Below are 57,345 nucleotides of genomic sequence, written 5' to 3' on the forward strand. Positions count from 1 at the left end.
GAACTACGTGCACGCATAAAACTGCTCCCCGGGAGTCGAAACTGAATTTCTCAGTCCAACTTCCGGGGAGCAGTTCACTCAGGAGAGAGCGTTAGGAATTTCCCGACATTAAGTGAGAGAGGGTCTGGGTAGGGTTGAAGGCATGCCTTCGTTCCAGACCCGCCTGAAGATCACCGGGCTGCGCCCCGGCAACCCTCCCGAAGCCGTGATGGACGCGGCGGTGGAGGCCTTGGGAACCCGGCACCATGTGGAAGCGAACCAGCTCCAGATAGCAGGCGGGGTGCCGCAGCTGAACCTGCGCTTTCTCGTGGAGGCAACCGAATACAGTGGCGAGAACCGCCAGGCGGTCGAGTCGGCAGGCATGATGCGTGACGCCGTCGAACGTGTTGCGCTGACAGGTTCCCTCACGGTCCTGCGGCGCAACCGCGGGCGCTGGATGCCGATCTAGAACCGTTACGGCAGGGGCGGTTCGGTTTCTTCGACGACGGGGGACCGGTTGCCGCGGCGCCGCGTAACAATAATGCCGACGACGACGCCGATCACCAGCCCCAGCGCCACCCCGATCAGCGAGCTGGCCCAGAACGGCAGGCGGGTGGCGGAGCCGGTGAAGTAGCCCAGGCCCACCAGCCAGCATGCCCAGAGGAGCGCCCCGAGCCCGGCGCACAGGCTGAAGCCGCGGACCGAAACGTTGGCGATCCCGGCGGCAGCCGAGGTGGCCAGCCGTCCGCCGGGAATGAACCTGGCTCCGATAATGGCGCCGTAAGTGGACGAGCGGCCGGCCTTGGCAAGGGCCTCGTGGATCCCGGAATGGACACGGCGGCCCCACTTCCAGCGGTCAAGGACGTGGCTCAGCCGGCGCCGGAACAGCTGGAACACCATCATGTCGCCCAGCCAGGATGCCAGCGCGGACAATGCGGCCACCAGGAACACGTTGGCCCTGCCGTCCGCGGACAGCGCTCCACCGGTGATCACCACCATCTCGGACGGGATGGGCGGGAAGATGGCGTCGCCCAGCACGATGGGGATGATCCAGAAATAGATGGCCGCCCCCCAGCTGTCAGCGCTGCCAAAGTCCATGGGCACAAGGTATCGCAGATTGGTCCTGCTGGGACCACAGGTTAACCACAGGGGTGCCCCCAGGGGGACTTTCCGCAGGTCAGGAGCCGGCGGCCTCGCTGAGCTTCAGGCCGCTGCGGTACTCCACCGGCTTCCCGGAGATGGGATCCACAAACCGGATCCCCCGGGCGAGGAGCTGCAGGGGTTTGCTGTAATCGTCCGGAGCCTTGTCCAGCAAGTCCGGGTAGAAAGCATCGTTGATGATGCCGAGCCCCAGCGAGGCCATGTGCACCCGCAGCTGGTGGGTCTTTCCGGTGTGCGGTTCCAGCCGGTACAGCGCACGGCGGGCGCTGTAAACCGGTCCGGCAGTGGCGGTGCCCGCGCCACGAGCTGCAGGTCCGCCGTCGAACGTTGCCAGCTGCTCAATGCGCGTCTCCGCGTTGGGTTGGCCCTCGACGACTTCGGCGAGCAGATAGCTGCGCGACTTGGTCATCCGGTTGCGCACCACCACGGGAAACTCGACGGCCGGATACCCCTCCGCGGGCTCGGCCGCGGACACGCACTCGTATTCCTTCTGGACCTGGCGCTTCTCAAAGAGGACCTGGTACATGCCGCGGGTGGCCGGGTTTGTGGAAAACAGCAGCACCCCTGCGGTCATGCGGTCCAGCCGGTGCATGGGAATCAGGTCCGGCAGGTCCAGCTGGTTGCGCAGGCGCACCAGCGCGGATTCCTGGATGTAGGTCCCGCCCGGGGTGGTGGGCAGGAAGTGCGGCTTGTCCACCACGAGCAGGTGCCCGTCCTGGTACAGGATGTCCAGCTCCACGGGAATGCGGGTCTCCGGCGGCAGCGTCCGGTAGTACCAAATGAACGTGTGGTCCGTCAGGGGAGTACCCCGGTCCAGGGGAATCCCGCCCTCGCCCACGATCTCACCGGCGTCGAACCTGTCCTCAATGCCCTGCGGATCAATGTGGCCCCAACGGTGCATCATGTAGTCCATCGCGGTGTCCCACGGTCCCTCACCGGGCAGGCGCAAACGGGTGGCATTCACGCCGTCGCGTACGGGGAGGGGGGATTGCATCACCGGACAATTCTACGTGGCCCTGTAGTAGGAGTCGGCGCCTGGCGGTACCTTACCGATGATAAAAAAGTTCTTGACAATAAAAGTTGTCGGTAGGCACACTTGAAGCATGTTGGACATAGCAGTTATCGAGGACCCGGCGGCCGCAGAAGCTTCCCTGGATCCTGTGCGCACGCGGATCCTGCACGAGCTGTCCCATCCGGGCTCGGCAACGCAGATTGCCGTCAAGGTGGGGCTGCCCCGGCAGAAGGTCAACTACCACCTCAAGGCCCTCGAGCGGCATGGCCTGGTGGAGCTGGTGGAGGAGCGTCGGAAGGGCAACGTGACCGAGCGGGTGCTTCAGGCCACCGCGGCCTCCTACCTGATTTCACCGCAGGCCCTGTCCTCGGTGTCGCCGGATCCGCACCGGTTCTCAGACCGCTTCTCCGCCTTCTGGCTGCTGGCACTTGCCGGCCGGATGGTCCAGGAGATGGGCAAGCTGATCGCCGGCGCCGCCGCTGCCCGGCAAAAGCTGGCCACCTTCGCCATTGACGGCGAGATTACCTTCCGGACCGCAGCTGACCGGGCCGCTTTCGCGGAGGAGCTGGGCGTGGTGGTCACGCGGCTGGTGGACAAGTATCACGACGGCGGTGCCCGGCCAGGTCCCGGGGCGTCAGGCGGCAGGCGGCACCGGCTGGTGGTGGCACTGCATCCCGTCCTCAAGGCAGCCGACCCCAAGACAACCAACCCCAAGACAACCAAGGAGACCCCGGAGAGTCCGGAAATCCCTACAGCAAAGGAGCAGGACAATGACTGACAAGCGCGAATTCGAAATCGTCTACGACACCGAGCTGCCCGGCACGCCGGAGCGGGTGTGGGAGGCGGTCACTGCCGGGACGCCGGCCTGGATGTTCCCCACGGATCAGTGGCCGGACGTCAAAATGGTCCAGGAATACCCCACCCACCTCGTGTCCCGGATGGACGGCCCGGGTGGCTGGTTCAACCAGCTCGAGCACGTCCTGGAGCCCCTCGAGGGCGGCCGCGCCCGCCTGCACTACGTGCACAGCGGCATCTTCGTGGACAACTGGGACGGGCAGTACGACGGCGCTTCCCGCCACACCGAGTTCTACCTGCACACCCTGGGCCAGTACCTGCAGTACTTCGACGGACGCCCCGTGGTCTTCACGGATATCCAGGCACCCGCGGCGTCGCAGGCTGCCGACGGTTTTGCCCAGCTGCGCCGGGCCCTGGGCGTGGAATCCTCCGGCCAGGGATCGCCGGTGGAGCTGGAGCTCGACGGCGTGGGCCGGCTGAGCGGTGAAGTGGACTTCTCGAATGAACACTTCCTGGGGATCCGCACCTCCGATGCGCTGTACCGGTTCTTCGGCCGCAACGCCTTTGGTGCGCCGGTGGGAATGACTGTCCACGATTTCAGCGGGGCCGGCGATGCCGAAACCACGGCCAAGGCCTGGGGCAACTTCCTGGAAAAGGTATACGCCTAAACGGCCTTTGGCGGCAGCGGCGAGCTTTGTCCGGGCAGCGACGCGCAAAATACAGATCGACTCGCAAAATACCTGGCGCTGCGGATATATCCACTGCGCCAGGTATTTTGCGTATCGCGCGGGAACACGCGCCCCGAAAAAGCGGTGGTGTCAGGCGGCCCAGCCACGGGCGATCGCGTCCAAGGCGGAGTTGTAGGCGGCGGCCCAGTCAGAGTCGGGCGGGCCAACCTGCGCAAGTTCCAGGCTCACCAGCCCGTGCACCTGGCCCCAGATGGCGAAGGCCACCACTTCCACAGGTTCAGCCCGCAGGGCGCCCGACGCCTGGGCGGAAGCCACCGCTGCCATCAGCGGCTCCATGGCCCCGGCAGAAACCTCCGGGCTGGGCTGGCAGTCCACGTAGGCGGCCAGTGCCCCGCCGAACATGAGGCGGTAGAGCGCCCGGTGCTCGAGCGCCCAGGCCCGGTAGGCCACGCCGAGTTCCTGGAGTCCTCCCGTGGCCGCAGCCACCTGGGAGTCCCGGAAGGATTCGAAGCCGTGGTCCACCACGGCGGTGAGGAGCTGGGATTTCCCGCCGAAGAGGGAGTAAACGGCCGTGGTGGACGTCCCCGCTGCCGATGCCACATCCCGCAGGGTCACTTTGGCCGGTCCGTCCCGGTCCACCAGCTCGGCGGTCACCGCCAGCAGTTCCTGCCGCAGGGAGTCGTTATGGATTACAGGTCTTGCCATGGGCTTCATTGTTTCATAACCTTGTTTCGTAACGCTGTTACAAAACATCGTTTCGAAACCAACCAAGGAGCTTCCCATGACGCACAGTGTCTTTCCGGGCCGGTTCACCGCCGATCCCGGCCGGGAATCAGTGACCGTCTTCCTGATCGGCATGAGGGCCAACAGGTGGTGGAAGCTGGGAACGGTGGGCAAGGTGGCAAGCGCCATGCCCCGGATGCTCCAGCACCTGGCCGCGGACCCCGCGTCAGGGATGCTGGGGTACGAGCAGTGGTTCGGCCGGACCACCATGCTGCTCAGCTACTGGGAAAGCCCGGAGCACCTGCGGAAATTCGCCGCGGACCGGGAGTCCCCCCACCTGGAGCCGTGGCGGCGGTTTATGAAGGAGACTGCGGGCAGTGGCGACGTGGGCGTCTGGCATGAGACGTACCAGGTGCCTGCCGCCGGGATTGAAGTCGTTTACAACGGGATGCCGCTGTTTGGGCTGGCCAAGGCGACTGCCCACGTTCCGGTGGGGGCCGGAACCAATACCGCCAAGCAGCGCATGGGCCGGTTTGGCGGGCAGTCATCGCCCGTCAGGCAATAGCAACAGCGGGCGCGTTCTTGAGGCTCCGCCGCAGCTGTGGGGCTGCATCCAGCCTGTCCTGGGCTGATCGCAGTGCCAGGACCGCGGTTTCCAGCTTTTCCGGGGGCAGGGTGAACGGCACCCGGAGGTAGCGTTCGAACGCGCCGCCAACGCCGAACCGCGGCCCTGCCGCCAGCCGGATGCCGAAGTCCGGGGCGATGACCGTCAGGGCGGTGCTGATGGGGGCCGGAAGTTTGCACCACGCGGACAAGCCGCCGGAGGGGTAGAGCGTTTCCCATTCCGGCAAGTGTCCGGCGAGGAGTTCCAGCAGGGCTTCCCGGTTGTCCCGGAGGGCGTCAAGCCGTGCGTGGAGCGGCTCGTCCATGGCCCGGACCAGATGCGCGGCGGCCAGTTGTTCCATCACCGGCCCGCCAAGATCCAGGGACGTCCGGGCCGCCGCGAACTGCTGGACCAGCTCCTGCGAAGCGCGGATCCACCCCGTGCGCAGGCCGCCCCAGTGGGACTTGCTGAGCGTGCCGATGGTGACCACCGAGGGGCCGAACGCAGCCACCGGAGTGGTGCCGGCGCCGTCGAGATTCAGCTCCCGCAGCGTCTCGTCCACCACCAGGATGGTCCCGGCCGCCGCGGCAGCCCTGACCAGCTGGCGGCGCTGGAGGTCGGGCATCAGCTGGCCCGTCGGGTTGTGGAAGTCCGGCACCAGATACGCCAGCCTGGGCCGCTGCTGCGCCAGTGCGGCCTGAAGCCCGTGCATATCCCAGGCAACGGTTGTCCGGCCCTCCGGTTTGCCGACGACGGGCGCTGCGAAAGCCACCGGAACCGCGCGGCAACCCGCCGCACGGATCGCGTCCAGGGCGTTGGGGTAGCTCGGGTGCTCTACCAGCACCTTGTCATGCCGGCCGGTGAGGGCCCGGAGGACGATGTTCAGGGCGTGCTGTGCCCCGGAGGTCACCAGGACCTGGTCCGCCGTGGTGGGTACACCGGCTGCTGAGTAGCGTGCTGCCACCGCTTCCCGCAGGGGCAGCAGGCCCATCGCGTCGTACCCGAAGCCGGGGAGCAGGGCGGGAAGCTCGGTGAGGGCCGCGGCAAACGCCCGGTGTACCAGTTCACCGCTGGCCGGCAGCGACGAATACGCGAGGTCGATCAGTCCCGCCGGTGCTGCCAGGCCGGGCGCGGTGAGTCCCGGTTCCAGCCCCGCCCCCGCAAGTCCTGTTCCGGCCAGGTCTAAGCCACTCGGCAGGGGCCCCCTTGAGATTGTGATGCCTGCCGCCGTCGGGCGCGGGATCCTGGTCCGGCTCCTGCTGCCCTGCCCGCTGCTGAGGAATCCCTGGTCGCGGAGCAGGCCGTAGGCCGCCGTGACGGTGGTCCGGCTGACGGCCAGGGCTTCGGCCAGGGCGCGCTCACTGGGCAGTGCGGTATCCAGCGCCACCCTGCCGTCCAGCACCAGCAGACGTACGACGTCGGCCAGCTCGCGGTAGGCGGGCGAGGCGCCGAGGTTCCATGTGCCCAGGAGGCGGGCAAGGGCTGAAGCGGTTAGCGGGGACATCAGGCCAGTATCTCAAACTGGCTATGTATTTCAAGGCCAGTTCTCCGGCAAAGTTAAGGGCATGTTGACCCGCAGACTCCTCCAGCTCTTTATCGGCCTCGCCATGTACGGCCTGTCCCTTGCGATGTTTATCCGTGCCGGACTCGGCCTGGACCCGTGGGATGTCTTCCACCAGGGTGTGGCCGGCAGGACCGGGCTCAGCATCGGTGTGGTGGTGATTATCGTAAGCTTCCTGGTGCTGCTGCTGTGGATCCCGCTGCGCCAGCGGCCAGGATTCGGCACGCTCTGCAATGCTGTGCTGGTGGGCGTCTTCGCGGACATCGGACTCGCCCTGATCCCGGCGTTCCCGCACCTGGGTGGCCAGATCGGCATGCTGGCGGGCGCCGTCCTGCTCAACGGAATCGCCTCGGCCTGCTACATCGGCGCCCGGTTCGGTCCCGGCGCCCGGGACGGACTGATGACCGGGCTGGCCCGGCGGACCGGGTGGTCTGTGAGGGTATCCCGGACCCTGATTGAGGTTGTTGTGCTCGGGGCAGGCTGGCTCCTGGGCGGGTCCGTGGGGGTGGGCACCGTTGTTTACGCCCTGGCCATTGGCCCGCTGGTCCAGTTGCTGCTCCCGTTGTTTATGGTGCCGGCGGCCCTGCCCGCCGACGCCGACGCGCTGGAGCGCAAGCCCGCTGCCGCCGGCGCTGCTTCGACTGCGCAGAACGGGGCTTAGCCTGGCAACGGCTGGCAGTGCGGGCAGAAGTAGATGTCTCTTTCCTCCTCGCCGTTGGGCTTGCCGAGGGTGCCGCGCCGGATGGGGGTTCCGCACTTGAGGCAGGGCTGGTGCTCCCTGCGGTAAACCCAGTAGCCCGGGCGCCCGGCCATCCTGCCCACCGGCATCCCTTGGGGGTTGAGGATGGTGACGCGGCGGCCCGGGCCCAGGTTGACTTCGAGCAGCTGCTTGGCGTCGGTCATCAGGGTGCGGACATCCTCCACGGCAGAAACGGGCGACGCCGGATGCACGCCGGACAGGAAACAGGTTTCGCAGCGGTAGATGTTGCCGATCCCGGCCAGGTTTCGCTGGTCCAGGAGTGCCACCCCGATGGGGACGTCCGGGGCCGCCCGGACCCGCCGCTCCGCTTCGTCCAGGTCCCAGTCCGGGCCCAGCAGGTCCGGGCCGAGGAACCCGACAATGGAGTCTTCGTCTGCCGTGGCCACGACCTCGACGATCCCCAGGGAAAAGCCGACGGCGTCCGCTACCGGGGTGCGCAGCACGCAGCGGGCGGTATAGCCCGGTTTCCGCCACCTGCCGCCCGGCGGATAAACCTGCCAGGTGCCCTCCATTTTCAGGTGCGAGTGGATGGTGAGCTTTTTGTCCTCCGGCCCCACCACCCGCATCAGCAGGTGCTTGCCGCGGGGGACCACTTCGGCCACAGTCCAGCCGGCAAGGTTCAGGGTGGCGAAGCGGGGGACACGGAAGTCCGAGGCAATCAGCTTATGCCCGGCCAGGGCCTGATGCAGCTGGTTGGCCGCCCGCCAGACGGAATCCCCCTCAGGCACGGATCCTCAATCCTTTGGGTGTGGAGTAGGCGCCCGCGGCGCTGAGCGCGGCGGCGACCGGCGTATCGAGGATCTCGTGGCCGTTCACTTTCTCCATAATCAACTTGTCCACCGCGCCGCGCGTCACCACGCCCACCAGGGCGGAACCCGCTGCGGCCAGGATGCCCTCATCGTCGCTGAAGGCAAGCAGGGTTTTGCCGCCCCGTTCCACATAGAGGACCAGTGCCCCGTCCACCAGCACCACCAGGGCGCCGGCCTTGCGCCCGGGCCGGTGCCCGGTTCCGGCGTCGTCGTGCAGGGAGGGCCAGGGGAGGGCGGCACCGTACGGGTTGGCAGGATCGGTGGCAGCCAGGGCGAGGGCAACAGGTTCCGGCTTGGCGAGCTGGGTGTCCTCCGAATACGACCGCAGCCGGTCCACCGTTGCGGGAACGGCGAACTGGGCGGCGCCAAGGTGTTCGATGAAGTAGCCGCGGCGGCAGCGGCCGGCTTCCTCCAGCCGGGCCAGGACTTTGTACATCAGGCCGAAACCGCCCAGGATCTGTTCCGCCATCACCGAACCGCGGGTGACCACGCCGTAACGGTCCAGCAAAAGCTCTGCCGTGGCGCGGGCGTGGATCGTGGCGTCCAGCTCGGGCTGCGGAAGTGCGGACCAGCGGCCTGCCGCCAGGGGAGGCGTGGCTGCTGCAGCCGGGGAGCCGCCATACCGGCCGCTGCCCAGACCGGCTGACCCCATCAGTCCCGTCCCATGCGAACGGCCCAGCCGGCTCAGGCGCGGGGCCCGGGCCCGCGGAGCGCGGGCAACCTGCCGGTGGGCGGTGTGGCCCCCGGCGATCAGTGCCCTCACCGGCGCGAAGGTGTCACCGGTGATCCGGCCCGCCCAGGCCAGGTCCCACAGGGCAGTCACCACTTCCTGGTCGCTGAGGACGGAGTCCATGCCGCCGGCCACGTCCGTCAGTTGCCGGAAGAAGTAGCCGCCGCCGTTGGTGCGCAGGTGCTCCAGGAGGCGCAGCTGGGCATCGCCGGGTTCGTAGTCGATGGCCGGGTTCAGGGTGAGCTCCGCCGAGTCGGCAAGGTGAAGGCTGATCCAGCCGTCATTCCCGGGCAAGGCTCCCGCCCCGGACCAGAGCACCTCCCCGGCGGCCATCAGCTCGTCGAGCATGGCGGGCTGGTAGTTGGACACGCGGCTGGCCAGGACCAGGGGTTCCCAGGCCGAGGCCGGAACGGGCACCCCGGAGAGCTGGTCGATGGCAGTGACGATGCCGTCCAGTCCCCGCAGCGACGGCTGGCCGCGGCCGCCGCCGGGGGTCCGGACGTGCTGCCAGGCCGGCAGGAACCGGCCATAGGCGGATGCGTCCACCGGTTCCACTTCGGCGCGGAGCGCAGCCAGCGACCGGCGTCGCAGCTTGCGGAGCACCTCCGCATCACACCACTCACTGACGGGGAGATGGTTCTGGGCTTCGGGGGTTGGAGCGGCCGGTTGCTCTGCCTCAGGTGCCGCTGCATCCACGGCCGGTAGGTCGGGTGCCGCTGGTTCGACGGCGTGCGGCCTGAATTCACCTTCCACCACCCGGCCGTCCGCAGCCAGCCGTTTCAAGGCAGTGGTTACCACGGCCACCCCCAGACCCAGGCGCGCTGCAGCTTCGGCCGCCGTGAAAGGCCCGTGCGTCCGGGCGTACCGGGAGACAAGGTCGCCCAAAGGATCCGCCACCGGCTCGATGAACGCGAGCGGGACCCCCATGGGCAGGGGCACGCCGATAGCATCGCGAAGGCGGGCGGCATCCTCAACCGCGGCGTACCGTTCCACGCCGCCGATGTTCACCTTGATGGCGCGGTTGGCCCGCTGCAGGGCCACCAGGTGGGCGATGGCGGTTTCGGCGCTGGCATGGAGGGTTTCGGCAGGCTCAACCACCGCGGTTTCGGCGGGCCCGGTTTCGACAGGCTCAACCACCGGCGGATCCAACCTCGCGGCAGCTTCTTCGGGCGCCAGCGGTCCGAGGAGACGCAGCAGGTCCGCCACGCCCTCAAGCCCGCGTGCACGCCGGTCCGGCGCCAGGCGCTGCAACTCCCGCTCGGTGGCCTCGATGACCTTCGCATCCAGCAGTTCCCGGAGTTCAACGCGGCCCAGCAATTCGTTCAGGAGCGTGGAGTCCAGGGCCAGCGCCGCAGCCCGCCGCTCCGCGAGCGGTGAATCACCCTCGTACAGGAACTGGGCAACGTATCCGAACAGAAGGGACTTGGCGAACGGCGACGGCTGCGACGTGGTGGTCTGCACGATTCGCAGCTCGCGCCGCTCCACGGACGCCGCGATGTCCTTCAACGCCGGCAAATCGTAGACGTCCTGCAGGCATTCCCGCACCGTTTCCAGCACGATGGGGAACGTGGGGTACTTCCGGGCTACATCCAGCAACTGGGCGGACCTCTGCCGCTGCTGCCATAACGGCTGCCGCTTGCCGGGAGTCTGCCGCGGCAGCAGCAGGGCGCGCGCCGCACACTCGCGGAAGCGGGAGGCGAACAGCGCACTGCCGCCCACTTCCGCCGCGACGATCTGCTCCAGTTCCTCCGGATCGAACAGGAACAGTTCGGCGCCGGGCGGCTCGTCCTCCATCATGGGCACCCGCAGCACGATGCCGTCGTCGGCCGCCATGGCCGAGCCATCCAGGCCGTACCGCTGGTGCAGCCGCTGGCCCACCGCCAGCGCCCACGGCGCGTGGACGGGCATGCCGAAGGGGCTGTGGAGGATCACCCGCCAGTCGCCCAGTTCGTCGTGGAAGCGCTCCACCACCAGCGTGGTGTCGTTGGGCACCACCTCGGTGGCCAGTTTCTGTTCGCTTAGGTATTGGATGAGGTTGTTGGCGGCGAAGTCGTCCAGGCCGCTGGCCTTGCAGCGCTCGGTGGCAGGCCCGACGTCGGACGCTGACAGTTCGCGGACGAACGCGCCCAGGGCGCGGCCCAGGTCCACGGGGCGGCCGAGGGAGTCGCCCTTCCAGAAGGGCAGCTTTCCGGGCTGGCCGAACGCGGGGGAGACCAGCACCCGGTCGTGCGTGATGTCCTCGATTTTCCAGCTCGTGGCACCCAGGGCGAAGACGTCGCCAACACGGGATTCGTACACCATCTCCTCGTCCAGTTCGCCCACCCGCCGGCCGCCCTTGGGCGCAGGCGCGGGTTTACCGTCCGTTGAAGGGGACGTGGTTCCCTCCACCTCGGTGCCGATGATGTAGACGCCGAAGAGGCCGCGGTCCGGAATGGTGCCGCCCGAGGTGACCGCCAAACGTTGGGCCCCCGGCCGCCCTTCGATGGTGCCGGCATTGCGGTCCCAGATAATCCGGGGGCGCAGCTCGGCAAACTCGTCCGACGGATAGCGGCCGGCCAGCAGGTCCAGCGTGGCCTCGAAGGCTGACCGGGGGAGGGACGCGAACGGGGCTGAACGGCGGACGGTAGCGAACCACTCCTCAACATCGATGCTGCCCAGGGCCGTGGCGGCCACGGTCTGCTGGGCAAGGATGTCCAACGGGTTGGCCGGAATGCTGAGGCGCTCGATTTTTCCCGTCAGCATACGCTCCACCGTGATGGCCGTGTGCACCAGGTCCGCCCGGTGCTTCGGGAAGAGGACACCTTGGGAAACTTCGCCCACCTGGTGGCCGGCGCGGCCCACGCGCTGCAGCCCGCTGGCCACGGACGGCGGCGACTCCACCTGCACCACCAGGTCCACGGCACCCATGTCGATGCCGAGTTCCAGTGAGGACGTGGCCACAACGCAGCGCAGCCGGCCGGACTTGAGGTCGTCCTCGATCAGTGCACGCTGGTCTTTCGAGACGGAACCGTGGTGGGCGCGGGCCAGCACCGGGTCCGCCCCGGCTGAGCTTCCGGCCTGCGCCATCATGTGCGCCGGAGTGGCTGTGGAAGCGGGAACGCCGGCCTGCGGCCCGGGATCGTCCCAGCCGCCGCCGGCAGCCACCAGTTGGCGTTCCGCGTAGATTTCGTTGAGCCGGGCCGTGAGCCGTTCGGAGAGGCGGCGGGAGTTGGCAAAAACGATGGTGGACTGGTTGGCCAGCACCAGGTCCACGATCTTTTCCTCCACGTGCGGCCAGATGGAGGCCTGGGGCTGCAGCCCGGACGCGGGACCGGAATCGAAGGCCCCGGCGGCACCCTGGAGGTCCGACATGTCCTCGACCGGGACGGAAACGGTGAGGTCCCAGTTCTTCTTCGCCGGCGGCGCAACGATCTCCACCGGCGCGGTGCCGGCCAGGAATTGGGCCACCAGTTCCCGGGGCTCAACGGTGGCGGAGAGCCCGATCCGCTGTGCCGGTTTGGGCAGCAGCGCATCCAGCCGTTCCAGTGAGACGGCCAGGTGGGCGCCGCGCTTGGTTCCGGCCACCGCGTGGACTTCATCGATGATGATGGTGTCCACCTCGGTGAGCGTTTCGCGGGCGCGGGAGGTGAGCATCAGGAACAGTGATTCCGGCGTGGTGATCAGGATGTCGGGCGGGTTGCTCAGCAGCGCACGCCGGTCCGCGGTTGTGGTGTCACCGGACCGGACGCCCACGGTGATCAGCGGGGCGGGCAGCCCGAGCCGCTTGGCGGTCTGGGTGATGCCGATGAGCGGCGAGCGCAGATTCCGCTCCACGTCCACGCCGAGCGCTTTCAGGGGTGAAATGTACAGGACACGGGTTTTGCGTTTGGGCGCCCGGGGACGCCTTCCCTTGGCGGGGGCCTCCGGCGCCGGAACCGGGGTTTCCTGTGCAGCGGAGCCCGACACCAGCAACCGGTCCAGCGCCCAGAGGAACGCGGCCAGTGTTTTGCCCGAGCCGGTGGGCGCGACCACCAGGGCGTGCGAGCCGGACGAAATGGCCTGCCACGCGCCGTCCTGGGCGGGAGTCGGCTCCGAAAAGGCACCGAGGAACCACTCCCGGGTTGGGCTGCTGAACTGCCCCATGGCCGTGGTGGAGACTGACGTCCCGCCCGGGGCGGAGCCCTGTTCCTGCTGCATGCCTCCATCATGCCCTAACCCACTGACAGCCCACCCGGGCTTAGGCTGGCCCTGGCGCGGGCGGCCGCTCAAGCCTTCCCTGCAGCGGGAAGGTTCCTGGTGGCCGGGCCCTCCAGGAGCACTCCCTCATTGGTGAAGCGGGAGCCGTGGAGCGGGCAGTCCCAAGTCTTTTCGTTGTCGTTCCAGTGCACGATGCCGCCCAGGTGGGTGCAGACGGCGGACAGCTTGCAGGTGGATCCGTCCACGGTTGAGGCGGCGACCGGGCGGCTGCCCTCACGGTACACCTGCCCTTGGCCTTCGTCCGGGACCACAGGGGCGGCCGGTGCGGGCAGCTGGTCCCTGTCCTTTCCCAGTACCTTGGCGCCTTCGGTTTTCAGCCCTTCGGCGGCAAGCTGCCCCCAGCCGGAAGCCAGCTTGGCCGCCACCCCGGCGTTGAGCGACACGGCCGAGAAGGCACCGGACGGAGACGTGACGCGGTGGTGGATGGTGTCCGCCCAAGGCACCTGCCCGCCCAGGATGTCCGCGGCAATCCCCAAGGACGCGGCGACGGCGTTGGTCATGCCCCACTTGTTGTAGCCGGTGCCGAAGTAGACGTGGCCCCTGCCCCGCGGCAGCTTGCCGAAGAAGGGCATCAGGTTGACGGCCATGTAGTCCTGCGCAGACCAGGTGTGCGTCACTTGCGAGCCGGGGTACTGCTGGGCGGCCCAGTCCAGAAGGCTCCCAAGGTGGTGTTTTTCCGACCTTGCCCGGCCCACGTGGTGGCCGTGGCCGCCCACCAGCAACAACCGGTGGCCGTCCTTCTCGTAGTCCCGCAGTGAGTGCGTGGGCTGTTCCACCGAGATGTACATGCCCGGGGGCGGGGCCTGGTCCTCCTGCAGCTGCAATGCTGCCGCGTAGGACCGGCTGGGCTTCAGCTTGGCGAAGTACAACCCGCGGTCCAAAACGGGGATGCCGGTGGCGAGCACCACGTTGTTTGCGGTGACGTTGCCGCGGTCCGTGTGGACCGTGGCCGGGCGGCCGCCGGTGACGTCCTGCAGCCGGACCCCGCCCACCACGGATCCGCCGCGGCTGCGGAGGTCGGCCACCAGCGTGTCCAGCACATCGACAGGGTGGATCTGCGCCTGGCCGGCCAGGCGTATGGCGCCGTGCACGGGGAAGGGCAGGCCGGCGTCGCGCACGTATTCCACGTCCAGCCCCGCGGTGGTGGCGGCGCTGACCTCCTCGCGGAGCTTCTCGGTCCCCTGCGCGGAAGCTGCATAGGTATACGCATCCCGCGTCTGGTACGGCACGCTGTGCTCGTCGAGGTACCGCAGGAGCCACGCCTGGCCCTCGCGGTTCCCGTCCACGTACGCCTGCACCTGCTTCTGCGAGTACTGGCGGGACAGCTGGGACAGGAAAGTGCCCTGCAGCAGCGTCACTTTGGCGGTGGTGTTGCCGGTAGTCACCGCACCGGGGAACCTTGCCTCCAGCACCAGGACGTTCTGACCGGAGCGGGCCAGCAGCAACGCAGTGACCAAACCTGTGAGCCCGGCCCCTGCCACCACGGTGTCGTAGGTGCCTCCGGGCTCGAACGGATCAGAAGCAAACGCTTCGCGGCTGTCCAACCAAATCGACGTCATCCCAGTTCAGCCTGCCTTTGGTCCGGGCCCTGGCGGGCCGTTTGTGATGGGTCCGTTATAGACCCTGATCTATGCGTGGCGTAGGTGATAAGTATACTTATCATGTCGGTGTTTAAGTCTATGGTCAGGCGCAACCCGGCAGCCATGATGTAAACGGAACGACAACAGCAGGAGTGATCATGACAAGCACAAGTCCGAACGGTCGCACCGTGGGCCGTACTAATATCCAGAAAGCCGCGCTCGCGGTGGGTGCGGTCTTCCTCCTGGTGGGCGTCCTGGGGTTCATCCCGGGCATCACCAGCAACTACGAAACCCTGGGATTCGCCGGTCACGAATCTGAGGCCCTGCTCCTGGGCATCTTCCAGGTATCCGTACTTCACAACATCGTCCACCTGCTGTTTGGCGCAGCCGGAATCGCCCTGGCCCGCGACGCCGGACAGTCGCGGAACTACCTGATCGTCGGTGGCGCCATTTACCTTGTCCTCTGGCTCTACGGCCTGCTGATCGGCCACGACACCCCGGCCAACTTTGTCCCGGTGAACACTGCGGACAACTGGCTGCACTTTGTCCTGGGCGTGGGCATGATCGGCCTGGGCGTGGCACTGTCCCGCGGCACCGCGGGTGCCGGGCGTACCACCACCGCCCACTAGCAACCGCAAACGAAACTGCAGGCGGTCCGGCACCTTGCCGGACCGCCTGCAGTTGTCTGTGGCGAAGTCCGCGGCCCTATGCGGGCTGGAACGCCCCGATGGTGAGCAGCGTGATCTCGGCGTTGCTGCAGGCCTTGGTGGGCTGGGGCAGGAACAGCGACGCAGTGTCCTCCGGCGGATAAACGCGGTAACCGGCGGCGTCCACCATGGCGCAATCGGGGTAGTTGCCGGCCTGGGTGTAGCGCAGGACGGCTGCCCCGGTTTGCCCGGGTGCCAGCAGGACGTCCGCCGGTGCGGTGCTTTCGTCGCGGGTGGCCGGAGCTCCGATGGGGGCACCGGCGGCATCGGCGGCCAGTGATACGCCGGCGAAGCCCCGCAGCAGGCAGGGTTGGGAACCGGTGTTGGTGAGGTTGAGCTTCATGTAGACGCTTCCCGCGGCCCCGCCCCCGGAAGCATCCGTGGCGGCGGAGAGGCCGGCCGCCTTGCACAGCGCCGGCCCCGCCGGGGCAGCGGTTGCCGGAGCGGACGCCGACGCCGACGGCGACTCCGACGCCGAACCGGACGGGCTGGGCGACGCGGACGTTGCGCCGGGGCTGGCAGAACCGGTGCCCGGTGGTGTCGTCGAAGATGATTGCGGCTGGCTGGGGCCGCACCCGCTAAGCAGCAGTGCGGCGGCCGCAGCCGCCGTCGTAATGGCAAACCCGTGTGAAATTCGCTGAGACCTCATGGCACCACCTTCGTGGCAGCGGTGGGCCGCGTCAACGATGCGGCGAGGTGGCGCGGCAATTTGATGCCCGGATCGTGATGATCCGGGCATCAAAGCCTTGCCCTACTTTGCCGCCTGGTCCGTCCCGGGCTTGCCGCGTCCGCTGCGGAAGAACGCCGCGCCGCCGAGCACCAGGCCACCGATGCCTGCCGCCAGGCCGGCCCAGCTGCGGGCGTCCGCCCCGCTGTCCGTCACCGAGGCCTGTTCGGTGGACGTGGCAGTGCTGTGAGCATCCGGCGCTGCTGCAGTATCGCCGTGCCCGGTACCGGCTGCCGCGGTAACGGTGATCGAGGGGGCCGGAGCATTCAATGAATGCGGATCCTGGCCGTCCCTGGCGATCTCCGACCAATCCGTCTGCCCGGTTTCGCAGCTCTGGAGGGTGGGGAAGTACAGCGTGCTGCCGGCGGCGTCCGGGAGCTTCACGGAGAGCACCAGGGCATCGCGCAGCTCATGGTCCAGCGGCGCTTTGGCGGTATAGACGATCTGGCTGGTCCGCTTGGTGATGGACGTACCGTCGGCCAGTTTCTTCGGCTCGGCGAGCTGTTCCGTTACCTTCTCCACCGTCCAGTTGGGATTGACGGTGGGCTGGGCATCGTTGAGTTCCTGCGGCAGCGTGATGGCCACCTTGGTGGTGCCCGAGGTGTCGCAGCCGTGCGGAACCGCGAAGGTGAGCAGGGCGTACGAGTTGGCATCGGTCTTGTCCGGCGTCACGCCGACATGCGCCGACGCTCCGCCGGCAACGGCGAGCAGCAGGGCTGCAGCGCCTCCGGTGGCGGCGGTTGCCTGCAGGGTACGGCGGAGTGCTGAAGTGTTCATGAGGTTGCCTTTCCGGCGCGCGCCCTCCGGAAACCGGAGTCGGGCGCGCAAAAGTATGGGGGCCGCAGATACGGCGCGGTTCTAGCGGAAAAGAACGACGGCGGGCGGCGGGCCGCGGCGGCTGTCCTGCCGGAGGTTCCGCCAGGGACGCCGCGGTGCAGCGGCGGTGGGGATGGAAACGAAAGCCGGCGGAACGGCGTCGACCGCCACCGCGCGGGGGAGGGCAGCCAGCGGCCGCAGCCAGGCCGCGAGTGCCCACAGGGCTGCCTCGCCTTTTGCCAGCAGGAGTGCGCAGGCCAGCGTTGCCAGGGTGTGTGCGGCCAGCATCAGGGGTCCGGAAGCGGCACCTGGCGAGTGCAGGTGGCCCACCGCCGGGGCCAGCAGGTCAGCACCCGCCAGGTGTCCGGTATGAGGTGATGCTGCACCTGGAGCCGCGGCGCCGGCGGAACCAAAGGCGGTAAACACCTCGTGCAACGCCAGCTGCCCGCCGCCCAGCAGGGCTGCCATGGCGGGAAAATTCAGCCGCAGGCGCGTGGCCGTCGTGCTGCCGAGCGTGGTCAGTGCCAGGACCGCCAGCAGGATGGCCGGGGCCGGCAGCTGCCCGCCGCCGGCAAGGTGGGCTCCGGAGGCAAGCGTGAGGATGACGGTGGCCACGGAGGATGCCCGGAGGAAGTGGAAGGGCGCGCGTGGACGGTGCGTTGGCACAGACCCTCCCTTCCCGGTTCCGCAACCGGGCGCGGGCAGGAGGCGCCGGTCGGATAACGTTCAGATTCTACCGGTGATCCAGGCCCGGTCAGGCTCCGGCCAGCAGCTCGGCAAGCACCTCTGCCGCAGTGTGGTGCCGGAGCAGCGGCGCCGACTGGCCTGCCCACAGGGACATCAGGTCCGTGTTTCCCCGGGCGGCTGCCTGTGGCCGGAACCTGCCGGTCAGCCAGTTCTGCACTGGGAACGGGGCCGCCGTGCCGGCTTCTTCAAGCTCGGCAATGATGCGGTTGGGTATGCCGCGGGCCAGGCGGCCGCTGAGGGTGCGGGTGAGCACGGTGTGGGCGGCGGCGGGGCTGTGCAGCACCTCACGATAGGCCGGCACGGCGGCGGATTCACGGGTGGCCAGGAATGCCGTGCCCACCTGCACACCATCGGCGCCCAGCACCATGGCGGCAGCGAAACCCCGGCGGTCCGCGATGCCGCCGGCGGCGATCACCGGGACGGACACGGCGTCGGCCACCTGGGGGACCAGCGCGAACGTACCCACCAGCGATTCTTCGGCGGGCTTCAGGAAGGACACCCGGTGGCCGCCGGACTCCATCCCGCTGGCCACCACCGCATCAACACCGCCTGCCTCCAGCGCCACTGCTTCGGCCACGGTGGTGGCAGTACCCACGACCTTGATGCCGCGGCGGTGGGCTTCCTCCACGACGTCGGCCGCCGGCACACCGAACACAAAGCTGACGACGGCGGGACGCGCCTCGAGCGCGGCCTCCACCTGCTCGCCGTAGTCGGGCATGTACCGGTCCGGCATGCCGGGCAGGGGAATGCCCAGTTCCTCGAAATACGGCTTCAGGGCAGCGGTGTATTTTTCGTAGTCCTCCGTCGGGAGGAGCGCGGTTTCCGTGCCGTTGGGCACCCACAGGTTGAGGGCGAACGGCTTGGCTGTTGCTCCACGCAGTTCGGCTGCCGTCTTCCTGATGGCGCCGCCTTCGTACCCGTACAGGCCGAAGGAACCCAGCCCGCCGCCGTCGCTCACTGCCGCGGTCAGAGCCACGGACGAGACGCCGCCGAACGGTCCAAGCACCACCGGTACGTCTATGCCCAAGAGATCGGTGAGCCTGTTGGAGTGGGCGGACGGGAACTGATCGGTCATGGCAGGCTCCTGGTGGTGTTACTGCTGGCTGGCACCCAGTCTTGCAGCCCGCGGCGCGGCGCCCAAGCCGTTATGACCCCGCTGCGGCGAGGTCGTACCCGTCCGAGATATGGAAGAGGCGGCGGCCGCCAATGGGTGTGGTGACCCATACGACTTCACCGTCAGCGGTGCGGTCGTCCACCAGGCCCGCATAGGCAGTCTTGCCGTTCCTGCTCAGCTCCACGGTCTCGCCCACCTGCACGTCTTCCCAGCTGCCCGGGCCCTTGACGCGATTCTTCATCGAAGTCACGCTACTTTCTGAGGTTGAGAATCCTGGATGCTCCGGCCGGTTGTGCCGGTCCCTCCATCAAACCCGGCCGGGGCGGCGCCGCTCAATGGAGGAGTGGCCACGGCCTGCACCCGGACTTTGTGCAGCGCTCCAACTCTTCACTCCCGGCCGGGAGGTGTACCGGGCCGTTCGGGCGGCGCTAGACTGCAGGCGTAGATGCCAGGCGACCCTGAGGAGTAGTTGTGGAATACACCGGAAGCCAGTCAGAAAAGGCTGTTCCCGCTGGAGAACTTGGCCGCAGCCATATCGGCCAGACCATCAGCTTCCAGCCCAACGAGTTCACCACCGTCTTTGGAAAGCTGGCCGGAGTCGCCCGCACCGAGGCCATGGTCTATCTGTCGCTGACGGGGGTGGGAAACGGCACGCACCTGAAGGACGAATACGATCTGCCGATCACACACGATGTCTACGTGCCGGTGGACGTGATCACCAATGCGGAGTCCACCATCAAGGACCTGTTCGGCAAAGTCCAGGAGAATCTGCGCGGAGCGGGCCACAAGGGCGAGGACAAGACGGACCGGCTCTAACAGCACTCATCGACTGCTCCGCTCCTGCCTTTTAGACCCCCGAAAACGGCAGCTACGGAGCAGTCGATGAGGCGGGCGCCGCAGCCGTGGAGCCCCGCACTGTCAGGTGCGTGGGCATCACGGAACGGGTGCGGATGCCGCCTCCGGCCAGCGGGTTCAGTTTGGCCAGCAGCATGGAAACTGCCACCCGGCCGGCCTGTTCAATCGGTGAAGCCATGGTGGTCAGCGGGGGATTGCAAAAGTCGGCGCCAAAAATGTCGTCGCACCCGACGATGCTCATCTCTTCCGGCACGCGGATGCCGCGTTCCCGCAGGCGCTGGAGCATCCCGATGGCGATCAGGTCGTTGAAGGCAATGCAGGCAGTGACACCACTGTGTACTGCGGCGTCGGCGGCAGCTGCGCCGGACTGGGTCTTGGGGGCAAACGGGCCCAGGCTGCGCACCTCGACGCCACGGTCCTGGGCTGCCTCGGACAAGGCAGTCCAGCGCCGTTCGCTGGATTGGGACGTCAGCGGCCCGGCGATGTAGGCAACGCGTGTATGGCCCAGTGAAATGAGGTGGTCAAGCGCCTGGCTCGTAGCGGACGGGGTATCGATGATGACGGCGGGAACACCGGCAACGTCACGATTAATGGTCACGAGAGGCGCCTTGCCGGCAGCTGCCAGCAGCGCGTCATCGGTGAGCCGGGACGCTGCGACGATGACGCCGTCGGCCGTCTTGCGCAGCTGTTCCAGCGTGCTGGCCTCAACCTCGTCTGATTCCTCGGTGTCCACCAGCAACTGGGTGTAACCCGCCGCCTTGAGCTGGAGCTGGGTTCCCCGGATCAAGTCAAAGTAGAACGGGTTGGTGATGTCGGGAACCAGCACTCCCACTGCTCCCGTACGCCCCGAACTCAAAGCCTTTGCCTGGCTGTTGGGCAGATAGTTCAGCTCTGCGGCGGCCGCCTGGATACGCTGCCGGGTGCGGATGTTGACCCGGTCAGGCGTTGACAGGGCGCGTGAAACAGTGGAAGCGGCAACTCCGCACATGGCGGCGATGTCGTGGATGGTGGCAGGACGGTCTGTTCCTGCCGCTTGCGTCGCCATGGCGCTCCTCTCTGAACGGAATGACCGGCAGCTGTGACCGTTGCCACAGCTGCATCACCCAAGGATGCCACAATCGGCGAATTTATGGCAACCGATTGTCAAAAGTTGGCAGGCTGCCTAGACTTGCCGGAGTACTTTTTCTGTGAACCAAGTCACCCACGCGACGTAGCTGGAATCGAAGGCTGCCGTGCCGCGGGGTCCTAGCAAGGAGATTCCGTTGACCCACGCACCACAAACAAGCTGGCAACTTTCGGGATTCGGCGACGAAATCGATCCCGACCCAGCCATCCAGGCCGCGGTGCTGTTGGCATTGGGCGCCAGCCACATTGAAGTCAGGAGCGCCTGGGGAACGAACGTCTCCGAACTTGCCCCCTCTCAGGTGGCCGACCTCAAGGTCATCCTGGACGCCAACGGCCTGAAGGTCTCCGCTGTTGCCAGCCCTATCGGCAAGGTGGACGTCAGCCTGCCCGTTGAGCATGAACTGGACCGCCTGCGCCAGATCATCTCCGTGGCGAACGGCTTGGACACAAAGTACGTCCGGATCTTTTCCTTCTACCGGGCCGACGGCCAAACTCCCGAGGACGTCCGCGACGACGTCCTGGTCCGCATGCGTGCACTGGCGGCGCTCGCCGAGGAATCCGGCGTCGTGCTGCTGCATGAAAACGAAAAGGACATCTACGGTGACACGCCCCAGCGCGTGCTGGACATCATGGAGTCCGTCAACTCCCCGGCCCTGCGCGTTGCCTGGGACAATGCCAACTTTGTGCAGGTAGGCGTGAAGCCGTACACGGACGGGTACGCCATGCTGCGCCCGTACCTTGAGTACTTCCAGGTCAAGGATGCGCTGTCCACCACGGGGGAAGTGGTTCCCTCCGGTGAGGGCGACGGCGAACTGGACGCCACCATCGCCGCACTCAAGGCTGACGGGTACGGCGGTTTTGCCTCCCTGGAACCCCACCTTGCCAGCGCCCACGAGCTCGGCGGCTTTTCCGGGCCGGTGGCCTTCGGGGTCGCAGCGCGCGCCTTCGCGGCACTGGCTGCTAAAAACGGGGTTGAGCTCTCTTGAGCATCCGGGCTGCCGTGATCGGCTGCGGCGACGTCTCCACCGTCCACTTCGAGGCGGTGGCAAAGCTCGACGGCGCCGAGCTGGTTGGCGTCTGCGACCCCCATCCTGAGCGGCTGGCTGCCGCTGCCGAACTTTACGGTGTGCCAGGCTTTGCTGACCATCAAAGCCTGCTTGAGGCCGTCCGGCCCGAGGTGGTGCATATCTGCACGCCGCACAACCAGCATGCCTCGATAGCCGTTGACTGCCTGGAACGGGGCGTCAACGTCATCGTGGAAAAGCCGCTGGCCCATACGCTGGCGGAAGGGCGGCGCCTGGTTGACGCAGCATCCAGGGGCAACGCGAAAATCGCCGTCTGCTTCCAGAACCGTTACAACGCGACGTCCCAGGCCATGCACTCCCTGCTGGCAAGCGGTGAGCTCGGCGCGGTGGTGGGAGCGGCCGCAAGTGTCATGTGGCAGCGTTCCCCGGACTACTACCGCGGCCGGCCGTGGCGTGGTTCCTGGGAAGGCGGCGGGGGCGGGCTCCTGATGAACCAGGCCATCCACACCGTGGACCTGCTGCAATGGCTGGTGGGCGACGTCGTCCAGGTGCGCGGCAATGCCGCCACCCGCTTCCTGGGCGGGGCCATCGAGGTGGAAGACACCGCGGAGTTCGTTGCCGAACATGCCGGCGGTGCCAGGAGCGTTTTCTACGCCACGCTCGGCCATGCTTGCAACGCGCCGGTGACCCTCGAAGTGGTCACCGAAAAAGCTGTCCTGACTCTGCGCGGGGACCTTACCGTCACTTACGAAGATGGGCGGGTGGATGTGATCCCCGAACGCAGGAGTGACACGGGCGGCAGGTCCTACTGGGGCGTCTCGCACGAACTGCTGATCAAGGATTTTTACGGCCGGTTGGATGAACCCGAGCCGTTCTGGATCAGTCCCCTGGAAGCTGAGAAGTCACTGCGCATCATCAAGGACGTCTACCGGCAGAGCTATCCGGACGCCGTTTCCCGCGTCTCATAACAGTTGTGGCAACCGATTGTGTATCCCGGACTTCGCAACGTTTGCTGACTATTTTGCAGCGCTAGGCAGCATTGCAACAATTTTAGACAACCGGTTGCCAAAGATGCCCGCAGTGCGTACTGTGAACGTCACAGGATAAATGTGGCCCACGCCACAACGCTTTCCCTCCCAACTCCCACGTTCCACAAGGTTTCAAGGAGCCGACAATGAAGTTAGGTCCCAAAGCGGCAGCTGCCGCCCTCGTTCTGAGCGCCTCGCTGGCCCTCACCGCCTGTGGCGGTGGCGGCGCCGGTGCAGGATCCACCGCCGCCGGCGGAAAAACCGTCACCGCGCTGACCCTCGGCACCCTCCGGGACATCACGTCGTGGGATCCGGCGCAGGCCCACGTGGGCCACGCCCTCCAGCCGTACCAGGCCGCCTATGACAGCCTGATCCTGCGGGAACCCGACGGCAAGCTCAGCCCGATGCTGGCCACGGACTGGAAGTACAACGACACCAATACCAAACTCACCGTGGACCTTAGGACGGACGTCACCTTCAGCGACGGCGCCAAATTCGATGCCGAAGCAGCCAAGGCCAACCTGGACCACTTCAAGAAGGCCAACGGCCCGCAGATGGCCCAACTGGCTTCCGTCTCCGACGTCGCCGTGGTGGACGCGGACACCATCGACATCAACCTCAGCGCCGCTGAGCCTGCGCTCGAATACTTCCTGAGCCAGGCGGCCGGCCTCATGGGAAGCCCCAAGGCCCTGGGCACTGATGCCATCAAGACCGAGCCCGTTGGTTCCGGCCCGTACGTGATGGACAAGGCCGCAACGGTCAAGGACAGCCAGACAGTCTTTAATGCCCGCAAGGACTACTGGAACAAGGACCTCCAGAAGTACCAGAAGCTGACCCTTAAAATCCTCACCGATCCGACGGCGCGCACCAACGCCCTGGTCTCCGGCCAGATCGATGCCACGCTCCTGGATCCCAAGAACGGCAAGCAGGCCGAGGGCGCCAAGATGAAACTGGAAACCAACCAGGTTGACTGGTCCGGACTGCTCCTGCTGGACCGCGACGGCACCAAGAACCCAGCCCTCGCCGACGTCAAGGTCCGCCAGGCCATCAACTACGCCTTCGACCGCAAGACCATCCTGGACCAGGTCATGCTGGGCCAGGGCACACCCACCTCCCAGCCGTTCGGCAAGGACAGCGGCGCCTGGACCGAAGAGCTGGAAAACTACTACAGCTACGACCCCGCCAAAGCCAAACAGCTCCTCAAGGAATCCGGCTTTGAAGGCAACGTGACCATCGACGTTCCCACGCTCCCCGGAGCGGAAACCCTGATCTCGGTTCTCCAGCAGCAGCTGGCTGACGTCGGCATTACCCTGAAGCCCGGCGCCGCGATCACCAACACGTTCACGTCCGACGTTGCAGCCCAGAAGTACCACGCCCTGTTCTTCAACCTCTTCCAGGGCGAGCCCACCGTGGCGATTGACCAGATTGTCTCCACCAAGGCCCTGTACAACCCCTTCAAGAACACCAACCCCGAGCTCGAGGCCAAGATCCAGGCCGTGCGGACCGGCGGCGAAGATGCAGGCAAACTGGCACAGGAGGTCAACAAGTACGTTGTCGAACAGGCCTGGTTCGCACCCCTGTTCCGCGTGAACCAGATGTACTACCACAACGACAAAGTGAACGTCTCGCCGCAGGCCCAGCAGGCCGTCCCGTCCATCTATAACTACTCGCCTGCCAAGTAGGACTCCATGATCAGGTTCATTGCGAAAAGGCTGGGCAGCGGGCTGGTGGTGTTGTTCGTTGTCTCGGCACTCACCTTCACCCTGCTGTACACGTCCAGCGGAAGCATCGCCCGGAACATCCTGGGCGACCAGGCCACGCCTGAACAGGTTGCGCTGAAGGAACAGGAGCTGGGACTCGACCAGCCCCTCATCGGCCGCTACTTCACCTGGCTGGCAGACGCCCTCGGTGGTGATCTGGGAGCTTCCTGGTTCACCTCGGAGCCCGTGGCCAATTCCCTCGCAACCCGTATCCCGGTGACCATGACGATGGTTTTCGCCGCAATGATCCTGATCGCCATTTGCGCCACGCTGATCGGCGTTGCCGCGGCAGTGAAGCGCGGCTGGGTGGACAGGGCGGTCCAGGTGGGTGCAATCCTTGGCGACTCCGTCCCGGGATACGTCATCGGCGTGTTCCTGGTGACCCTCCTGGCCATCCAACTGGGCTTCTTCCCGGCCACCAGCACCATCTCTCCCGGGGTGGGTGCCGAAGCCTGGGTCTACTCGATGACCCTTCCCGTGATCGCCCTGCTGATCAACGGCGTGACGGGCGGCGCGCAGCAGATCCGCAGTGCCGTCATCAAGCAACTAGAGCGGGACTACGTCCGGACGCTGCGCAGCCGTGGCATCGGGGAGCGGGAGATCCTCTTCAAGCATGTGCTGCGCAGTGCCGCTCCCGCAGGCCTCACCGTACTGAGCCTGCAGCTGATCGGCATGCTGGGCGGCGTGGTGATCATCGAGCAGATCTTCGCGCTGCCAGGCATGGGCCCGCTGGCCGTCACCGCCACCGGCCAAACGGACCTTCCCGTAGTCATGGGAGTGGTGATGTACACCGTTGTGGTGGTCATCGTGGTGAACCTCCTGGTGGACATCCTCAATGGTTGGCTCAACCCGAAAGTGCGTGTGTCATGAGCGATTCCGTAGAAACTGCGGCGGTAGCCGCCCCCGTTCCCGCCGGACAGAGCGGCACGGTGGTCCGCTCCACCGTTATCCGTCGCCTCCTCAAGAACCCCCTCGGCATCGCGTCCATAGTGATCCTGGGGAGCATCGCGCTGCTGGCCATTTTCGCCCCGGTCCTGGCGCCCTTCGAGGAGAACTTCGCCAACATCGCCAAGACCCTCGCAGCGCCGGACTCAGTGAATATCCTCGGCACGGACAGCGCCGGGCGGGACACCTGGAGCCGCCTGCTCTTCGGCGCGCAGCTCACCCTCCTCTCCGCCTTGCTCTGCGCCGGTGTGGCCATTGCCATCGGCCTTCCCGCAGGCCTGATCGCCGGCTATTACGGCGGAAAGTTCGAGGGAGTATCCAACTGGGTGGTCAGCATCCTCATGAGCCTGCCCGGCCTGATCGTGCTGCTCACCATCCGGGCCGCCTTCGGACCCTCCGTATGGATTTCCATGATCGCCTTCGGTGTCCTGATCAGCCCGTCCTACTTCCGGTTGACCCGAACCGCGGTCCAGTCCGTGCGCAACGAGCTCTACGTTGACGCCGCAAGGGTTTCGGGCCTGTCGGACCTGAGCATCATCGCCCGCCACATCTTCTCCGTGGTCCGAGCGCCCATCATCATCCAGACCGCAGCCATCGCCGGCGTGGCCATCGCCATCCAGTCCGGCCTGGAGTTCCTGGGCCTGGGCGATCCCACCAGGGCAACCTGGGGCGTGATGCTCTCGGAAGGCTTCAAGAACGTCTACCTGACGCCCACCCTGCTGCTCTGGCCCGCCCTTGCCATGGCCCTGACCATCGGCGGCCTGGTCCTCCTGGGCAACGCCATCCGCGACGCCCTGGAGGACGGCGAAAAGATCAAGCACCGCCGCCAGCGGACCCCTGTTGCGGGTACTTCCGCGGAACGCACGACGGCGGAACGCGCCAAGGCGCGCCAGGCCCGTAAGACAGTGGCCGCCGTCGACATCGGCACCGAGCACCACCTCGTGAAGGTGACCCACCTCGGCGTCGGCTACCCGCAGGCGGACGGTTCGGTCAAGAAGGTGGTGGACGACGTCTCCTTCCACGTGGACCGAGGCGAGATCCTGGGGATCGTGGGTGAATCGGGCTCGGGCAAGTCCCAGACCGCGTTCTCCATCCTGGGACTGCTGCCGGACAACGCCCGCATTGTGGCAGGTTCCATCCAGTTCGACGGCAACTACACTGTGGCGCCGGGGGAGGACCGCGTGAACCAGGACAGGCTGTCCAGGCTGCGCGGCAAGCGGATTTCCTACATCCCGCAGGAGCCCATGAGCAACCTTGACCCGGCCTTCACCATCGGCTACCAGCTGGTGACGCCCATGGTCCGGGTCCTGGGCATCACCAAGGCAGAGGCCCGGAAGCGTGCGCTGAAGCTGCTGGCCGACGTCGGGATCGCCAACCCGGAGCGGACCTTCCAGGCCTACCCGCACGAGGTCTCCGGCGGCATGGCCCAGCGCGTGCTGATTGCCGGTGCCATCAGCTGCGAACCGGACCTGGTGATCGCGGACGAACCCACCACGGCGCTCGATGTCACAGTGCAGGCCGATGTGCTGGACCTGCTGCGTGAACTCCAGCAGCGCCTGAACATCGGCGTCATCCTCGTGACTCACAACTTCGGTGTTGTCGCCGACCTTTGCGACCGCGTGGTGGTCATGCAGAACGGCCGGCTCGTCGAAGAAGGAACAGTCCGCGAGATCCTCCGCAGCCCGAAAGAGAAGTACACCCAAACCCTCCTTGGCTCCATGCTGGAAGGAAAGACCCCCATGACCATGCTGGTTTCCCCGCCGGAGGGACCCGTTCCCCACGAATCCGGAAGCACTGCTCCGGCAGGACAGGATGCAGCCGCAGAAAAGGAACCGGTGGCATGAGCGCGGTCGAGAACGCCCCGCTGCTGTCGGTGCAGGACCTGGTGGTGGAGTACCCCAGCAAGAGGTTCCGCGCCAAGCCCTTCCGGGCGCTGACGGACATCAACATCACCATCGGCCAGGGCGAAACGCTGGGCCTGGTGGGGGAGTCCGGTTCCGGCAAGACCACGCTGGGCCGCGCTGTCCTGGGCCTGGCCCCTGTGACCAAGGGCAGGATCATCTTCGAGGGCAACGACATCAGCAATGCCAGCCGCAGGGAGCGCCGGACGCTGAGCCGGGACCTGCAGGTGGTGTTCCAGGACCCGTACACGTCCCTGAACCCGGCACTGGAAATCGGCGACATCCTCGCCGAGCCGCTGGGCGTGCAGGGCATGGACGCCACGGCCGCCAGGAAACGCGTCAAGGAACTGCTGGACCAGGTGGGGCTGCCGTCTGACGCGATCCACCGGCTGCCGCGGGAGTTCAGCGGAGGCCAGAGGCAGCGCGTCGCGATTGCCCGGGCCCTTGCCCTGTCGCCCAAGCTGATCGTCTGCGACGAACCGGTGAGTGCGCTGGACCTCTCGACCCAGGCCCGCGTCCTTGACCTGTTCCTGCAGATCCAGAAGGACACCGGGGTTTCGTACCTCTTTGTCTCGCATGACTTGGACGTGGTCCGGCACATCAGCCACCGGGTGGCAGTGATGTACCGGGGCGAAATCGTGGAACAAGGCTCTGCCGACGTGGTCACCACCGACCCCGAACACCCGTACACCCAACGCCTCCTGCTCGCTTCCCCGGTGCCGGATCCGGACCGGCAGGAACAGCGCCGTGCGGAACGGCACCGGCTCCTGGAAGCACAGCGGCAACAGACTGAACAGGCCGGCGCCGCGGCGTAACTGCCCCATAAGCACACACCCAATGGCCGTCACCGGCCGGAACACCACGGAGGAAACCAGTGGCCAAAATAGGCGTACAAGCGATGATGCTCAAGGACAGCTTCGCCGAAGTGGGGGCGTTTGAAACGCTCCGCAAGGTTAACGCGATCGGTTACAACGCCGTCGAAATTTCCCAGTTTCCCATGTCCCCGGAGAACGTGGCAGAGCTGGACCGCTCCCGCACGGAACTGGGCATGGACATCGCCGCTCTCTCCGTCAATATTGAGGGCCGGAAGGGAATGCCGGTGGAATCACTGGCGGACAACTTCGACAAGATCGTGGACGATGCCAAGCGGCTGGACACGTCACTGCTGCGGATCGGGATGCTGCCGTTCCCAGCCATGAAGTCCATTGACGCCGTGATCGACTTCGCGAAGCAGGCCAACGGGTACGCCGAGCGGCTGCAGGAACACGGGATCAGCCTGTACTACCACAACCACCACATCGAGTTCGCCAAGTTCGACGGCACCTACATGCTGGACATCATCGCGGACAACTCGCCGGCCATGGGCATGGAAATCGACGTGCACTGGGTCCAGCGCGGCGGCCTGGACCCTGTCCGGACCCTGCAGAAGTACGCGGGACGGACCGCCATGGTGCACCTGAAGGACTACCGGATCGGACAGATGCCGGCATCCTCGTTCAGCCTCCTGGAGTCCGGTGATTTCGCTGGATTCATGGCCGAATTCAAGAACGTGGTGCAGTTCGCCGAAGTGGGCGAGGGCAACCTGGACTTCCCCTCCATCATCCCTGCCGCCCAGGCCGCCGGTGCCCAATACCTCCTCGTGGAGCAGGACGAACTGTACGGCCGCACGGTATGGGACGCACTGCAGACGTCCTACGACAACCTTGTGGCCATGGGCCACGGCGACCTCTTTTAGGTTTCGACAAGCTCAACCAACCGGCTTCGACAAGCTCAATCAACTTCGAAGGATAAACAACTGTGAGTCAGAAAGTACGCCTGGGCATCATCGGCCTGGGGCAGCAGGGCGGCGCCTACGCCAAGTTCATCACCGACGGCCTCGTCCCGAATATGGAGATCGGCGCCATCACCGATATCGATCCCGCGAAAAGGGAACTGGCCGCTGCCTCGTATCCTGACGTGCCGTTCTACGACGACTACATCGCCATGCTCGAAAGCGGCCACATCGACGCCGTGGTCACCTGTGTACCGCACTACCTCCACCCGGAAATGGGCATCGAATCGCTCAAGCGCAACATCCACGCGCTCGTGGAAAAGCCGGCGGGTGTCTACACCCGGCAGGTCAAGGAACTGAACGAGTTCGCGGCGTCCAAGCCCGGGCTTTCGTTCGGCATCATGTTCAACCAGCGCAACAACCCGCTGTACAAAAAGCTCAAGGAAATCGTCGACAACGGCGAGATCGGCGCCATCCGCCGCACCAACTGGATCATCACCAACTGGTGGCGGCCGCAGGGCTACTACAACTCCAGCGAGTGGCGCGCCACGTGGGGCGGCGAAGGCGGCGGCGTGCTGGTCAACCAGGCCCCGCACCAGCTGGACCTGTGGCAGTGGATCTGCGGCGCGCCGAAGTCGGTGTACTCCAAGGTGGCGTACGGCTTCCGCCGGGACATCGCCGTCGAGGATGAGGTCACCGCCGTAGTGGATTATGGCGACGGAGCCACGGGCGTTTTCGTGACGGCCACCCACGACATCGTGGGCACCGACAGGTTTGAGATCCTCGGTGACCAGGGCAAGATCGTCGTCGAAAATTCCAAGACCGCCATCGTAACCCGCCTGACCCGGCCGGAGCGTGAACTCAGCGACTCCATGGACATGGACGACGTCCGCAAGCTCTTTATGGGACAACTGAAGCCGGAGCAGTACTACAGCACCGAGGTTATCGAGTTCGAGTCCGCCTGGGGCAGCCAGCACGCAGGCGTTCTGGAGAATTTCGCGGCGAACATTCTGGACGGCACCCCGCTGCTGGCCCCGGGCTCGGACGGCATCAACGGTGTCCGCCTGGCCAACGCCATCCACCTCTCCAGCTGGACCGGGCGCGAAGTTCCGCTCGACTTCGACGAAGACGAGTACATGCGGGAGCTGAACAAGCGCATCAGCGAAGAGGGCAAGTTCCCCGAGCGCTCCTAGGGACCATGGTGGCCGGGCGCCCCACGGGGCGCCCGGCAACCGCTGGCCACTTCTTGCCTGATGCTCGTTAGGATGGGGCGGTGACCGAACCCAAGACGCAGGGCCCTGCCGCAACTACTGAGGCCGCCAAAAAACACGCCCGGGCCGGCAAGGGCAATGCCACCATCTACGACATCGCCAAGGTGGCCGGCGTCAACCCGTCCACTGTCTCGCGGGCCTTGAGCAAGCCGGGCCGCGTCAGCGCCAAGACCCAGAAGCTGATCGAGGACGCGGCCGCCGAGCTGAACTACCAGGTCAACCCGTTCGCCCGGGCGCTGCCCACCGGCAGGACCAACACGTTCGGCCTGATCGTCGCGGACATCACCAACCCCACCTTCTTTGACATCATCCGCGGCGCCGAAACGACGGGCACAGCCAGGGACTACACATTGGTCCTGGCCGAATCCGCCGAGTCGGCAGCCACCGAACTCACGGCGGCCCGCCGCATGATGAGCACGGCCGACGGCCTTATCCTGGCCAGCCCGCGCATGGATGACGACGACATCCGCGCCCTCGCCCGTGACAAGCCGGTGGTGGTCATCAACCGCGAGGTGGAGGGCGTGCCGTGCGTGATCCCCGACGTCCGGAAGGGCATAGGGGAAGCGGTACGCAGCCTCGCGGCGAACGGCCACAAAAAGCTCGCCTACGTAGCCGGCCCCGCGCGCTCCTGGATGTCCGCCCGGCGCTGGGAAGGCGTCCAGGCAGCCTGTGAGTGGTCCAAGCTGGAGCCGGTGCGGGTGGAGTCCACCAAACCAACGGTCGACGGCGGCAGGCAGGTGGCGCGCGACGTGCTGGCCACAAAGGCCACGGCCGTGTTGACATATAACGACCTTCTGGCGATCGGCCTGATGCAGGAGCTGCAGGCCGGCGGCATGGTGGTGCCGGACCAGATCAGTATCGTGGGCTTCGACGACATCTTCGGTGCGGACTTCACCACACCGCCGCTGACCACCGTGCGCTCGCCGCTGGGGGAGTGCGGCTCGGGAGCTGCGGCCCTGCTGCTCGAACTGCTCCACGGCAGCGGGGATCCGGCGGGCATCCTCCGGGTGGAGACCGAGCTGGTTCTGCGGGGTTCCAGCGGCCGGCTCCTGCCCAAGGGCTAGCAGCGCCCGAAATTCCTTGCTCCACTACCGGCGCCAACGGGTAGCGGAAACTGAGTGGCAAGTTTTGGCAACCGGTTGACAAGACTGGCATGCAGCCCGGACCATTGACGTATGTCACAGTCGATTGCCGCCAACCCAGACAGGCTCCTGCCCGCTGATCCCGGAACCCGCCGCATAGCCCGGGAGCTCCTGCAGCGCGTTGAGGACCTCCCGATCATTTCCCCGCACGGGCACGTTGACGCCGCAGTCATCGAGCAGAACACGCCTTTCCCGGATCCGGCAGCGCTGCTGGTGAGCCCGGACCACTACGTCACCCGGCTGATCCACGCCAGCGGTGTTCCGCTGGACCGGCTTCGGGAATCGACAACATCGCAGCCGGACAGCCGTTCGGTGTGGCGTGAGTTCTGCAAGGCCTGGCCTTTGTTCGAAGGCACGGCCTCGGGCTACTGGCTCCGCACGCAGTTCCACAGCGTTTTCGGCCTGCAGGGCGAGCTGAGCGAGGCCACGGCCGATGCCAGCTACGACGCGATCTCCGCCAAGCTGCAGGAGCCGGGATTCCGGCCGAGGGAGCTTTTCAAGGACTTCAACATCGAAGTCCTGGCCACCACTGACGATCCCCTTGATTCCTTGGCGAGCCACCAGGCCATCGCGCAGGACCCCACCTTCCACGGCCGCGTCCTGCCCACCTTCCGCCCTGACGCCTACCTGAACATCGCCCACCCGTCGTGGTCGGAGAACGTGGACAGACTTCTCGCGGCAGCGGGCGACGGCGGCACCGGCTATGGTGCGTACCTCACGGCGCTGGAGAGCCGGCGTCGTTATTTTGTGGAGCACGGCGCGGTTTCCGCCGACCACGGCGTCCGCACCCCGGCCACCCTTAAACTGGACGCCGCCGACGCAGCCAGGCTGTTTGAGCGCGCCCGTTCCGGCAAGGCCACGGCGCAGGACCGGGACGATTTCGAAGCGCACATGATGTACCAAATGGCGCGCATGTCCGTGGAGGACGGTCTGGTGATGACCATCCATCCGGGCTCGTACCGCAACCACCACGAGCCCACCTTCAATACCTTCGGCGCGGACACCGGGCATGACATCCCATTCGCCATCAACTACACCGAGGCCATCCGGCCGGTCCTGCAGGACTTCGGCACCGCCAAGGACTTCCACCTGGTGCTCTTCACCCTGGACGAGACCGTGTTCTCCCGCGAACTGGCCCCGCTGGCCGGCTTCTACCCGTCCGTGTACCTGGGCGCGCCGTGGTGGTTCCTGGATGCCCCGGATGCGATGCTGCGGTTCCGCTCCGCGGTCACCGAAACGGCGGGCTTCTCCCGTTCTTCAGGGTTCATCGACGACACCCGCGCCTTCTGTTCCATCCCGGCCCGGCACGACGCCTCCCGCCGGATCGAGGCCTCGTTCCTGGCCCGCCTGGTGGCCGAGCACCGGGTCAGCGAGGACCGAGCCCACGAACTGATTGTGGACATCGTGGACGGGTCGCCGCGCCGGGTGTTCAAGCTGTGAGCACCGAAGTGCGTGCGCCAGTTGTTCCTGCCACGGACCTTCCGCGGCTGAACCGTATCCTGCGCCCGTTGCCCAAAGCCCCGGTCCGGATAGTCCACCTGGGCCTGGGCGCCTTCCACCGCTCGCACCAGGCCTGGTACACCCAGCAGGCCGGCGATGCCGCGGAGTGGGGGATTGCCGCGTTCACCGGCCGCCGCCCCGACGCCGCGGTGGCCCTGGCGGAACAGGACGGGCTGTACACGGTGGTGGAACGGGCTGACACCGGCGACTCCTTCACCGTGGTGGGGAGCATCGTGGAGGCCGTGGACGGCGCGGACCTGCAGCGGCTCACCGGGCTGGTGGCCGCGCCCGGGACTGCCGTGGTCACCCTCACCATCACGGAGGCGGCTTACGGGCTGGGTGCCGACGGCACGCTGGACATCACCGCGCCCGACGTCGCCACCGACCTTGCGCTGTTGGGTTCCGGCAGCGGGCGTCCGGCCACGCCGCTGGGGCGCCTGGCGCTGGCCCTTGCCGCCCGCAGGGACGCAGGCTCCGGGCCGATTGCCGTTGTCTGCTGCGACAACCTGTCCAACAACGGAGCAGTTGCGCGGCAAGCTGTTGCCGGGTTCGCCGGCGCCTGGGATTCCGGGCTCGCTGCCTGGATTGATGCCAACGTCAGCTTCGTCAGCACGTCGGTGGACCGTATTACGCCGCGGACCACGGACCAGGACCTTGCTGACGTGAGGGAGGCCTGCGGGTACCGCGACACTTCGCCGGTGGTGGCCGAGCCCTTCTCCAGCTGGGTACTCAGCGGGGACTTCCCTGCCGGCCGGCCCCGCTGGGAAGACGCCGGCGCCCTGTTTGTGGACGACATCGAGCCGTACGAAAACCGCAAGCTGTGGCTGCTCAACGGCGCACACTCGCTGCTCGCCTACGCCGGGCAGCTGCGCGGCCATTCCACCGTGGCCGAGGCTCTCGGAGACGCCGGATGCCTCCGCGCGGTGCAGGCCTTCTGGGATGAAGCTGAGGCGAACCTGCCTGTTGATCTGGAGATCCCGTCCTACCGGGCCGCCCTGCTCGCCCGATTCAGCAACGCCAGGATCGCCCACAACCTGGCCCAGATCGCCCTGGACGGCAGCACCAAACTCCGGATGCGCGCCGTCCCCGTCCTGCAAGCAGAACGTGCAGCCGGCAGGACAGGAGCAGCCGCCGCACTCATGATCGCCGCGTGGATGGATTACAGCATGGCCGCGACCTTCCAGGACCCCCTGGGGGAAGAAGTGGCTGCTGCCAACCGGCTGTCCGGCACTGATCGCATCAAGGCGCTGCTGGCCGTCGTCGACCCGCTATTGGCCGAGGACGCGGCCGTTGTGGGCCTGGTGGAAGGCCTCTGCGGCACGATGGCCGGCAGCTCTGCTTCCCGCTAGACGCTGGTCCGCCAACCTGCTGACGTTGGGCTGTCCGGCACCTCGAAGGTGCCGGACGGCCCTCTTTCTTGAAAGTTCTATGAGTTTTTGGCAACCGCTTGCCATTTGTTTGCCACGTGATTAGGATTACAGGCAGAGAAACCCCTGCCGGCCGCCCCGGCCCCTTGACGCTGTACTTTTTGGCCGCCCCAGGCCGCCCCGGGTAAAGGAGCCCGCATCATGAAAAAGCTGAGCAAAATGAGCATCGCCGGCTATGGCGCCGGTGACGCCGCCAACAACCTGGCCTTTACCACGGCTACCATGTTCCTGCTGGTCTACTACACCGACGTTGCCGGCATCTCCGCGGCCGCGGCAGGAACCCTGCTGCTGGCAGTCCGGATTTTCGACGCCTTCGCTGACGTCTTCGCCGGCCGCGTGGTGGACCGCACCTTCAGCAAGCGGTTCGGCAAGTTCCGCCCGTTCATCATGTTCGGCTCCTTACCGCTGCTCCTGCTGAGCGTGGCCACCTTCTCCGTCCCGCAGATCGGCGAATCCGGCACCCTGCTGTACGCCTACGTCACCTACGCAGCGCTGGGCCTGGCCTACAGCCTGGTCAACATCCCCTACGGATCCCTGGCCGGTGCCATGACGCAGGACCCGGGGGATCGCGCCAAGCTGGGGGCGGCCCGAATGATCGGCGCCGCGCTGGTGGGTTCATCGCTGGGCATTTTTGTGGCACCGCTGATCAAGCCCGGAGCTGACCTGCAGGCCACCTTCACCGGCATCACACTGGCCTTTGTGGTGATCGGCGCCGCCCTCTATTTCTTCACGGTTTTCACCGCCAAGGAACGCGTCCACCGTGCCGTGCCCAACGTAACCCTCAAGCAGAGCCTGGACACCCTGAAGGGCAACAAGCCGTTGCTGATGCTGTGCTTGAGCTCCTTCCTGTTCCTCTCCGGCTACCTGGCCCTCACCTCGGTCCAGCTGTACTACCTGCGCGACGTGCTGGGGCGGCTGGACCTGTACCCGGTGCTGTCCATCATCCAACTGGTCCTGACCTTCGTCCTGGCCGCCATCATGCCCCGGCTGGTGCGCGCCGTGGGTAAAAAGAACGTCTACATCTACGCCTCCGTGGTCACGGTGATCGGCGGCATCATCGTCTTCCTGACGCCCGCCAGCCAGACCTGGATCGGGTTCGGCGGCCTCCTGCTCAGCCTGGTGGGCGTTATGGCGGTCAGCATCGTGGTGTGGGCCCTGGAAGCGGACACCGTTGAGTACGGCGAATGGAAGACCGGTGTCCGCACCGAGGGCATTACCTACGCCCTCTTCTCCTTCACCCGCAAGACCGGCCAGGCCGTGGGCGGCGCCCTTGCCGCCTATGCCCTCGCCCTGGGCGGCTACAAGTCCGGCGCCGTCCAAAGCGCCGATGCCGTCTTCGGAATCCAGGTTGCTGCCGGTGCTATCCCCGCCGTCCTTGCGCTGCTGGCCCTGCTGGTGATGTCCAAGTACAAGCTCACCGATGCCCTGCATGCCGAGATCCTGTCCGAGATCCGGGCCCGCCGCACCAGCAGCGCTGCCGACGCCGATCCAACCGGCAATGCCGCCGGGACCGCCAGTCGTGTTTCAGGCGAGCATGCTGCCGCCACAAAGCCCGCGGCGCCGACCTTCAACTAAGCCCTCCGCCCCAACCTTCCGCCTCCAGCCCAGCCCCTGAAAGGACTTGCTGTGAAAATCATTGCTGCCGACGTCTTTGTGACCAGTCCCTCCCGGAATTTCGTGACGCTTCGGATCACCACTGAGGATGGTGTGACCGGTATTGGTGACGCCACGTTGAACGGGCGTGAGCTTGCCGTTGCGGCGTACTTGAAGGAGCATGTGGCGCAGCTGTTGATCGGGAAGGACCCGCACCGGATCGAGGACACCTGGCAGTTCCTGTACCGGTCCTCGTACTGGCGCCGCGGGCCGGTGACCATGGCCGCGATCGCCGCGGTGGACATGGCGTTGTGGGACATCAAGGGCAAGATGGCGGGCATGCCGGTGTACCAGCTGCTGGGCGGGGCGTCCCGGAACGGGCTGCGCGCGTACGGGCACGCTTCCGGCGCGGACCTGCCCTCGCTGTTCGACTCCGTGCGGGAGCACCTGGAGCTCGGGTACAAGTCCATCAGGATCCAGACCGCCGTGCCGGGGATCAAGGCCGTGTACGGGGTGGCGGCTCAGGCGCAGGCGTCGGGGGAGCGGTACGACTACGAACCCGCCGGGCGGGGTGCGTTCCCGGTGGAGGAGGACTGGGACACCCGGGCCTACCTGCGCCACCTGCCGACCGTGTTCGAGGCGGTGCGGAACGAGTTCGGCCCCGAAATCCCTTTGCTGCATGACGGGCACCACCGGATGACCCCTATCCAGGCGGCGAAGCTTGGCAAGGCCCTGGAGCCGTATGACCTGTTCTGGCTTGAGGACTGCACCCCGGCCGAAAACCAGGAGGGCCTGCGCCTGGTCCGCCAGCACACCACCACCCCGCTGGCGATCGGCGAAATCTTCAATACGGTGTGGGACTACCAGACCCTGATCAAGGAACAGCTGATCGACTACGTCCGGGCCGCGTCCACCCACTTTGGCGGGATCAGCCCGTTGAAGAAGGTGATGGACTTCGCCGCGCAGTACCAGATCAAGTCCGGCTTCCACGGCCCCACCGACATTTCCCCGGTGGGCTTCGCCGCGCAGCTGCACGTGGGCCTGGCGATCCATAACTACGGGATCCAGGAATACATGCAGCACTCGGACAGGACCAACGAGGTCTTCGAGCAGTCCATGACGTTCATTGATGGCTACCTGCATCCGGGCGACAAGCCCGGCATCGGCGTCGAATTCAACGAAGAAGCCGCCGCGGCCTACCCGTACCAGCAGGCCTACCTTCCCTACAACCGCCTCATCGACGGAACGGTCCACGACTGGTGAACACTGCCCAACCCAACACAGGCCAGCCCAAGCTTCGCATCATCGTGATGGGTGTGTCCGGCTGCGGCAAGACCACCATCGGCGACCTCGTCGCGCGGGAACTTGGCGTCCCGTTCCTGGACGGTGATTCCCTCCATCCCGTGGAGAACGTCGCCAAGATGGCCGCCGGCACACCCCTGACCGACGAGGACCGCTGGCCCTGGCTCGCCACAGTGGGCACCGAACTGGCCAACGCGGCCGACGGCGGCCTGGTCCTGGCGTGCTCCGCGCTGCGCCGCAGCTACCGCGACGCCATCCGGGCGCAGGCGCCGGACACCCTCTTCCTGCACCTGCACGGCAGCAAAGAGGTCTTGCGGGCACGCACCGAAGGCCGCACCGGGCACTTTATGCCGCCCGCCCTCCTTGAGTCCCAGCTCGCCACGCTGGAACCGCTCGGCGCCGACGAAGCCGGCGTTGTCGTCGACATTGCCGCTCCCGTGGAGCAGGTTGTGCGGGAGGCACTCTCCGGGATTACCGCCGTCGGACGTCCCGCTGATGTTGCCGGCACTGCGGGTGACTCAGGCACCCGGCCGCGGCAGTTCGACGTCGACCTCCAGGCTGCGCCGTTTAGTCTCGACGCCGATGCGGTCGCCTGGGTGGAGTCCACCCTCGCCGGGATGAGCCTCGAGGAGAAGATCGGCCAGCTGTTCATCAACCACAACAACGACTACTCCCCGGAGTACCTCGACGGCGTGCTGGAGAACTTACACGTGGGCGGCATGCGCTACCGGCCCGGGCCCGCGGCCGCGGTGCAGGAGCACATCCGCTATGCGCAGGCCAAGACCCGGATTCCCCTGCTGGTGGCGTCCAACCCGGAAATGGGGGGAGCCGGAAGCTGCGACGACGGAACCTTTGTGTCCACGCACCTGCAGGCCGGCTCGCATCCGGACAAGGGCATAGCCCGCCAGATGGGACAGGTGGCCGGTGTGGAAACCGCGGCGCTGGGCTGCAACTGGGCCTTTGCCCCGATCGTGGACGTCCACTACAACTGGCGGAACACGGTCATCTCCACACGGTCCTTTGGCAACACCCCGGAGATTGTAGTGGAGCGGGCCAAGGAGTACTTCGACGGCATCAGTGAGTCCCCCACGGTGTGCGCCATGAAGCATTTCCCTGGGGACGGCGTGGACGAGCGCGACCAGCACGTGGTCACTTCCTACAACACGTTCAGCTATGAAGAGTGGAACCGCACCTACGGGCATGTTTACCGGGAAATGATCGGCCACGGCGTGCAGTCCATCATGGTGGGGCACATCGGCGCGCCGGAACTGTCCCGGCACTTCCGGCCAGGCCTGGCCGATGCGGACATCCGTCCCGCGACGCTCGCACCGGAGCTGCTGCAGGACCTGCTCCGCGGCGAACTCGGCTTCAACGGGCTGGTGCTGACCGACGCCTCGCTGATGGTGGGCCTCACGCAGGCCATGAAGCGCAAGGATCTGGTGCCGGCCACCATCGCGGCCGGCTGCGACATGTTCCTGTTCTTCCGCAACCCCGCTGAGGACTTCCAGTACATGCTGGACGGGTACAAGTCCGGTGTCATCACCGAGCAGCGCCTGCACGACGCGCTGCGCCGGATCCTGGGGCTGAAAGCGTCCCTGGGGCTGCACCGCAAGCCCGCATCGGAACTGGTGCCCGCGCCTGACTCACTTGAGGTGATCGGCAGCGAAGCGCACCGCGCCATTGCGGCGGACATCGCGGACAAGACCGTCACCCTGGTCAAGGACACGGCCAACAACCTGCCCATCACGCCCCAGACGCATCCCCGGATCCGCCTGTACGGCATTTCCGGCGGCGCTGACTTCACCCGGGCCGACCCGCTGGCCTACCTGGACACAGTCAAGGAAGAGCTCGAAGCTGCCGGGTTTGAGGTGCATGTCTTCAAGACTGCCGAGCAGCGGGAAGCGGCGGGGGAGATTGGGATGAACTTCATGCGGGTCCTGTCCGAGGAAGCCACCGGTGATTACGCGGACCGGTATGACGCCGCTTTTGTGTTCGCCAATGTTAAGGGCTTCGCTCAGGAGGCAGCCATCCGGATCAAGTGGTCCTCGCCCATGGCCGCGGAGATCCCGTGGTACGTCACCGAGGTGCCCACGGTGTTTGTGTCGCTCAACCAGCCAAACCACCTGATTGACGTCCCCATGGTGAAGACGGCCATCCATGCCCATGCGGGGTCCCGGGAAGCCATCCGGGCCACCATCGACAAGATCCAGGGCAAGTCCGCGTTCCAGGGAACGTTCAACGACAACGTGTTCTGCGGATCCTTCGACACCCGGCTGTAGGCGGAACTCCTCACACAACAGCAGCGGACGACGGCGGGACCTCCCGCCGTCGTCCGCTGCTGTTTGTCACTTAATCTCAGTACGCCTTCACGCGCTGTTCGACGATGAGGTGGATCAGGGCGAAGACGCCGACCTGGTCGATGGCGGCGAACGCTGCATTAAGGGCGGCCGGAATGTCCTTGTCCTCGGTGACCGTGATTCCAAAACCGCCGAAGGCCTTGGCCATCAGAGCGAAGTCGGGGTTCTGCAGTTGGGTACCCGACACGCGCTGTGGATAGTGCCGTTCCTGGTGGGTCCGGATGGTGCCGTATTCCTGGTTGTCCATCACCACCACCAAGGGAGTGGCGCCGTACTGGGCGGCGGTGGCGAGTTCCTGGCCGTTCATCAGAAACTCCCCGTCCCCGGCGATGGTGACCACCCGGCGCTCCGGGTCTGCCAGGGAAGCCGCGATGGCTGACGGCACCGAATACCCCATGGAGCCGTTGCGGGCACTGATCATGGAGGCGTAGCGGCGGGTGGGGAAGTAGCGGTGGGCCCAGTTGGTGTGTTCCCCGGCGCCGAAGGTCACCATGGCATCCTCGGGCAGCCTCGGCACGAGATTCGCCATCAGGGTGTCCATCCTGGCCTGCCCCGCTGCCGGGACAGCCGAAGGCAACGCGGCGAAGTGCTCCTGCTCGCCCCGCATCCGCTCCGTCCACGCCTTCCACTCTTCCTTCACCGGCAGGTCAATGCCGGCCAGGTCCTGCACAAAAGCCTCCGGCTTGGAGAGGATCTGCCGCGATACCGGACCGGAGCGCCCGCGGAGCGACGGGTCCACGGTCACCAGGAAGTTCTTTTTGTTCCAGTCCTGGCGGCAGACGAACCCGTCCGTGATGACGTCCCCCGGCACCGTTCCCACAAACACCAGCAGATCGGTTTCCTCCAGCAGGTCGTACGTGGGGCGGGGCCGGCCGTAGCCGATGGGGCCCACGTAGGAGGGCGAATCGAAGGACACTGTTCCCTGCGTCCGCCACTCGGCGACTGCCGGGATCTGGTGCCGTTCCAGCCAGCCGGTCAGCTGGTCCGCCGCTTCCTGGGTCCAGTCATTGCCGCCGGTGACGAACAATGGCTTGCGCGATTCCGCCAGTGCAGCGCGGAGGGCCGTGGCGTCCGTGCTGCTCATGCCGCCGGCGGCCACGGGAATGGCGGGATGCAGCGCCGGCTCGATCTGCTGGCGGATGATGTCCTCCGGCAGGCCCACCACTACCGGGCCGGGGCGGCCGCTCATGGCGGCGAACATCGCCTCGGCCACGATCTCGGACGCCCGCTCCGCGTGGTCCAGGACCATGACGCGCTTGGCACCGGTATCGAACCAGGCCTTGATGTCGAACTCCTGGAAGGCCTCCCGGTCGCGGTGGGCGAACGGGATCAGGCCCACAAACAGCAGCATGGGAGTGGAGTCCTGCCACGCGGTGTGCAGACCAACGTGCGCGTTGGCAGCGCCCGGCCCGCGCGTCACCATGGCCACTCCGGGGCGCTGGTTCATCTTGCCGTCGGCCTCGGCCATGTAGGCCGCACCGCCTTCATGCCTGCACACGATGGTTTCGATGTCCGAAGCATGCAGGCCGTCCAGCACGTCCAGGAAGCTTTCGCCCGGCACCACGTACGTGCGTTCCACGCCGTGCGCCAGCAGCGAATCAACTATGACGTGCCCCGCGGACTTGGTTGCCGGTGGTGCCTTCTCTTCCTGGGCGTGGTGCTGCCGGGAAGGCTCGACGGCGGCAGGCCGGGTGGGTGATGCGGTCAGGGTTGCTGCGGGTTCGGTTGTCATGGTCTTTCTTTGTTGTTCGGGTTCTTGGATGGCTGTTGTTGTTTTCCGGATTACCTGAAGGTCTCGGCGGGTGGGTTGGCGATGACGGGGGAGAGGCCGGTGTGGCCTTCGCGGGTTTCGGCGATTTCGCGGATGCGTTTGCGGCAGGCGTACCAGCCGAAGACCATGAGGGCGGATGCGATGGCGGTGACGAGCATGGTCAGGGGTGAGTCGATGAAGACCATGGTGAGGACGCCGGCGAGGAAGAGCAGGGAGAGGTAGCCGGTGTAGGGGGCGCCGAACATGCGGAAGGAGGGGCGTTCGAGCCAGCCTTTGTCGGCCCAGCGTTTGAGTTGGATCTGGCACAGGACGATGGTGGCCCAGGTCATGATGATGCCGACGGAGGCGATGTTCAGGACGATTTCGAAGGCTTGGGCGGGGACGAGGTAGTTCAGTGGGACGCCCAGGAGGGAGACGCCGGCGGTGATGGCGATGCCGCCGTAGGGGACGCCTGCTTTGTTCATCCGGGAGGCGAATTTGGGGGCGGAGCCGTTGACGGACATGGAGCGCAGGATCCGGCCGGTGGAGTAGAGCCCGGCGTTGAGAGAGGACAGGGCGGCGGTGAGGACGACGAGGTTCATGATGACGTCCACGCCTTGGATGCCGATGGAGCCGAAGAACGTTACGAAGGGGCTGACGCCTTTTTCGTAGGAGGTGTAGGGCAGCAGCAGGGCCAGGAGGATGACGGAGCCGACGTAGAACACGGCGATGCGGAAGACCACGGAGTTGATGGCTTTGGGCATGATTTTTTCGGGGTTTTCGGTTTCGCCGGCGGCGGTGCCGACGAGTTCGATGGAGGCGTAGGCGAACAGGACGCCTTGCATGAGGATGATCATGGGCAGCAGGCCGTTGGGGAAGATCCCGCCGTTATCACTCAGGAGGCTGAGGCCGACTTGTTGGCCGTCGACGGGGGTGCCGAAGATGACGAAGTAGGTGCCTACGAGCAGGAAGATGACCAGGGCGGCGACTTTGATCAGGGCGAACCAGAATTCCATTTCGCCAAAGACCTTGACCGAGACGAGGTTCAGGGCCAGGACGACCAGCAGGGCGGTCAGGGCCCAGGCCCACTGCGGGACGTTGGCCATCCAGGGGATGTAGTTGCCGAAGAAGTGCATGTAGAGGGCGGCGGCGGTGATGTCCACGATGGTGGTGGTGGCCCAGTTGATCCAGTAGAACCAGCCGGAGACGAACGCGGCTTTTTCGCCGAAGAATTCGCGGGCGTAGGAGACGAACGAGCCCGATGAGGGCCGGTGCAGGACCAGTTCGCCCAGGGCGCGCAGGATCAGGAACGCGAAGAACCCGCAGACCGCGTAGGCGATGACCAGGGACGGGCCGGCCGCGTTGAGGCGGCCGCCGGCACCGAGGAACAGGCCGGTGCCGATCGCACCGCCGATCGCGATCATCTGGATCTGCCGGGGCTTCAAATTCTTGTGGTAGCCCTTGTCCTCGGCATGCAGGGCAGTCTCGGAGGCATGCGCATGCCCACCGTCTATCTCGTGTGCTGCAACCTCGTCATTGGGGTTGTTGGGCATGGGTGATCCTTTCGATCTGTTGAGATCTAACTGGGTTGTGGGGAGGTGCGCTCACATGGCAGGCAAGGAAACGCAGGTCAGAAAACGGACCAGCCGGTGCGGTCGGAAAGGTCGGCGAGGGCGGCTGTTCCGGCCAGGGAATTGCCCTTGGCGTCCAGCCGGGGGCTCCAGACGCAGATGGCGCACTCACCCGGAACGATGACCAGGATGCCGCCGCCCACTCCGCTTTTACCGGGAAGGCCCACCCGGTAGGCGAACTCGCCGGCGGCGTCGTACATGCCGCACGTCAGCATAATGGAGCCCACGCGTTTGGCATCGCTTGGCGACAGGACCGGCCCCAGCCTTCCCTGGCCTTCCCGGGCCAGGAAGAGTCCGGCTTTGGCGAGCTCAACGCAGCTCATCATGATGGAGCATTGGCGGACGTAGTTCTCCACCACTGATTCCGCCGTCTGCTTCAGGTTGCCGAAATCCTTCAGGAAGTGCGCCAGGGCCAGGTTGCGGCTGCTGCCGGACAGCTCGCTGGACGCTGCCGCCTCATCGATGAACGGCCCGGGGCTGCCCGCTTCTGCGGTGAGGAACCGCAGAAGCTGCGTGGCGGCGTCGGACGTTTCTTCCATCAGGTGGTCCGTGACCACCAGCGCGCCGGCGTTGATGAAGGGGTTGCGCGGGATCCCGTGTTCCACCTCCAGCTGGACCAGCGAGTTGAACGCGGTTCCGGAAGGTTCACGCAGGACGCGGGTCCATAGTGTCCCGGTGGTGTCACCCCGGAGCGCCATGGCCAGGGTGAAGACTTTGGAGATGCTCTGGATGGAGAAGGGGACGTCCGCGTCACCGGAGCTGAAAACCTGGCCCGACGTGGTGGCGACCGCAATCCCGAACGAGTTGTACGGAACTTTTGCCAGGAAGGGGATGTTTGCCGGAACGGAGCCGGTCTCGTGCCGCGGCCGGTGGCTGAGGACAAGATCGTCAAGGAGGGGGCCGAGCGGCGGTGCCTGGAGTGCCGTTGTCATTTCCTGCCTTGATGTTCTGTGGAGGTAGCCGTTTGTTCCTGGATATGGAGCAAGGCCACCAGGGAGTCTCGGGGGTTGCCGAAGTCCAGGCCGGTCACCCTGGATGCCTTGCTGATCCGGTAGTAGACCGTGTTCTTGTGCAGCTTCATCCGCTGGGCGCATTCGGCGACGTCAAGGGATGATTCGAAGTAGACCCGGAGGGTTTCCGCCAGTTCAAGGTCCTTCCGCAGGAGGGCCGAGAGGCTGCGGTGGCGGAAGCCCGAGGCCGCGAAATTCTGCACGGCCTCGCGGAAAAGGATCTCTCCTTCGAAATCGTCGACGGTGGCAACGGCCGTTTGCGCGGACCCGGCAACGCAGCTCAGGAGCGCCTCCGCGATCCGCGTGACGGAATGGATGGACAACAGGTCGGGGACAACGGGTCCCACTGCCGCAAAGGGGGTGATGCCCAGGTGCTTGCGCGCATCGCGCACGATGGACTCGGCGAGGGCCCGGAGCCCCGGTTCCTTTGCTGCGGACTGCAGGCCTGGAACGATCACCGCGGTGTCCCCCTTGAACTGCCCCACAATGGCCGACGCCTTGTAGGCAGCCGCGTGGATGGACGCAAGGTTGGCAAGCTCGCCGTGCTTCAGGGCGGCGTCATCCGCTTGGGCTTCGGCATCCGATATTCCGATCAGGATCAGCGCGGCCGGGCGTTCTGCGGGGATCTTCTCGCTGTGTGCGCTGGCTGCTGCCTCCGCCGGGCCTGAGAGGATCCGGGCAATCCGGTCTTCGCGCATGTGCACTGACTGTTGGTTGCGGTAACGGATCAGCTCGGCCGAGGTCCGGGCGGCGGAGCCTTTCAGCACATGGTCGACGTCGGGGCCGAAGCCGCCGCCGGTCTCCTGCAGCCAGATGTAGCCCATGATCCGGTCCCCGGCGAAGAGAGTGATGGCCACCCGCTCGCGCAGCCCGTCCTGGGGCCTCGCCGGCACGCGGACCGGGAGCCGTGTGCCGTGCAGTTCCCGGTAGGCACCGAGGTCCTTCAGCAGCAGCTCGTATTTCCGGGGACCCCGGCGGGCCAGGATGGAGGCTTTGCGAAGCTCATCGATGTCGTTGGAGACGGTGGAGTATGCCAGAACCTTGTTGGCGGCGTCCTCGATCACCACATGGCTCGAGGTGAGCCGGGCGGTGGTCTGGGCGATGGCAAAAAGGTCTTCTTCCAGGAGCGTCAGCACTTCGCTCTGGTAGCTGCGCGGCTGGATTCTGTCCTTGGCGATGGAGAGCAGACGGTCCCAGTCGGCGGCAGGGTTCACGAGGAGCAGGCCGGTGCCTGCGTCACGGAGCAGTTCCTCAGCCTCGGAGAGCTCTTCAATACTTCCTTTGACGGCGACCACCGGGGGCGGGTTCTGAAGGAGCCGCCGCAACGCGGGCAAAGCCGACCGCCCGCGGACCCCAATCAACAGGACAAAGGCGCCGGCGCCGTCGGGCATCTCGTCCTCAGCGTCTGCGATCAGGAAACGTTCGATCGCGGAACCGTTCGCCGGGCGGAGGATGAGGCTTGCAAACCCCAGGGGAAGATCCGAGAGGATGTCGTCCACCGTAACCGCGGTCATGGGTTCCTTCTGCGTCGATCGGTTCCGGACGGCTCTGTCCGGTCAGCCCATGGTATCCAGCCATGGTCCGCCGGAATTTGTGAGGGAACCCCAATTCAGCGGTTCTTTTTCGGTTCGTTGTCCAAGCCTGGGCGCTTGCTCTTCCCCTATGCCGGTGAACGGCCTTGCGGTCCCCGCGATGAGGAGCCTCAGCGCGGGGACCGGGACTCAGCGCCAGAACCCGGTCAGCTGCCCGGCCAGGGCCTTACCTTGTTCATAACCGGCCTGGGCGGCGGGCGGACGAAGTGTGAAATCCATCGCGTTGGCGCCGAACATATGTTCCGAGCTGCTGTCCGGGAAAATCGTCTCGATCCAGCTGCCGTGCACACGGAGCTCATCCACCTGGGTTGCCAGCTGCACGCCCCAGTGCAGCGGCGCCAGCGATCTTCCGCCGAAGGGGGAGAGCACCAGCACCCTGCTGTACCCGGCAGCCAGGTCGGCATTTTCGGCGTTGGACCGGTAGCCGCCGTCGATGTAGGGGGTTCCGCCGATCCTGTAGGGAAGGCCGCTGGAACAGCTCGCGGCGACGGCGTCCACCAGGTCGATTCCGCTGTGGCTGTCGAACACCGCCGGTTCACCGGTCCGGGCATTGACCGCCGTGATGAGGACCCTTCGTTGGGGCCAGTGCTGATTCGGCAGCCGCGAGGCGACGATGGTGCGCCATTGTGCCTGCCAGGTACCGTCCGACGCCGCCTCCATCTCCAGTGCTGCGGCGCCCATTTTTCGTCGCATGTCAGCCGCACTCTCGGAGGAGGCGATGATTTTGTTGATCCTCTCCAGGTGGTCAACTACGGGCTTGGTGCGAGCGCTTTGCGGGGCGGCTCCAGCCGGAACGGGCCGTTGTGGCGGCGCGGTGGCAAGGATTGCGTCGAACAGTTCGGCGGGGGTCGCGCCCGAGATCTGGGCTGCGGCTGTGGAACCGGCAGAAGTTCCGATGGTCAGATCGGCTGTGGTGACGTCCAGCCCGGCATCGGACAGCCCGGCCATAATGCCGACTAGCCAGGCGTTTCCTGTTGATCCGCCGCCGCCGAGGACCAGTGCCCGACCCTGGCTTGGCTTTTGCGGCTTGGAAGCCGTCTTCAAAACGGTGTTTCGAGGGGAAGAAGATGTTTCATTCATGGGAGTCGCCTTTCGCGAATTGCCTGTTACGGCGCTCCCGGCGGCGACTATTTGTGTCGCGCGATCATGGACTCCAGGGGAGCGCCCAATATGGATACTGCGTTCATGGGACTCACCTCCTGTTGAAAGATCACGATCACGGGAAAACTACCACGCCCCCATGTTCCTGTCGACGGGCAACGACTGATGCGCGCCTCCCCTGGATCAACCGGACCGGGTTATGACAGAACGTGTGTAGGGGAGGGGCCTTCTTGCCAGTAAACGCGCGGAAAATCGGCGATGGCTAAGCTTCTGAAGCTGAGGGCGGCCGGGGTGTTTGCGGAGCTGTAGTTCGTGAACGCAAACGCGCCATCAGCTCCTGCCGCTCCTCGGGCAACGCGCCACCACCTCCTGCGCTTTCCGGTCAACGCTCTATCAGCTTTTGTTGCTTTTCGCGCATGGCTCCACCATCTTCTGATGAAGTCCGACGGCGGTGCTGCCGCCGCCGGATGCCTTCACCCCTCCGTAAGGCCCTCTTTCTGATGGAGGATTGGCCGATTAATGCCAGAGACGATGGAGGGTTTTGTATCGGGGCCTGGAGCTTGGGCTGGCTGTTGGCCGGTACCAGGTACAGCAAAGGCCCTGACTCCCCTTCTTAGAAGGGAAGCAGGGCCTCGCTAATTGGCGGTGACGGTGGGATTTGAACCCACGTTGGCTTTTACACCAAACAACATTTCGAGTGTTGCACCTTCGGCCGCTCGGACACGTCACCAACCTCAATAGGGTACCGGAGCGAGGCGCCCAACCCCAAAACGGGCGCACTCGATAGGCCCTTGCCCCCTTGTCAGTCCTTGCTCGATCGCCTTCCCTACTGCATGCGACGGTGGCATGTGCGGTGTGTGCGAGGCCTGGCCGTTGGTACATGAAAGGAGTCTCAAAGCTGGGTGAAACATCCATGCTTGTGAATGTTGGCGGTAAAGGGCTTGCGGCGCTAAATGTCGCCGTGCTGGTTCATGAGTGCTCGTGACCGCCTGTAGAAGGTTGCCCGGGACATTCCGAAGTCGCGGGCGACCTGCGCCGCGGGCTCACCGCCTTCGACCAGGCGGAGTGCGTTTCGAATCTGGCTGTCGTGACCGGAGGGGTCTGCCGCCGAGGTCCTTTCCAGCTTCCCTGCGTTTGGCGATCGAATCCGTGATGCGTTCGCGCTTGATCTCGTGTTCCATCTGCGCAAGGGCGGCCATAATGGTGAACAGCATCGACCCCATGGGTGTCGTTGTGTCGACGTCACCTCCGCCGAGATTCAGGACACGAAGACCCCCACCCCTGCCGCGGAGTTCATCGGCAAAAGTGAGCATGTTTTGAGTGGATCGCCCGAGCCGGTCCAAAATCGTGATGACGAGGATGTCACCCTCCATGAGCGCGTCAAGTGCTTGATCGAACTGGGGTCGTGAAGAGCGTGCTCCGGAGACTCCGTGGTCGATGTAGAGGTCATCGCGTCGGACGCCGGCGGCAAGTAGATCCGTCCGCTGCCGGTTGGCGGACTGCTGCCGTGTCGAAACTCGTGCGTATCCAATAAGTTTCGTCATGGCTATCTTGAAGTGTCTTATAACTGATGGTTAGTACGGCAATCTAAGCAGCAAGTTTCGAGACGTAGTTATGAGAATGGCCGCGGTCAAAGAAAGTAGCGTGATTGCACTGGAACCCAGGTCTTGACCGCGCGGGTTCTTGTTCGCCGGATGGGCGGTCTCGTTTCCTAAGGGTTTTGAGACGCTTGGGTGTGTAGCGTTTAGGGCGCCTTCACCGGGCAGTTTTGCGGGCAGGGTATACGGGACACCTTGATTAGCGGCTTTGCGAGGGCGCAGCTCAGCACCGGATTGTCCCGATGGAGGACCGACTTACGGGCGCAGGTCTGGGCTGGATGTGATGATAAGCCGATGAATCATGAGATGTTTCAGTATTTGCCTTGGCCCTTCCCTAATAATGAGTTTCCTGCCGATCTGGGCGCTGTGGTCATGCGTTCAGTTCTTGACGGCGTTATGCCGGCACTTCAGGTCCTTCACGATCCAGAGGGCGGGTGGGCTGTTGCTGACGGCGTGGGGGATCCGAACGATCAAAGGGCTTTGGTGGTTACGCATATCCGGCATGTGACTGATCATGATCCTTCCCTGAATGAGCTGGCGACGATGCCTCCAGGAACAGAGGCCAACCGCGAGAGCGTCAACGGCGATTGGGAGCTTTCCAGATTCACCTGGGACGACTAGCAAGGTAACGGATGCTGGCACATGAGACGCACCGTAGCGCAGCGGCCGCGGAACCAAGCTCTTAAGTGTTCGGTGAAGAATGTGTTTCGGAGAGTCTGAGACGATGCCGCTATGACAATTAGCAGCGCGAACGCAATTGCATTCTTCGAGGAAGTCGTCCGCGAACAGCAAGTCTGGACGATCAGGGACGCTCACGGTTTTCCATCCCCGCTCGGAAGCGATGGACTTCGTAGCATGCCCTTTTGGTCTCTGAGTTCACGAGCAGAGCGGATCGTCTCTAATGTCCAGGACTATGCCGGCTTCGAGAAAGTCATGATCCCTCTCAGTGAGTGGCGATCAAGGTGGTTGACCGGTCTGGAACGAGATGGGCTACGTGTGGGGCTCAACTGGTCCGGCCCTCGGGCAACAGGCTACGACGTGGAGCCAGGTGAGGCCCTCGCATCCTTGACCGCTCGCGAAGCATCGGAATAAGTGCCCGTGGAGGATCCCTCAAGGGCGCCCACGCGCGCTCTGGTGCTTCAAACGCCTGCCGGCGCCGGCGAACTGCGGTTGCCTGCCCCGACTCCGCAACATCGCGACGCTCGTTGACAGTTTCAGATGTCAGCGGCGCATATGCCAGGAGCTGTCCGCACACCTGGTTGCCGTGGGCAGCGTAGGCTTCCTGCATGTTCAATGGCATCAATGATGACGGCAAAGTCCTTGGGGTGACCGTTCTAGACATCAAAGAGCTTCCAGCCGAGAACTCGGTCATTGTCCTCCTGGACTACATGGAGATGGGCGAGGGTCCCGCCCGCAATCTAGCAAAATTCAGGGAACAAGGAGCACTAGTCTGGATCGCAGACCTTCCGGAGGCAGATTCTCGGGAATGCTACGTCTCTATGGACCTATCTGTTGACGGCGCAGTTTTCGCGAATACCTGGAATGGGTACCGCGTGACTATCGATGGCGAAACCGGCAAAGTACTAGACCACGAATTCACTAAGTAACCCGCGAGCACGACGACTCAAAACCCTGACCACAAAAAGTCGGCCAGCTTGCAACGCTCCGACGTCCGGTAAGGGATCCACATATAGGATGAGCGGCTCACGAATCCGTTACGGCTCGCAGAAGCTTCCGGAAATCATCAAGGGCGACCTTGCTTTGGCGATCGACGTCAAGCTCGTCTTCAACAGTTGCTGTGCCCGATTCCACGTCGAGCAGCACATTGAATGTGTTGTACGTAAAGTAGCGCTGGCCGTTCTGTAACTGTTCGATTGTGGCGAGAAGCTGAGCCCGGATGAAGTCGTTGAGCTCCCGGGTTAGAAACTCGTCAAGGGGTGAAACATTCATTCTTCTCCGTCACCCACCTGTGGTCTTTTGGCGTCAGGATCACCGCCTAGATTCAATCACAGACGACCGCGGAAATTGGTCGGTCAGTCGGGCTCAGCTGCTGGCGGCAAGAATGCACGCTGAAGGTTCGCACACGATAAGGGATTGCCTCACCGGACGCACAGTCGGTGAACTGTTAGGTTCCTACCATGAGCGAGAGCCTAAACGAGTCCCTGCAGATTATCGCCAGACATCTGTCCTATATGCAGCGCCCGGTACTTCAAGTACTGCAAGGAGGCATTGCCGGATCTGACGTTTGCCGACAACTAAGCACAGCCGGCTTAGCCGCTCCGGACGGCCTGGCAACACTCTATGAGTGGCATAACGGAACCCTGGACTACCCTGGCGCAAAGCTTGATGACATGCACATAGTGCCTGGCTTCTACTTCCCTGACCTTAATGAGGCGCTCACCAACTATGCCACGTTCAAATCGGATCCCCGATGGAGGGAGGATTGGCTTCCCTTGCTGGCAAATGGAGGAGGCGATTTTTATGCCGTTGATTGCTCAGACAATGCAGCCACCCAAGGTCACGTTCATCACTTCATGCTGGACGAGATAGAGCATCCTCTCGAATACCTCTCGATCTCTGCTATGTTCTCCACTTTTGCAGCGGCATATGACCGGCAAATCTACTTCCTTCACCCTTCCGGGTACTTGGACGCCAACGATGAAGCCTTTGTGGATATGGCGAGAACGATGAACCCTGCTGCCCCTGGCTGGGCTCTGTACTGACTCGACACGATTGGAACAACAGGCCAGCGCGGCCCGTGGCTGCACTTGAAAACGCTGCCCTGGCGGGTGACACCTGCGCGTCCGTTGGAGGATCCCCTTACGCGACAGTTGACTCCTGCGCCACAAACGCGGGGCATCAACTCCCTAGAGTTAGTAGACGCCCAGGACGAGATTTGCTGGGCATACCGCACGGCGGTCCTTCGGCTGGGATTTCCTATCCGGGGAGCGCTCCGCCTGCAATCAGGATTCCTTCCGCCATGATCCACTGGCCCCATGCACAGCCAATAGCCACAGCAGGTATGAGGATGTAGGTCGCAATGCGTGAACCTTTGCCCATCTGATATGCATCGGTATTCCTTCCCGAACGCAGGAATCCGACAAGCACAGCCGGAGCGGGAAACATCGCAACCTGCATGGGGAGCCCCTTGCCGCTCCTGTCGTACTTTCCGTCGTACGGCATCCTGGTTTCCCAGGGAACACTCGTGAACGTGTAGATGGCAATGCCGATGCAGAGTGCCAGGGCGATCCATTTGACGACTTCGACCCGCCGGCAAGCTACCTTGCCCAGCCTGAGGTCCTCTTCCGTCAACCCCTCCGGAATGGCTGTCTGCTCCGCATCTGAGCTAGCGCCATCCTTCATGGTGTATTCACCCTCTTTTGGCGCAACACCCAATGGCCGAGCTGTTCATAATTCTTCTCCCCCATGGCTTCAACCCTACCGACCGCCACAGCTGTCGCCCGCTGAAGGATCCCTCTACGAGCTGCCCCAAAGGGCCAGCTCACCTCCGGGCGTGGACACGATCAGTAGTCCGTCTGGACCAGTGACGTTCCACGCTTCGTACGCCGACTCGGATTCCGGCACCACGCTCAGCCGGAAGCCGTCCTGGATGACAATTTCAAGCCGTCCGTCGTCGAAGGCTCTTGCCTCAGCAACCACCTTGGAGCGCGAGAGCGGCAGAACGGGACTGAGCTGGTCGAAACCGCCGCCCGGTTCGACTACATGTGAAGTGCCATCGGGGTGCTCAAGAACGAAGCTCTCCTCGATGGTGATTCTGAAATGTCCGAGAACCAGAGTCACCTGGAAATCCAGGACGAGTTGCAGGATGAGTTGCCCACTCACCTCGAGAAGCCAGTAACCCTCGAATCTTTGAGCCCCGCTCATGGACGCCGGAACATAGGCCACAACGGCCCCCTTCCTACTAAGCTCCACCCTAGCCCTGCCCATGGGCCGGCACCCCAAAACGAAGAGTGTCTCTCATGGCATCGGATAATCCAAAGGAGTGTCCGTAAGCCGGTGGGCTAACGGGCGCTTCCGCGTTCAATAGGGGATCCCTCACCGGATAACTCACGACTCCGTGTCGCCCTCCGCATGGGTTTGCAATGAGGGGGTTGGCCCGCCCGTCTGCTCCGGCACGTCGCTTCGGGCTTGACCGTCCTGAACGAAGGTGATCTGAATTTGGCTGCCCCGCGCAAGGACCGACCCTGCCGGAGGATCTTGGGAGGTCACCCAGAATAGCCCTGGCCACGTGCGCGAGCGAAGGCCTGGACCATCAGGGTCCCCGGCTGCGAGACCGAACCCAAGGTTCGCCGCAGTCTCCTGTGCGATATGGACAGGCTGCCCAACCAGATCGGGAACATTTAGCATCTGGCGTTCGACCACCTCGGCATCTCCTTTGCGCCCTAAAACTGGTGCGGCAAACTGAACCATCTATTCATCAGGTTAGCGCCGGTGTTCGGTGCGTCCCGTAAGGGATCCCCTTACGTGCACCCGAAGCTGGGTGTAGCCCGCTCAGCCTGTCCCGTAACCTTTGAGCCTCAAAAACCCTAGGTCATGCGAGGCGGTTAGTCGTCTGGCGAGGCTATAGTCAGGGTGCCTTTTTCATATTGCTAAGCCACATTGAAGTTACGAAGCTGGCGGTGAGGACTGAAGGAACCACCACTAGCCAAATCGGTCCATGCAGCGCACTCAGTCCTCCGGCCAGCAACGCTGCGGCAATTATCATGAGGCCTGAGATCAGAAGCATCCTGCCTGTGCTCTTCTTGGCTGACATGGCGCTGACTATACAGAACCGCGTGCAGATGTCTGCGTCACCTGTAGGGAGCGTCAGGTGGAATCCCTTACGGGCAATCGAAGCTGCCCGTGGCCCGACTCAACCGTGTCTCGTAACCTGGGCGCCTCGAATCCCTAGAGATTCAAGACAGCCGACGTGCAGTGGTGCGACAAAGAGCGATCACAAAAGGCCGACATTGATCGGCAAACTCCACATCCACGCTCAATGTGAGCGGGAAAAGTTTGAAAAGTCTTTGGCAGGGACCGGTTAGAGGGCCGGTTTTGTCAGACCCCCGCAAGATGATGGAGGTATGGGAACGGACCGGGTGGTGGTGCAGGCGGAGGACGTCATTGGTGCGCTCGCTGCGCGTTCGGAAGCGCCCGGTTTTGTCATACCCCTTCAGGATGATGGAGGTATGGAAACGGATTCGGCGGTGGTGCAGGCCGAGGGAGCTATTGAGGCCTCGGTCGCTGCCTTTATGGCTGCGCTGATAGGCCAGGATGCTGCTGTGTCCGGCCCGGACGCTTCGGGAGGCGCTGCCCCTGGCGGTCCCGATGATGATCCGTTGCAGCGGTTGGCTGATGCGGCGGTGGATGTTCTCGCGGCGGTGGGGCGGTCGGAGGCGAAGATCGCGGCGGTGAAGGCGTTGGCGGTGGCGGTGCTGGCCGGGGCCACGAGGGCGTTGAATGGTCCGGCGTCGTCTCCGCAGGAGGCCACGGCGCAGGACCGGAGCCTGGTGGCCGAGGTCGGGTGTGCGTTGGCGATCGGTGACCGGGCGGCGGGGGCGTTGCTGGCTGAGTCCCATGCGTTGACCACGTCGTTGCCGCGGGCGTTGGCGGCGTTGCAGGCCGGGACGATGTCCTGGGCCCATGCCCGGACCATGGTGGAGCAGACCTCCTGCCTCGATGCGGCCGCGGCGGCGGCGTTGGAGGCCCATTTCCTGGACCCGGACGCGCCGGGCGCGGCACGCGGGTGTCCGATCGGGGAGATGCCGGCGTACCGGTTCAAGGCCAGGGCCCGGGCCTGGCGGGAACGCCACCACCCCGAAAGCCTGGAAAAACGCCATGCCAGGAGTGTGGCGGACCGGCGGGTGGAGTACTGGCCGGACAACGACGGGATGGCCTGGGTCGCCGCGCTCCTGCCTGCGGACCAGACCTCGGCAATCTGGAACCGGCTCACCGCCATTGCCCGCGGCAAGCAAGGCCCGTACGAAACCCGCACCATGCCCCAGCTTAAAGCCGATACCTTCGCCGAGGGACTCCTCACCACCGGCACCACCGTGGGTGGCGGTGCTGACAGTACCAGTGGCGACAGCCTCGACGGCTGCGGGGCGGACAGCCCTGCTGATGGTGGTGAATTTGCCGGTGATCGAACCAGTTCCGGAACCGCTCCCGGCCCACGATCACCGATCCGGGCGCAGGTGCTGGTCACCGTGCCGGCCTTATCCCTGATGGGCATGACCGATGAGCCGGCAATACTGGACGGGCACGGGCCGATCCCGCCCTCGATGGCCCGCAGGCTCGTCGCCGATGGTGCCGCCTCGTTCTACCGGGTCCTGGTGGACCCCCGGGACGGGGCGCCGCTGGAGATCGGCCGGACCAGCTACCGGGTGAGCAAGGCGATGCGGCAATGGCTGAGGCTGCGGGACGGCAAATGCCCCTTCCCCGGCTGCAGCAACAGCTCCCTCGATAACGAGGCGGACCATATTCTCGCCTGGGCCAAGGGCGGCAGCACCGGGATACCGAACCTGGGACAACCCTGTCCGAAGCACCACAAACTCCGCCACACCAGCGGCTGGAAACCCACCCCGGCCAGCAAAACCGAACCACCCGGCTGGACCTCACCCACCGGCCGCCACTACAAAAGCGAACACCAGGACTGGGAACCACCCCGCTGGCCAGACGCCGCCGTGCCGGAAAACATCCGCGCCTTCGATGACCTCCTCGACCTATGGGAACTTCCCGATGACCTTTCCGGAGTGCCGACACCGCCGGAGGACCTTTCCGGAGTACCGACACCGCCGGACGACCTTTCCGAAGTCTGCCCTCCGCCGGACGAACCGCCTTTCCCCAAGGAACTTTTTGACGACGAGATTCCCGAAGAGACCTTCGCGGACTGGTTCCTGTCGCGAGACAACCCGCCTAGTGACCCGATCCCGGAAGAACGTTTCCGGAACACGATGCGCGAGGCGAATACGGGCGTCACGTGAACGATCGTGAGGAGGACTCCGTGGTTGTCAAAGTAGCTGCCCAACTTTCCCCGACGCACGCGGGCCGCTAGATTCATCAGCAAGATGACTAACTCACGCGCGCCAATTCATGCAACGGCTTACTGGACTACTGCCCGGGAGCACGGCGAGCTCCGGCCCGAGGAGTTCCCCGCCCCCGGCAAGGGTGAGGCCCTGGTCCGCACCTTGTACTCGGGGATCAGCAAAGGCACCGAGATGGTGGTTCACCACGGTTCGGTCCCGCCGCGGGTTGCAGAGGAGATGAGGGCCCCGCATCAGGAGGGGAACTTCCCGGGTCCGGTGAAATTCGGTTACCTGTCGGTGGGTGTTGTAGAAGAAGGGCCGGCGGAGTGGATCGGCCAGCGCGTGTTCTGCCTCAATCCCCATCAGGACCGGTACGTGGTGGCGTTGGATGCCCTCACCAGGATCCCGGACAATGTTCCGTCCCCGCGCGCGGTCCTGACCGGAACAGTGGAAACAGCGGTCAACGCCCTGTGGGAGGCCGGTCCGCGTCTCGGTGATCGCGTGGCTGTTGTGGGTGCAGGGCTCGTGGGTGGCATGGTTGCCGCCCTGCTGAGGACCTTTCCACTGCAGCGCCTCCAGCTTGTCGACCTGGACCCGGCGCGCAAACAACTGGCAGACACCGTGGGCGTGGAGTTCACCCACCCGGATGACGCCCTCGCTGACTGCGACATTGTCTTCCATTGTTCTGCTTCCCAGGAAGGGCTGGAGCGCAGCCTCCAATTGGTGGGTGATGAGGGTGACGTCATCGAAATGTCCTGGTACGCCAACCGCGAGGTCACGCTGCCGCTGGGCGAGGACTTCCACGCCCGCCGCCTCTCCATCAGGGCCAGCCAGGTAGGAGTAGTGGCGCGCGCACGCCGCCACCGCAGGACCAATGCCGACCGCCTGGACCTGGCCGTATCCCTCCTGGCGGATCCGGTGTTCGACGCGTTCCTGACCGGGTCGTCTCCGTTCGCCGAACTTCCGGACGTGGTGCAGGAACTCGCAGACGGCACGCGGGACGCCCTCTGCCACGTTATCGAGTACCCCCAGGATGAAGAATCCCGGGAAGCCGAAGCCAGCCGTAAACTCCAAGCCCCCACAGACCAGAGGTAGCCATGTTCAGCCTGACCGTCCGCCGCCATTTTATGATCGCCCACAGCCTTCCCCGGGAGGCTTTCGGCCCTGCCCAGGCCCTGCACGGGGCCACCTTTGTCGCAGAGGTGACGTTCCGCCGTCGGACGCTCAACGACAACGCCATCGTCCTGGACATCGGCGCCGCGGGCACCCTCATCGAGGAGGTGCTGGCCGGCCTGAACTACCGCAACCTGGACGAGCACCCGGATTTTGAAGGCAAGCTCAGCACCACGGAGGCGCTGGCTGAGTACATTGCGCAGTCCGTTGCGGAAAAGCTGAAGGAAGACGACGACGGCGGCCAGCTCGCCGGCATCGACGTCACCTTGCGGGAGAACCCCGACGCGTGGGCCACGTACTCGCTGGACCTTTCCGCAGCCTGATCCCATGCGCCCTCTTCGGCTGCTTGTGCCCGCCAACATCCGCCACAACTCCGGCGGCAATGTCTACAACGCCCGGCTGGTGGAGGGTCTGAGGGCCTTGGGTGCAGCGGTGGAAGTCCTCCCTGTCGAAGGTTCCTGGCCGGAGTCCACAGCAAAGGAACGACGCCGGCTGGGCAGCCTTATCGGCGCCTGGGAACGGGAGACAGGACCCGGGGAACCAGTGGCCATCGTGGACGGGCTCGTCGCCGTAGGCGTCCCGGACGAGCTTGAATTTGCGGCGAAGGCCGGGCAGGAAACGTGGGTGCTGGTGCACATGCCCGTGCCCGAAGAGTCCGGAGCAGGGTCCTTGGAACGCGAGGCCCGGGCCCTTCGCGCGGCCTCGGGAGTCAT

General features: G+C 65.3%; 51 protein-coding genes, 1 tRNA gene and 1 pseudogene (1 of these 53 only partly in view). 29 read left to right on the forward strand and 24 right to left on the reverse strand.

The features are described from left to right. The first annotated feature begins 142 nt into the window (after positions 1-142). Positions 143-448 (forward strand): hypothetical protein, encoded by a 306-nt coding sequence (locus AC3A4Z_RS16385; RefSeq protein WP_498712724.1) that lies wholly within the window; start codon positions 143-145, stop codon positions 446-448. 5 nt (positions 449-453) lie between these two features. Here AC3A4Z_RS16385 and AC3A4Z_RS16390 read toward each other — a convergent pair whose 3' ends face one another. Both AC3A4Z_RS16390 and AC3A4Z_RS16395 read right to left on the reverse strand, forming a co-directional pair. Next, the gene (locus AC3A4Z_RS16390; RefSeq protein ID WP_498712725.1) at positions 454-1,077 is read right to left on the reverse strand and encodes a DedA family protein; all 624 of its coding nucleotides are present in this window, start codon (positions 1,075-1,077) and stop codon (positions 454-456) included. Between the two features lie 79 nt (positions 1,078-1,156). After that, positions 1,157-2,134, reverse strand: a complete 978-nt coding sequence (locus tag AC3A4Z_RS16395; protein WP_498712829.1) for an RluA family pseudouridine synthase — start codon at positions 2,132-2,134, stop codon at positions 1,157-1,159. A 109-nt stretch (positions 2,135-2,243) separates the two neighbouring features. Between AC3A4Z_RS16395 and AC3A4Z_RS16400 the strand changes: the two genes are divergently transcribed. After that, positions 2,244-2,930, forward strand: coding sequence for a helix-turn-helix domain-containing protein (locus tag AC3A4Z_RS16400; RefSeq protein WP_498712726.1), 687 nt, complete (start codon positions 2,244-2,246; stop codon positions 2,928-2,930). Further along, entirely contained in the window at positions 2,923-3,615 is a 693-nt protein-coding gene (locus tag AC3A4Z_RS16405) for an SRPBCC family protein (protein WP_498712727.1), read from the forward strand. Before AC3A4Z_RS16400 ends, AC3A4Z_RS16405 begins: the two co-directional genes overlap by 8 nt. A 150-nt stretch (positions 3,616-3,765) precedes the next feature. Here AC3A4Z_RS16405 and AC3A4Z_RS16410 read toward each other — a convergent pair whose 3' ends face one another. Continuing rightward, the gene (locus AC3A4Z_RS16410) at positions 3,766-4,341 is read right to left on the reverse strand and encodes a TetR/AcrR family transcriptional regulator (RefSeq protein WP_498712728.1); all 576 of its coding nucleotides are present in this window, start codon (positions 4,339-4,341) and stop codon (positions 3,766-3,768) included. 76 nt (positions 4,342-4,417) lie between these two features. On the opposite strand from AC3A4Z_RS16410, the gene AC3A4Z_RS16415 reads away from it, so the two are divergent. Next, positions 4,418-4,924 (forward strand): DUF4188 domain-containing protein, encoded by a 507-nt coding sequence (locus tag AC3A4Z_RS16415; protein WP_498712729.1) that lies wholly within the window; start codon positions 4,418-4,420, stop codon positions 4,922-4,924. Here the strand turns inward: AC3A4Z_RS16415 and yczR are convergent. After that, positions 4,914-6,467, reverse strand: coding sequence for a MocR-like transcription factor YczR (yczR, locus tag AC3A4Z_RS16420; RefSeq protein ID WP_498712730.1), 1,554 nt, complete (start codon positions 6,465-6,467; stop codon positions 4,914-4,916). The genes AC3A4Z_RS16415 and yczR overlap by 11 nt on opposite strands. 61 nt (positions 6,468-6,528) lie before the next feature. Between yczR and yczE the strand changes: the two genes are divergently transcribed. Continuing rightward, positions 6,529-7,185: a membrane protein YczE gene (gene yczE / locus AC3A4Z_RS16425; protein ID WP_498712731.1), complete on the forward strand. Its 657-nt coding sequence runs from the start codon at positions 6,529-6,531 to the stop codon at positions 7,183-7,185. Here yczE and AC3A4Z_RS16430 read toward each other — a convergent pair. From AC3A4Z_RS16430 to AC3A4Z_RS16440, 3 genes are all read right to left on the reverse strand, one after another. After that, positions 7,182-8,012 (reverse strand): Fpg/Nei family DNA glycosylase, encoded by an 831-nt coding sequence (locus AC3A4Z_RS16430; RefSeq protein ID WP_498712732.1) that lies wholly within the window; start codon positions 8,010-8,012, stop codon positions 7,182-7,184. The genes yczE and AC3A4Z_RS16430 overlap by 4 nt on opposite strands. Then, on the reverse strand, positions 8,005-12,999 hold the full coding sequence (locus AC3A4Z_RS16435) for an ATP-dependent helicase (RefSeq protein WP_498712733.1): 4,995 nt from the start codon (positions 12,997-12,999) through the stop codon (positions 8,005-8,007). The genes AC3A4Z_RS16430 and AC3A4Z_RS16435 overlap by 8 nt, the downstream gene beginning before the upstream one ends. Before the next feature lie 68 nt (positions 13,000-13,067). Then, a complete protein-coding gene (locus AC3A4Z_RS16440; RefSeq protein ID WP_498712734.1) occupies positions 13,068-14,618 on the reverse strand; it encodes an FAD-dependent oxidoreductase in 1,551 nt (516 codons plus the stop codon). 179 nt (positions 14,619-14,797) lie between these two features. Between AC3A4Z_RS16440 and AC3A4Z_RS16445 the strand changes: the two genes are divergently transcribed. After that, on the forward strand, positions 14,798-15,268 hold the full coding sequence (locus AC3A4Z_RS16445) for a DUF4383 domain-containing protein (protein WP_498712735.1): 471 nt from the start codon (positions 14,798-14,800) through the stop codon (positions 15,266-15,268). A 76-nt stretch (positions 15,269-15,344) separates the two neighbouring features. Here AC3A4Z_RS16445 and AC3A4Z_RS16450 read toward each other — a convergent pair whose 3' ends face one another. From AC3A4Z_RS16450 to AC3A4Z_RS16470, 5 genes are all read right to left on the reverse strand, one after another. Continuing rightward, positions 15,345-15,995 (reverse strand): DUF4232 domain-containing protein, encoded by a 651-nt coding sequence (locus AC3A4Z_RS16450; RefSeq protein ID WP_498712736.1) that lies wholly within the window; start codon positions 15,993-15,995, stop codon positions 15,345-15,347. Positions 15,996-16,097: 102 nt separating this feature from the next. Then, positions 16,098-16,850, reverse strand: coding sequence for a YcnI family copper-binding membrane protein (locus AC3A4Z_RS16455; protein WP_498712737.1), 753 nt, complete (start codon positions 16,848-16,850; stop codon positions 16,098-16,100). An 81-nt stretch (positions 16,851-16,931) separates the two neighbouring features. After that, positions 16,932-17,555 (reverse strand): hypothetical protein, encoded by a 624-nt coding sequence (locus AC3A4Z_RS16460; protein WP_498712738.1) that lies wholly within the window; start codon positions 17,553-17,555, stop codon positions 16,932-16,934. An 88-nt stretch (positions 17,556-17,643) separates the two neighbouring features. Beyond that, positions 17,644-18,711 (reverse strand): nitronate monooxygenase, encoded by a 1,068-nt coding sequence (locus AC3A4Z_RS16465; protein WP_493972934.1) that lies wholly within the window; start codon positions 18,709-18,711, stop codon positions 17,644-17,646. A 70-nt stretch (positions 18,712-18,781) separates the two neighbouring features. Then, positions 18,782-18,991: a hypothetical protein gene (locus tag AC3A4Z_RS16470; protein WP_493972933.1), complete on the reverse strand. Its 210-nt coding sequence runs from the start codon at positions 18,989-18,991 to the stop codon at positions 18,782-18,784. Between the two features lie 230 nt (positions 18,992-19,221). Between AC3A4Z_RS16470 and AC3A4Z_RS16475 the strand changes: the two genes are divergently transcribed. Beyond that, entirely contained in the window at positions 19,222-19,566 is a 345-nt protein-coding gene (locus AC3A4Z_RS16475; RefSeq protein WP_493972932.1) for a hypothetical protein, read from the forward strand. A gap of 52 nt (positions 19,567-19,618) precedes the next feature. Here AC3A4Z_RS16475 and AC3A4Z_RS16480 read toward each other — a convergent pair whose 3' ends face one another. After that, a complete protein-coding gene (locus AC3A4Z_RS16480; protein ID WP_498712739.1) occupies positions 19,619-20,650 on the reverse strand; it encodes a LacI family DNA-binding transcriptional regulator in 1,032 nt (343 codons plus the stop codon). Between the two features lie 217 nt (positions 20,651-20,867). On the opposite strand from AC3A4Z_RS16480, the gene AC3A4Z_RS16485 reads away from it, so the two are divergent. From AC3A4Z_RS16485 to AC3A4Z_RS16550, 14 genes are all read left to right on the forward strand, one after another. Further along, the gene (locus AC3A4Z_RS16485) at positions 20,868-21,716 is read left to right on the forward strand and encodes a sugar phosphate isomerase/epimerase family protein (protein ID WP_498712740.1); all 849 of its coding nucleotides are present in this window, start codon (positions 20,868-20,870) and stop codon (positions 21,714-21,716) included. Next, positions 21,713-22,723 (forward strand): Gfo/Idh/MocA family protein, encoded by a 1,011-nt coding sequence (locus AC3A4Z_RS16490; RefSeq protein ID WP_498712741.1) that lies wholly within the window; start codon positions 21,713-21,715, stop codon positions 22,721-22,723. The genes AC3A4Z_RS16485 and AC3A4Z_RS16490 overlap by 4 nt, the downstream gene beginning before the upstream one ends. Before the next feature lie 206 nt (positions 22,724-22,929). Then, positions 22,930-24,465, forward strand: a complete 1,536-nt coding sequence (locus tag AC3A4Z_RS16495) for an ABC transporter substrate-binding protein (RefSeq protein ID WP_493972929.1) — start codon at positions 22,930-22,932, stop codon at positions 24,463-24,465. 6 nt (positions 24,466-24,471) lie between these two features. Beyond that, entirely contained in the window at positions 24,472-25,413 is a 942-nt protein-coding gene (locus AC3A4Z_RS16500) for an ABC transporter permease subunit (RefSeq protein WP_493972928.1), read from the forward strand. Then, a complete protein-coding gene (locus AC3A4Z_RS16505; RefSeq protein ID WP_498712742.1) occupies positions 25,410-27,332 on the forward strand; it encodes a dipeptide/oligopeptide/nickel ABC transporter permease/ATP-binding protein in 1,923 nt (640 codons plus the stop codon). The genes AC3A4Z_RS16500 and AC3A4Z_RS16505 overlap by 4 nt, the downstream gene beginning before the upstream one ends. Continuing rightward, positions 27,329-28,204, forward strand: a complete 876-nt coding sequence (locus AC3A4Z_RS16510) for an ATP-binding cassette domain-containing protein (protein ID WP_493972926.1) — start codon at positions 27,329-27,331, stop codon at positions 28,202-28,204. Before AC3A4Z_RS16505 ends, AC3A4Z_RS16510 begins: the two co-directional genes overlap by 4 nt. Before the next feature lie 59 nt (positions 28,205-28,263). Then, entirely contained in the window at positions 28,264-29,124 is an 861-nt protein-coding gene (locus AC3A4Z_RS16515; RefSeq protein ID WP_498712743.1) for a sugar phosphate isomerase/epimerase family protein, read from the forward strand. A 62-nt stretch (positions 29,125-29,186) separates the two neighbouring features. Then, on the forward strand, positions 29,187-30,353 hold the full coding sequence (locus AC3A4Z_RS16520; protein WP_498712744.1) for a Gfo/Idh/MocA family protein: 1,167 nt from the start codon (positions 29,187-29,189) through the stop codon (positions 30,351-30,353). Between the two features lie 80 nt (positions 30,354-30,433). Then, positions 30,434-31,495 carry a substrate-binding domain-containing protein gene (locus AC3A4Z_RS16525; protein WP_493972923.1) on the forward strand — a complete coding sequence of 354 codons (1,062 nt, stop codon included), beginning with the start codon at positions 30,434-30,436 and terminating at the stop codon, positions 31,493-31,495. Between the two features lie 111 nt (positions 31,496-31,606). Then, on the forward strand, positions 31,607-33,013 hold the full coding sequence (gene uxaC, locus AC3A4Z_RS16530; RefSeq protein WP_498712745.1) for a glucuronate isomerase: 1,407 nt from the start codon (positions 31,607-31,609) through the stop codon (positions 33,011-33,013). Further along, complete coding sequence (locus tag AC3A4Z_RS16535) at positions 33,010-34,422, forward strand: mannitol dehydrogenase family protein (protein ID WP_498712746.1); 1,413 nt, start codon at positions 33,010-33,012, stop codon at positions 34,420-34,422. The genes uxaC and AC3A4Z_RS16535 overlap by 4 nt, the downstream gene beginning before the upstream one ends. A gap of 219 nt (positions 34,423-34,641) precedes the next feature. Continuing rightward, positions 34,642-36,075: a glucuronide transporter gene (gene uidB, locus AC3A4Z_RS16540; protein ID WP_498712747.1), complete on the forward strand. Its 1,434-nt coding sequence runs from the start codon at positions 34,642-34,644 to the stop codon at positions 36,073-36,075. A 51-nt stretch (positions 36,076-36,126) separates the two neighbouring features. After that, positions 36,127-37,356, forward strand: coding sequence for a D-mannonate dehydratase ManD (gene manD / locus AC3A4Z_RS16545; protein ID WP_498712748.1), 1,230 nt, complete (start codon positions 36,127-36,129; stop codon positions 37,354-37,356). A 47-nt stretch (positions 37,357-37,403) separates the two neighbouring features. Next, positions 37,404-39,674 (forward strand): gluconokinase, GntK/IdnK-type, encoded by a 2,271-nt coding sequence (locus AC3A4Z_RS16550; protein WP_498712830.1) that lies wholly within the window; start codon positions 37,404-37,406, stop codon positions 39,672-39,674. Positions 39,675-39,750: 76 nt separating this feature from the next. On the opposite strand, the gene AC3A4Z_RS16555 is transcribed toward AC3A4Z_RS16550, so the two are convergent. The 7 genes and pseudogenes from AC3A4Z_RS16555 to AC3A4Z_RS16585 all read right to left on the reverse strand — a co-directional run bounded on the left by AC3A4Z_RS16555 (position 39,751) and on the right by AC3A4Z_RS16585 (position 48,380). Then, entirely contained in the window at positions 39,751-41,484 is a 1,734-nt protein-coding gene (locus tag AC3A4Z_RS16555) for a thiamine pyrophosphate-dependent enzyme (RefSeq protein ID WP_498712749.1), read from the reverse strand. Positions 41,485-41,534: 50 nt separating this feature from the next. Continuing rightward, entirely contained in the window at positions 41,535-43,055 is a 1,521-nt protein-coding gene (locus tag AC3A4Z_RS16560) for an amino acid permease (protein ID WP_498712750.1), read from the reverse strand. 77 nt (positions 43,056-43,132) lie between these two features. Then, positions 43,133-44,065, reverse strand: a complete 933-nt coding sequence (locus AC3A4Z_RS16565; protein WP_498712751.1) for a glutaminase — start codon at positions 44,063-44,065, stop codon at positions 43,133-43,135. Then, the gene (locus tag AC3A4Z_RS16570; RefSeq protein ID WP_498712752.1) at positions 44,062-45,657 is read right to left on the reverse strand and encodes a PucR family transcriptional regulator; all 1,596 of its coding nucleotides are present in this window, start codon (positions 45,655-45,657) and stop codon (positions 44,062-44,064) included. Before AC3A4Z_RS16570 ends, AC3A4Z_RS16565 begins: the two co-directional genes overlap by 4 nt. 207 nt (positions 45,658-45,864) lie before the next feature. Then, positions 45,865-46,815, reverse strand: a complete 951-nt coding sequence (locus AC3A4Z_RS16575; protein ID WP_498712753.1) for a patatin-like phospholipase family protein — start codon at positions 46,813-46,815, stop codon at positions 45,865-45,867. 661 nt (positions 46,816-47,476) lie between these two features. Next, positions 47,477-47,566: transfer RNA gene (locus AC3A4Z_RS16580), tRNA-Ser, on the reverse strand. Positions 47,567-47,785: 219 nt separating this feature from the next. Next, positions 47,786-48,380: pseudogene (locus AC3A4Z_RS16585) on the reverse strand (recombinase family protein). 348 nt (positions 48,381-48,728) lie between these two features. Here AC3A4Z_RS16585 and AC3A4Z_RS16590 point away from each other — a divergent pair. The 3 genes from AC3A4Z_RS16590 (at position 48,729) to AC3A4Z_RS16600 (ending at position 50,041) form a co-directional block, all read left to right on the forward strand. Continuing rightward, positions 48,729-49,055, forward strand: coding sequence for a hypothetical protein (locus tag AC3A4Z_RS16590; protein ID WP_498712754.1), 327 nt, complete (start codon positions 48,729-48,731; stop codon positions 49,053-49,055). 111 nt (positions 49,056-49,166) lie between these two features. Beyond that, positions 49,167-49,526, forward strand: coding sequence for a DUF2750 domain-containing protein (locus AC3A4Z_RS16595; RefSeq protein ID WP_498712755.1), 360 nt, complete (start codon positions 49,167-49,169; stop codon positions 49,524-49,526). 194 nt (positions 49,527-49,720) lie between these two features. Next, a complete protein-coding gene (locus AC3A4Z_RS16600; RefSeq protein WP_498712756.1) occupies positions 49,721-50,041 on the forward strand; it encodes a DUF7957 family protein in 321 nt (106 codons plus the stop codon). A gap of 97 nt (positions 50,042-50,138) precedes the next feature. Here the strand turns inward: AC3A4Z_RS16600 and AC3A4Z_RS16605 are convergent, their stop codons facing one another. Next, positions 50,139-50,384 (reverse strand): hypothetical protein, encoded by a 246-nt coding sequence (locus AC3A4Z_RS16605; RefSeq protein WP_498712757.1) that lies wholly within the window; start codon positions 50,382-50,384, stop codon positions 50,139-50,141. A 188-nt stretch (positions 50,385-50,572) separates the two neighbouring features. On the opposite strand from AC3A4Z_RS16605, the gene AC3A4Z_RS16610 reads away from it, so the two are divergent. Further along, the gene (locus AC3A4Z_RS16610; protein WP_498712758.1) at positions 50,573-51,157 is read left to right on the forward strand and encodes an SMI1/KNR4 family protein; all 585 of its coding nucleotides are present in this window, start codon (positions 50,573-50,575) and stop codon (positions 51,155-51,157) included. Positions 51,158-51,371: 214 nt separating this feature from the next. On the opposite strand, the gene AC3A4Z_RS16615 is transcribed toward AC3A4Z_RS16610, so the two are convergent. From AC3A4Z_RS16615 to AC3A4Z_RS16625, 3 genes are all read right to left on the reverse strand, one after another. Further along, the gene (locus AC3A4Z_RS16615) at positions 51,372-51,830 is read right to left on the reverse strand and encodes a hypothetical protein (RefSeq protein WP_498712759.1); all 459 of its coding nucleotides are present in this window, start codon (positions 51,828-51,830) and stop codon (positions 51,372-51,374) included. Positions 51,831-51,911: 81 nt separating this feature from the next. After that, on the reverse strand, positions 51,912-52,340 hold the full coding sequence (locus tag AC3A4Z_RS16620) for a DUF6188 family protein (protein ID WP_498712760.1): 429 nt from the start codon (positions 52,338-52,340) through the stop codon (positions 51,912-51,914). Positions 52,341-52,502: 162 nt separating this feature from the next. Further along, positions 52,503-52,865 (reverse strand): PASTA domain-containing protein, encoded by a 363-nt coding sequence (locus AC3A4Z_RS16625; RefSeq protein WP_498712761.1) that lies wholly within the window; start codon positions 52,863-52,865, stop codon positions 52,503-52,505. A 758-nt stretch (positions 52,866-53,623) separates the two neighbouring features. Here AC3A4Z_RS16625 and AC3A4Z_RS16630 point away from each other — a divergent pair. The 4 genes from AC3A4Z_RS16630 to AC3A4Z_RS16645 form a co-directional block, all read left to right on the forward strand. Further along, a complete protein-coding gene (locus AC3A4Z_RS16630) occupies positions 53,624-55,417 on the forward strand; it encodes an HNH endonuclease signature motif containing protein (protein WP_498712831.1) in 1,794 nt (597 codons plus the stop codon). A gap of 84 nt (positions 55,418-55,501) precedes the next feature. Next, a complete protein-coding gene (locus AC3A4Z_RS16635) occupies positions 55,502-56,554 on the forward strand; it encodes a zinc-dependent alcohol dehydrogenase (RefSeq protein ID WP_498712762.1) in 1,053 nt (350 codons plus the stop codon). Positions 56,555-56,556: 2 nt separating this feature from the next. Beyond that, positions 56,557-56,955 carry a 6-pyruvoyl trahydropterin synthase family protein gene (locus AC3A4Z_RS16640; protein WP_498712763.1) on the forward strand — a complete coding sequence of 133 codons (399 nt, stop codon included), beginning with the start codon at positions 56,557-56,559 and terminating at the stop codon, positions 56,953-56,955. A 4-nt stretch (positions 56,956-56,959) separates the two neighbouring features. After that, positions 56,960-57,345, forward strand: partial view of a glycosyltransferase family 4 protein gene (locus AC3A4Z_RS16645; protein WP_498712764.1) — the 5' end (the start) only. Its footprint extends 694 nt past the window's final position; only the first 386 of its 1,080 coding nucleotides appear in the window; its start codon is at positions 56,960-56,962; its stop codon lies off the right edge, out of view.

The organism is Arthrobacter sp. Soil_C_49 (assembly GCF_057656635.1).

Bases quoted from the DNA above. Each gene is read 5' to 3' on its own strand.
- AC3A4Z_RS16495 (WP_493972929.1), top strand. From the start codon at position 22,930: ATGAAGTTAGGTCCCAAAGCGGCAGCTGCCGCCCTCGTTCTGAGCGCC.
- AC3A4Z_RS16575 (WP_498712753.1), bottom strand. From the start codon at position 46,815: ATGAATGAAACATCTTCTTCCCCTCGAAACACCGTTTTGAAGACGGCT.
- AC3A4Z_RS16560 (WP_498712750.1), bottom strand. From the start codon at position 43,055: ATGCCCAACAACCCCAATGACGAGGTTGCAGCACACGAGATAGACGGT.
- AC3A4Z_RS16390 (WP_498712725.1), bottom strand. From the start codon at position 1,077: ATGGACTTTGGCAGCGCTGACAGCTGGGGGGCGGCCATCTATTTCTGG.
- AC3A4Z_RS16405 (WP_498712727.1), top strand. From the start codon at position 2,923: ATGACTGACAAGCGCGAATTCGAAATCGTCTACGACACCGAGCTGCCC.
- AC3A4Z_RS16455 (WP_498712737.1), bottom strand. From the start codon at position 16,850: ATGAACACTTCAGCACTCCGCCGTACCCTGCAGGCAACCGCCGCCACC.
- AC3A4Z_RS16550 (WP_498712830.1), top strand. From the start codon at position 37,404: ATGGGTGTGTCCGGCTGCGGCAAGACCACCATCGGCGACCTCGTCGCG.
- yczE (WP_498712731.1), top strand. From the start codon at position 6,529: ATGTTGACCCGCAGACTCCTCCAGCTCTTTATCGGCCTCGCCATGTAC.
- AC3A4Z_RS16635 (WP_498712762.1), top strand. From the start codon at position 55,502: ATGACTAACTCACGCGCGCCAATTCATGCAACGGCTTACTGGACTACT.
- AC3A4Z_RS16435 (WP_498712733.1), bottom strand. From the start codon at position 12,999: ATGCAGCAGGAACAGGGCTCCGCCCCGGGCGGGACGTCAGTCTCCACC.
- AC3A4Z_RS16630 (WP_498712831.1), top strand. From the start codon at position 53,624: ATGGAAACGGATTCGGCGGTGGTGCAGGCCGAGGGAGCTATTGAGGCC.
- AC3A4Z_RS16410 (WP_498712728.1), bottom strand. From the start codon at position 4,341: ATGGCAAGACCTGTAATCCATAACGACTCCCTGCGGCAGGAACTGCTG.
- AC3A4Z_RS16565 (WP_498712751.1), bottom strand. From the start codon at position 44,065: ATGACAACGGCACTCCAGGCACCGCCGCTCGGCCCCCTCCTTGACGAT.
- AC3A4Z_RS16600 (WP_498712756.1), top strand. From the start codon at position 49,721: ATGTTCAATGGCATCAATGATGACGGCAAAGTCCTTGGGGTGACCGTT.
- AC3A4Z_RS16625 (WP_498712761.1), bottom strand. From the start codon at position 52,865: ATGGTTCAGTTTGCCGCACCAGTTTTAGGGCGCAAAGGAGATGCCGAG.
- AC3A4Z_RS16640 (WP_498712763.1), top strand. From the start codon at position 56,557: ATGTTCAGCCTGACCGTCCGCCGCCATTTTATGATCGCCCACAGCCTT.
- AC3A4Z_RS16570 (WP_498712752.1), bottom strand. From the start codon at position 45,657: ATGACCGCGGTTACGGTGGACGACATCCTCTCGGATCTTCCCCTGGGG.
- AC3A4Z_RS16555 (WP_498712749.1), bottom strand. From the start codon at position 41,484: ATGACAACCGAACCCGCAGCAACCCTGACCGCATCACCCACCCGGCCT.
- AC3A4Z_RS16590 (WP_498712754.1), top strand. From the start codon at position 48,729: ATGAATCATGAGATGTTTCAGTATTTGCCTTGGCCCTTCCCTAATAAT.
- AC3A4Z_RS16605 (WP_498712757.1), bottom strand. From the start codon at position 50,384: ATGAATGTTTCACCCCTTGACGAGTTTCTAACCCGGGAGCTCAACGAC.
- uxaC (WP_498712745.1), top strand. From the start codon at position 31,607: ATGTCACAGTCGATTGCCGCCAACCCAGACAGGCTCCTGCCCGCTGAT.
- AC3A4Z_RS16595 (WP_498712755.1), top strand. From the start codon at position 49,167: ATGACAATTAGCAGCGCGAACGCAATTGCATTCTTCGAGGAAGTCGTC.
- uidB (WP_498712747.1), top strand. From the start codon at position 34,642: ATGAAAAAGCTGAGCAAAATGAGCATCGCCGGCTATGGCGCCGGTGAC.
- AC3A4Z_RS16610 (WP_498712758.1), top strand. From the start codon at position 50,573: ATGAGCGAGAGCCTAAACGAGTCCCTGCAGATTATCGCCAGACATCTG.
- AC3A4Z_RS16400 (WP_498712726.1), top strand. From the start codon at position 2,244: ATGTTGGACATAGCAGTTATCGAGGACCCGGCGGCCGCAGAAGCTTCC.
- AC3A4Z_RS16385 (WP_498712724.1), top strand. From the start codon at position 143: ATGCCTTCGTTCCAGACCCGCCTGAAGATCACCGGGCTGCGCCCCGGC.
- AC3A4Z_RS16465 (WP_493972934.1), bottom strand. From the start codon at position 18,711: ATGACCGATCAGTTCCCGTCCGCCCACTCCAACAGGCTCACCGATCTC.
- AC3A4Z_RS16470 (WP_493972933.1), bottom strand. From the start codon at position 18,991: ATGAAGAATCGCGTCAAGGGCCCGGGCAGCTGGGAAGACGTGCAGGTG.
- AC3A4Z_RS16480 (WP_498712739.1), bottom strand. From the start codon at position 20,650: ATGGCGACGCAAGCGGCAGGAACAGACCGTCCTGCCACCATCCACGAC.
- AC3A4Z_RS16445 (WP_498712735.1), top strand. From the start codon at position 14,798: ATGACAAGCACAAGTCCGAACGGTCGCACCGTGGGCCGTACTAATATC.
- AC3A4Z_RS16505 (WP_498712742.1), top strand. From the start codon at position 25,410: ATGAGCGATTCCGTAGAAACTGCGGCGGTAGCCGCCCCCGTTCCCGCC.
- AC3A4Z_RS16500 (WP_493972928.1), top strand. From the start codon at position 24,472: ATGATCAGGTTCATTGCGAAAAGGCTGGGCAGCGGGCTGGTGGTGTTG.
- AC3A4Z_RS16440 (WP_498712734.1), bottom strand. From the start codon at position 14,618: ATGACGTCGATTTGGTTGGACAGCCGCGAAGCGTTTGCTTCTGATCCG.
- AC3A4Z_RS16415 (WP_498712729.1), top strand. From the start codon at position 4,418: ATGACGCACAGTGTCTTTCCGGGCCGGTTCACCGCCGATCCCGGCCGG.
- AC3A4Z_RS16510 (WP_493972926.1), top strand. From the start codon at position 27,329: ATGAGCGCGGTCGAGAACGCCCCGCTGCTGTCGGTGCAGGACCTGGTG.
- AC3A4Z_RS16450 (WP_498712736.1), bottom strand. From the start codon at position 15,995: ATGAGGTCTCAGCGAATTTCACACGGGTTTGCCATTACGACGGCGGCT.
- AC3A4Z_RS16395 (WP_498712829.1), bottom strand. From the start codon at position 2,134: ATGCAATCCCCCCTCCCCGTACGCGACGGCGTGAATGCCACCCGTTTG.
- yczR (WP_498712730.1), bottom strand. From the start codon at position 6,467: ATGTCCCCGCTAACCGCTTCAGCCCTTGCCCGCCTCCTGGGCACATGG.